Genomic DNA, 50,534 nt, shown 5'->3' on the forward strand with positions numbered 1-50,534 from the left:
GATGGTCGCCTGACCGTTCACTGCAATTTTATGAGCGTTGCGCGCATATCGCGCTAGTTTGGCATCATGTTACGCTTTCTGATCCCCACCTTGATCGCGGCAAGCTCGGCCTGTGCTGCAGATTGGCCCACCAAGGCCGATGACGTTCCTTTGACCCCCGCGGAACTTGACGGTTTAGCTGGACGCACGCTTACGTTTTATGATGACGGTCAGGCCAAATTCTCGGCCGGTGGGGCCTATTCCTATACATATGCCAGCGGAGACTCGGCTTTTGGCACCTATTCCATCGCCGAGGACGGCAGCGTCTGTATTGCCTATCGCAACGGGTTCAGCCGGTGTGATCTCTATGTAAAAAGTGGTGAGCGGCTGATCCTGATTGATCAGAAAGGAGACCGCTATCCGGTCCGGCCCGAGTAATGCTCTTTCGGATTTGAGGTACGCAGCCTGAGCGCAAAACAGGCAATCTCTTCAATTTGGTGGGAAATCTTGCCAGACTGAACGCAAGATCATGCCAGTCAATGGCTTAGGAGGGGATTGAACCTGTGGCAGAAGACATCGAAGACCGGCTCGCTTTAGGGAAAAAACGCGGGTCGCATGGCCGCCAACAGGACGAGGGTGTTCTGGTTATTCGCACGATAGCGATGCCCGCAGACACCAATCCGGCGGGTGACATTTTTGGCGGTTGGCTGATGTCGCAAATGGATTTGGCCGCAGGCAACATGGCGGCGCGCGTGGCGCAGGGGCGAACGGCGACCGTTTCCGTCGAGGCGATGCAGTTTCTGCACCCGGTCAAGGTTGGGGACGAAGTGACGCTTTATGCGACGCTGACGCATGTCGGGCGCACATCCATTCGCGTCCACGTGGATGTCTGGGCACGCCCGAGGCAATCGCAGAATGGAAAAAAGGTTACGGAAGCCGAGTTCGTGTTCGTCGCTTTGGACGAAAACGGCGCGCCGCGCCCGGTGTTCGACGACAGTTAAGCGCGGCGTGTCAGGTCAAAGCCGGTTCAGTAAGTCGACCGTTGGCCAGGCATCTGCAGGTAAGCCCAAGCGGGCCTGTTCGGCCTGCACCGCAGCGCGTGTTCCGGCCCCCAGAATCCCGTCGATCTTGCCCACATCATACCCTTTGGCTTGCAGTTTGGTTTGCAGCTCTTTCATCTGCGCTCCGTTCAAACCTTGCGCCGGATTACCTGCGTCATAGATTTGCGCCCCTTCCAGTCTTGTACCAAAATAGGCGGCGGTCAGAACGTAGACAAAGCTTTGATTCCATTCGAAATAGACGTCGAAATTCGGGTAGGCCAGAAAGGCCGGACCATTGCGTCCTTGCGGCAGGATCAGCGAGGCAGGCAGGTTGGCCAACGACCCGTTGCGTGCCTGTACGCCCATGGCTTGCCAATCGGCCACCGAGCGGGGTTTACCCGGGCCGGACAGGGACCAGTCCATCTGCGCGGGCACCGTGACCTCTTGCAGCCAAGGTTCGCCCGCGCGCCAGCCTAGATGCGACAGCATTTTGCCCCCGGACATCAGCGCATCGGCGGCCGAGGTTTTCAGGCGGACATGCCCGTCACCATCACCATCGACGCCGTTCTCCAGAATGTCGCGCGGCAGCATCTGGACCATGCCAATCTCTCCGGCCCATGCACCTGTCGTGCGCGCCGGATCGAAATCGCCGTTTTGATACAGTTCAATCGCTGCAAAGATTTGTGGGCGAAACAATTCGGGCCTGCGGCAGTCATGGGCCAAAGTCACCAGCGCGTTGCGGGTGTTGAAGTCGCCCTGGAATGACCCATAGTCAGTCTCGAACGCCCAGAAGGCCAGCAGCACGCCGCGTGAAATGCCGTATTCCTGTTCGATCCGGTCAAACACCGCGTCGTATTTGCGCGACATGGCCTGCCCGCGTTCAATCCGGTTGGCCGAGATCAGGCGGCGCGAAAACTCGATGAACGGTTTCTGGAACACCCCTTGCGCCCGGTCGGCCCTGAGCACCGCATTGTCTTGCTGCACACCTTTGAAAAATGCGTTCACGGTGGATTTGTCAAAGCCTTGTTGAATGGCTTCGGTCTTCAACCCTTTGACAAAGGAATTGAACCCACCCCCACATTGGGCAAAGGCAGTAGAAGCAAGCAAAGCGGCGGCAACAAGACCGGAAAGAAAACGCATGAAGGGACCCGTCAGAAAATCAGATTGATCCCAACCCACACTGACACGAGCCCAAGCGCAAGCCCCCAAACGCTCCACAACATGTGACATGCGCGGAAAACCTCCGCCGCCCCGATCTCATGTGGTGCATCACCATTGACCCAGGCCAGGTCCCGCAGCTTTCCATCATAGCTGCGTGGCCCGGCAAGGGCGACGTTCAGCGCGCGGGCCATCGCGGCCTCGGGCCAGCCTGCATTGGGCGAGATATGGCGGCGCGCATCCCCCACAATTTCGCGCCAGCGCGACCGCTGCCCCGAGAGTACCACGATCAGCACACAGGTCAGGCGGGCAGGGATCAGGTTCAGCAGGTCATCGAACCGGGCCGAAGCCCAGCCGAACTCGCTGTACTTTTCATTGCGATACCCGATCATGCTGTCGGCAGTGTTCGCGGCTTTGTAGACCAAGAGCCCCGGCAACCCGGCGACCAGGAACCAGAATGCGGGCGCGATGACCCCGTCGCTGAGGTTTTCCGCCGCGCTTTCGATGGCCGAACGCGCCACCTGCGCCTCGGTCATGTCGCGGGTATCGCGTGAGACGATCATCGCCACCTGTGCCCGCCCCTCGGTCAGCGAAGTCAACAGCCCGTCACCCACGGCACGGACATGCGCGACCAGAGACTTCTGTGCCAAAAGGATCGCGCACAGCAAGATTTCGACCATCGGTCCCAGCAAAGCAAGCGCCCAGCCAAGGCCCCATGCACCACAAACCAGCAGGACGAGCACGAAAACGCCTTTCAATCGTCGCGCGGTCCCGTCATTCAGCCGTTTGTCCAACCAGCCAATCAGATTGCCGATCATCACCGCCGGGTGTTTGACGCGAGACCAGAGCCAGTCAGGCTCTCCCAGTGCGGCGTCCAGGCACATGGCGCAGACCAACATCAGGCCAACGCTCACAGCGCGGCTTCCAATCTCTCCCACCCATCCTTTGGTGGCAGGCCCAGGCGTAAATAGGTGGTTGAATAGGGGAAAATGCGGCTCCAGATATGGTTCTGTGCCAGCCGGTCCTGCCAATTGGCGGCGTTGCCGACCTTGTACAGGCGGAACAGGCTGGTGCCGCCAACGATCTGAGCGTCTTTGGCCGTCACCAGAGCATCCAGCCGCGCGGCCTCATCAGTCAGACGCTCGCGTGTGGCGTCAGCCCAACCGTTGTCTGACAAGGCTTGGGTTCCAATGCGCAGGGCAGGGCCCGACACAGACCACGGACCGGTCAGGTCGTTTAGCCGATTGATCAGGTCTGGCCGTCCGATGGCAAACCCCAGACGCATTCCGGCCAGCCCCCAGAATTTGCCAAAGCTTTTCAGAACAATCACGCCGGGACGATCCGCCAGATGGATCAGAGACGCGTCCGGTGTGACGTCGCAGAAGCTTTCATCAATAACGGTCAGCGGTGCTGTGACATCGCTTTCTTGCCAGATCCGCCCATCGGGGTTGTTCGGATGCACGATCACACGGGCGTCTCCGGGAGTGTCAGCCTGAACATTCCAACCCTGAGCTGAAAAAGCGGCCGCGTGTTCGTTATAGGTGGGAGGCGTGATTTGAACCGTGCCGGATGTGGCCAGCGCTGGGATACGGGCGATAATGGCGGATGCCCCCGGTGCGGGAAGGATCGCCGCGCCTTTCGGGACGTTCCAAAACCGGCGCGCGGCCTCGCTCAGGCGTTCAAAAGCCCCGTGGTCCGGCAGTTTCGTCCAATCCCCTGCAGTAAGCCCTGATACCTCATACGGGAGCGGGTTGATGCCGGTCGACAGATCGATCCAGTTGGCGCGTTGACCGCCGTATTTGGCAATCGCTCTGTCCAGTCCGCCACCGTGGTCGCGCATAGCGCGTGGGTCCAGACCGTGATCCAATGTGCTCATCTGCTCTCTCTGCGGGAAATGACCGGTTTTGGCGCGTTTCAAGCGGATTTTTGCCTCTTACACAAGCAAATCCGTGTGATCACGGACCTGTGGGGCCGCTGTTAACACTTTGTTAAGGAAATAACGAGATCACGGACCACGGGGGTCGGCACCACTCACCATATCAAGTGCCGAGGTTGTTGCAAATGAAAGTTCTGATTGTTGAGAGTAACCCCGACCTTGGTCGGGTCTGGAAAAGGCATCTGGAGCGGCAAGGCGCCGAGGTCACGCTGGTCGAGACTCAGGAGGCCGCCATTCTGGCGCTGTATGGCGCGGATTTCGAAATCATCGTGCTGGATCTGGTTCTGGAAACCGGCAGTGCATTAGCTGTGGCTGATTTTGCCAGCTATCGCCGACCCGAGGCGCGGGTGATCTTTGTCACCAACACCACCTTCTTCTCGGACGGGTCGATCTTTGCCCACAGCCCGAATGCCTGTGCCTATGTGCAAAGTGAAACGCCGCCAGAAGATCTGGCGGCGATGGTGGAGCATTACGCAGCAGGGCGCTGATCGCGTCCGTGCGGTTCCATGTATTCCAACACCGGATTGGTTGGGATGATCCGGTGCGGATTGATGCTGTTGTGGCTGTAGTGATAGTGGCGCACGATATGGTTCATGTTCACCGTGGGCGCGACACCGGGCCTTTGATACAGCTCGCGCGTATAGGCCCAAAGATTGGGGTAATCGATCAGACGGCGTTTGTTGCACTTGAAATGCAAGTGATAGACCGGATCAAAACGGATCAACGTTGTGAAGAGACGCCAGTCAGCCTCGGTGATCCGGTCCCCCATCAGATAGCGATTACGAGACAGGCGGTCCTCCAGCCAATCCAATGTGTCGAACAGCGGGCCCACCGCTGCGTCGTAGGCTTCTTGTGAGGTGGCAAAGCCCGATTTGTAGACGCCGTTGTTCACGTCTGAATAGATGCGGGCGTTGACCTCTTCGATTTCGTCCCGCATCGCCTCGGGCCAGTAGTCATCGGTGTTGCCAGTGATGACGTTGAAAGCCGAATTGAACATGCGGATGATTTCCGAACTTTCGTTCGAGACAATGGTTTCCTGCCGCTTGTCCCACAGGATCGGCACCGTGACGCGGCCGGAATAAGACGGGTCGGCCTTGGTGTAGATTTGGTGCGCAAAGTCCAGGCCATAAAGATCGTCACCTGTTGCGCCGTGATCGTCCGTAGCAAAGGTCCAGCCTTTGTCCAGCATATCAGGATGCACAACTGAGACAGAGATCACGTCAGCCAGCCCTTTCAGTTCGCGAAAGATCAGGGTGCGGTGCGCCCAGGGGCAGGCGTGACTGACATAGAGATGATAACGCCCGGCTTCTGCCTTGAACCCGCCCTTGCCGGATGGCCCTGCGCTTCCATCAGCTGTTAGCCAGTTGCGAAATTGCGCCGCGCTGCGTTTGAATGCGCCTCCTGTGGACTTTGTGTCGTACCAAGTGTCATGCCATGTTCCGTCGACCAGCAGGCCCATTTCTTTTCCTCCGCGTAGGCGTTTGACCAAAGATAGGTCCAAGCCTGCTCTGTGCCTATCCGAGCGCCCGCGCAACTGCTCTGCATTCGCGCACAATCAGCGCTGGGATTTCTGTGCAACAATTCGCAATCACGCTTAATTCTGTGATGTGGTTCACTGGATTTTTACAACTGTTCCCGCACAATAGATGTCATTCACGGGGGAACGGATTAATGAGTACCTATGTTTCAAAGGAAATACGCGCCGAGTTGGACGCGGCCCGAATCGCCACGTTGAAGAAAGCCAGCCGTTTGCGGGTGGAAATGGGCAACAATACCTACAAAATCCTCAAATTGTGGAAGGATGGCTTCACAGTTGAGGCCGAAACGACACCCCGCCTGCGTGGGCTGGTCGATATCTACGATGGGGCCAACCACCTCTACCAATGCCTGATCGTCGCGGATGAGGATGAGGGTGGTGAGATGCGGTATGAGTTCAAGCGCAGCACTGCGGCCCATGACAAGGCTCCGCTGGATTTCTATCGCGCGCCGGATGCGCCGATTGCCCTGTTGGGGCACGAGGACTAGGGCCGGATTTCGACAGTCGTTCCGGTTTCGGTCAGGCTCCAAAGCTGCGCCATTTCGGCGTTTGACATTGCAATACAGCCCAACGTCCAGTCTCCGGGCAGTGTAAAACCGGCCACCCCGTTGGGCTGGCCATGGATGAAGATGTCTCCTCCGGGATCCGTACCCTGCTGGCGTGCGCGTTCGATGTCGTCGGGTCGCGGGTAGTCAATGCCCAGCGACAGATGAAAGGCGCTGTTTGGGTTGCGCCGATCGATCCTGAACAGCCCGACAGGCGTTTTACCGTCCCCTTCGATCTGTTTGTCCCCCTCTGGTGCAAAGCCCAGTGCAATGTCGGCCTGCATCACCACCGCCGCGTTCAGCGTGGCCGTCGGGCGGCGGGCAGCTTTCTCGATCAGAATATGGTCAATCCGTGTGGCTTCTGGGGCGATTGGCGGGGCCGGAGGGCGCGGGCCAATGCGGTGCCAGCCAATCCAGCCGGCACCCGCGATCAACAGAGCGAGACCAATCAGCCCCAGCCGCCGCATGTCTTACTGCAAATCCCCGAAGGCTCGTTTCAGCCGGGAGCAGGCTTCCTCAACCCGCGCGCGTTGTGTGGCGAGGTTGAAGCGTTCGAACGTTTCGCCCCCTGTCCCGAAACCGGGGCCAGAAGAGGTCGCGATCTTTGCGTCCTCTCGCAGGCGGCGAACAAACTCGTCATGGTCCATGCCCGTGCCCGAGAAATCGACCCAGGCCAGATAAGTTGCCTGCAAAGGCATCGACCACAGGCCCGGAATCTCGGCCATGGTTTGATCGAAGAGGCGTCGGTTGCCTTCCAGATGTGCAATCTGCGAATCCACCCATTTGGCTCCCTCGGGGCTGTAGGCTGCGGTGATCATCGCCACACCCAAAGCGCCGGGATCATAATCGAGTGTCTGCAACCGATGCTTCATGGCCGCGCGCAGTTTGGGATCGGGAATGATCATGTTGCCGGTTCGCTGCCCGGCGATGTTGAAGGTCTTTGACGCAGCGGTCAGCGTCACTGTCCAGGGTCGCGCATCCGGGGCGGCTACATCCATCGGTACAAACTTGGCACCGGGATAGACCAGATCGTGGTGAATCTCGTCCGACACCAGGATCAAGCCGTTCCGCTCGGCAAACGCGGCCACGGCGCGCAGTTCATCTGGTGTCCAGACACGCCCCGACGGATTCTGCGGCGAACACCACAGCAGCATCTTCTCGGACCCGTTCAGCCGCGACTGCGCGTCGTCCAGATCAAGCCCATAGCTGTCGCCCTCCCGCACCAACGGGCATTCCACGACCCGGCGGCCTGATTTGTTCACCTTGTGCGCAAACTCATGATAGACGGGGGTGAAGATCACGATGCCATCGTTGGGTTCAGTCCAGACGTCCAGCGACAGCGCGATTGCATTGCCCAGACCTTGGGTTGTCAGAATCCAATCTGTATCGATTTCCCAGTCATGGCGGGTCTTCATCCACCACTGGACGGAAGCAAGATAATCCGGGTGCATCCAGGAATATCCGAACACGCCATGATCAGCGGCTTTGCGTACCGCGTCGATTACGCAAGGCGCTGTTTGGTAATCGGAATCGGCCGTCCACATGGCCAGCCCGTCATCGGGTGAGACGCCGTACAACATCTCCATCTTGTCCCATTTGGAACTGTTGGTGCCCCGGCGGTCGATCAGGTCGTTGAAAGTCATGTCTGCTCCGTTCTGTTGGTCGAAAGCTAACCGCAAATCGGGCAGGTGCAAGGGGGGCGTTGCGGCGCGGGGCGGGATGGCCTAAATCAGCCCCATGAAACGCAATATCCTGATCCATCCCGACCCCCGCCTGAAGAAGGTCTGCGCGCCCGTGGGCGACCTTACGGACGAACTGCGCAAACTGGCTGACGACATGCTGGAAACCATGTATGACGCGCCCGGCATCGGCCTGGCCGCGCCGCAGATCGGTGTGCTGGATCGGTTGATTGTGCTGGATTGCGTCAAGGAAGAGGGTGAATCCCCGCGCCCCCTGATCATGTTCAACCCCGAGGTCATCGCATCATCGGATGAAACCAATGCTTACGAGGAAGGGTGCCTGTCGATCCCCGATCAATATGCCGAAGTGACCCGTCCCAAAGTGGTGGATGTCACCTGGATGGATCAGAATGGCAATCTGCAGCAGGAAACCTTTGACGGGCTTTGGGCCACCTGTGTGCAGCATGAGATCGATCACCTGAACGGCAAGCTGTTCATCGACTATCTCAAGCCGCTGAAACGGCAGATGATCACGCGCAAAATGCAAAAGCTGAAACGCGAGAAAGCGCGCTCATGACCGTGCGCACCTGCTTGCCCTGGCCCGACAAACGTCTGCGCACCAAAGCGGATGAGGTGGCTGAAATCACAGACGAAATTCGGGCGATCTGGGACGATATGATCGACACGATGGAGGCAATGCCCGGCGTCGGCCTTGCTGCGCCCCAGATCGGCGTAATGTTGCGTCTGGCCGTGGTCGATGGGTCGGCTGAGCGGGGCAAGGCCGTGCGTTTGGCGAACCCGGAAATCCTGCATAGCTCGATCGAGCTGCGCGAGCATGAAGAAGCCAGCCCGAACCTGCCCGGTGTGTCAGCCAAGATCAAACGCCCGCGTGCAGTGACTGTGAAATACGTGAACGAACAGGGCATGGTGGACCGTCGTGACTTTGTCGGGATCGACGCCACCAGCGTGCAGCATCAGATCGATCACCTGAACGGAAAGATGTATTTCGACCGGCTCAGCAAGGTCAAACGCGACATGCTGCTGCGTAAAGCAAAGAAACTGACGTAAGGCGGGTTTCAGCCCGGCACCCGAAAAACTCCGGAGGCGAGCATGCGCGTCATCTTCATGGGAACCCCTGACTTCTCAGTTCCGGTGCTGGATGCGCTGGTTGAGGCTGGGCACGACATCGCTGCCGTCTATTGCCAACCCCCACGACCTGCCGGTCGCGGCAAGAAAGACCGCCCGACGCCTGTTCACGCCCGGGCCGAGGCTCTTGGCTTGCGCGTTCGCCATCCGGTTTCGCTAAAATCAGCCGAGGAACAGGACGCCTTTGCCGCACTTAACGCGGATGTGGCCGTGGTCGTGGCCTATGGTCTGATCCTACCGCAACCCGTTCTGGATGCGCCCAAACAGGGTTGCCTGAACATCCATGCCAGTCTGTTGCCGCGCTGGCGCGGGGCTGCGCCGATCCATCGGGCAATCATGTCCGGCGACGCCGAGACCGGGATTTGCATCATGCAAATGGAGGCTGGTCTGGACACTGGTCCCGTTCTGTTGCGTCAGGCAACTGCAATCGAACCCGAAGAAACCACCGCACAACTGCATGATCGGCTTTCGACCATGGGGGCCGCGCTGATCAACGAGGCACTGGCCAATCTGCCCAGCCTTACACCTGAACCTCAGCCCGAGGACGGCGTGACTTATGCCGCCAAGATCGACAAATCCGAGGCGCGCATCGACTGGACCCGCCCGGCGGTAGAGGTTGATCGGCAGATCCGTGGGCTGTCGCCCTTTCCCGGTGCCTGGACCGAAATGGATGGTGAGCGGATCAAGGTGCTGGCGTCGCGCGTCGCAGAAGGGCAGGGCGCCCCTGGCGAGGTTCTGAACGACGATCTGCACGTGGCCTGCGGGCAGGGTGCTGTTGAACTGCTGCGCTTGCAAAGGGCGGGCAAAGGCGCGCAGGATAGGGAAACGTTTCTGCGGGGCTGGGCGATACCGCCCGGCACTCGGTTGTCTTCGGAGTAAAGCCATATGTTCATGGTGATGCTGGGCACCGTCGTGATTGCCGGGATCGTGGGCTATCTGTCGGAAAAAACGGGATTTACCCACAACGGTTATCTTCCGTCGATCATCATCTGCGTGGGCGGGGCGTTCCTGTTTTATTTTGTGCGCATTATGTTTGGCATAAGCTTTGGCCCGCCGGGATTGGACGCGGTGATTTCATCTGTCGGGGCCTTGATCATCGTGCCGACCCATTGGAGGAAGTAAGATGCCCGTCGTCGCCCTGATCATCATCGGAGCAGCCGCCGGTTTTTTGGCCACCCGGCTGATGCGGATCGAGGCAGATATCCCGACGACCATGTTGATTGGGATTGTTGGCGCTCTGATCGGAGGGTTTCTGCTGCGGTTGTTGGTAACAGTCATGGGCTGGCTGTCTGGCTTTGTTGGCGCAGTCCTTGGCGCGTTACTGGTGATCTGGATCTGGCAAACCTATCTGCGCCGTTAACCACTTGACCTTGAGCGTTTAGTCCTTCCAGATCTCGTCCAAACGATTTGGGAGGATGCCGATGCAGCACGATCTGAAGCCGGGTGATGTCGCTTTGATGGGCGTGCCTCTGGATCTGCATTCCTCTTTCCTGCAGGGTCCGGCTTTCGCCCCCGGACGAATTCGCGAGGCACTGCACTCGGGTGCTGCCAATCTGACGGCCGAGGACGGCACCGATCTGGGCGCGACCGAACGGTTTCGTGACACCGGCGATCTGGACGTGTTCGAAATGCGTGGTCAAGAGCCGATTGACCGGATCGAAACCGAAGCGGCCAAGCGGATCGCAACCGGCGCGCGCCTGTTGTCTCTGGGCGGGGATCATTCCGTAGCCTATCCACTAATCAAAGCCCATGCGGACCGATACGAAGGGCTGAACATTCTGCATATCGACAGCCATCCCGATCTGTATGACGAGCAAGATATCGGCCCACTGGGCCATGGCTGCCCTTTTGCGCGAGTGATGGAGAACTGCCCGGTCAAGCGGTTGGTACAGGTAGGAATCCGTACCATGAACACCCATCAGCGCGAGCAAGCCGACAGGTTTGGGGTCGAGGTGATCGATATGCGCAACTGGAGCGCCGACCTGCAGATTTCCTTTGATGGCCCCGTTTATTTGTCACTGGATCTGGACGCGCTGGACCCGGCCTTTGCCCCCGGTGTCTCACATCACGAACCCGGCGGGCTGAGCACACGCGAGGTCATCAACCTGATCCACCGCTTCGAAGGCCAATTGGTCGGTGCGGATATTGTCGAACTGAACCCGCATCGCGACCCTTACGGTATGACCGCGATGGTGGCCGCAAAATTCGTCAAAGAGATCGGTGCGCGCTTGCTGTCGCGTTGATTCAGCGCGCGTCGCAGACCGTGGCCGAACCAAGGGCCGGGGCACCCCTTGTGGTCATATCGTAGCGGTTCGCCTCAGCGGCGGTCATCCAGTGCATACTGTCGGCGGGGGCTGCGAAGAGGGTATACCAGTAAAATTCCTCATCCACGCCGATGTCTTTGAAATAGTCCAGGTATCGGTCATGTTCGGGGTCGTCCTCGGGCAGCTCGGTCGCCACCAGTCCCGACCCGGCCCAGCTGTGAACGCCGACACAGGCCCCCGGCTGCAGGATGCGGCGGTTTCCGGCCAGAAACAGATCGGTGCCCCCGCTGGCAATCAGACCATCTGAGGGTACGACTGTATCGAAACCGGCCTTGTGCACCTCGCGGCTGAAGATGACATTGGCATCGTCATCCACCGATCCTTCGATGTATTGCAGGACCAGAGTTCGGGCCTCGGGGTTTTCGGCGACGACTTCTTCAAAGGCCGAAAGTGTCGTTTCATCAATCGTGCCTGACGCAATGATCTGGTCGCCCTGCGCAACGAAACTGACAGGCGTATAATAATCGCCACACGAGGCCAGCAAAGCCAGACAAGCTGACAGGGATGTGAATCTGAAGGTCATCGTGGGCCTCGCCGAATTGTACCGCCCAAAGAGGTATCAGCACAGTTCTGTTGCGTCCACCGGCCGGCTCAGCTGCGCGGCGGGCGGCTTTTGTAGACGGGCAGTTGCCATCCAAACGTCAAAGAACCCGCCCGCAACGCCCAGCAAACCAACGCGCAAAGAGCCAGTGACAGCGCGGGTTCCAACCCCAGCCGGACAGCAATCACCGCTGTCAGCGCGCCAGTGAACGCGCATGAAACATAAAGTTCGCCCTGTTTCAGCACCAGCGGCACCTCATTGCAGACGACATCGCGCATCAACCCGCCCAGACATCCGGTCGTCACACCCATCAACACAACAATAACGCCGGATTGATCCAACGACAGTGCCGCACCGGTTCCGGCGGCGACTGCAACTGACAGAGCGAAACTGTCCAGCCAGATCAGCCAGTTGTAACGGCTTTCCATGAGATGTGCGGTGAAAAAAACCAATACCGCAGCGGCGACGGCGATCAGAATGTAGTCCGGCTGACCGACCCAAAAGATTGGGTGCCGATCCAACAGCAGATCACGCACGGTGCCGCCCCCGACTGCCGTCAGGCAGGCCATGAAGGCAAACCCTACCAGATCCAGCTGCGCGCGGCTGGCCACCAAAGCTCCGGTCAACGCAAAGATCAGGACCGAGGCGTAATCCAGCAGCGTCAGCGCGGTCACGCCTGCGCCTTCTTGGGTTTGAATGGGGCCATGCCGGAACGGGCCAGTTCATCGGCCTTTTCATTCTCGGGGTGGCCGGCATGACCTTTGACCCATTCCCATGTCACATCATGCCGTCCCTGCGCTTCGTCCAGACGTTGCCACAGATCAACGTTCTTGACCGGCTTCTTGTTCGAGGTTTTCCAGCCGTTTCGCTTCCAGCCAAAGATCCAGCCGGTGACGCCGTTCTTCACATAGGCACTGTCGGTCACGATGGTGATTTTCGACGGGCGTTCCAGCGTCTCCAGCGCTGAAATAGCGGCCAGCAATTCCATTCGGTTGTTGGTTGTCTCGGCCTCGCCGCCATTCAGCTCACGCTCTTTCAAGACGGTGTCCCCGTCCATCGCGCGCAGCAAAACGCCCCAGCCTCCAGGTCCGGGATTGCCGGAACAGGCACCGTCGGTATAGGCAAACAAATCAGGCATGGGCGAACACCAGAATAAAACCCTCGTAAGACCCGGCCAGACCTTTTCCCATTCCCTTGACCGAGCGATCAATTGTGAACCCGGCCTGGGTCAGCGCGTGTTCGATCTCGGCCTCAGAATAATAGGTGTAATACCGATCCAACTCGTCCCTGTGCTCACCTGTACCCAGCTTCATGCCGAGAAAAAGTTGCCCCTTGGGCTTAAGAGCCGTGTGGATCGCCTTTAGGAGGCGCGGGAATTCAGCGCGTGGCGCGTGCAGCAGGGAAAAGCTGGCGTAGACACCGTCGTAGACGGCGGTTTCGGTGACGTCATCAAACGTGCCCAGATACGCGTCCACTCCGTTCTGCCGGGCGTGATCCACGAAAGCAGGCGTCGCGTCCAGTGCCCTTACCTTCAACCCCTGGCGCATCAGAAAACTGCTATCTGACCCCGGCCCGGATCCCAGATCCAGAACATGTCCACCTGCGACGACTGCATCTGCAAATGCCTGTCTGGCCTCAAGCTGTGCTTCGGGCAGGGGGATGTTCAGGTATTCGGCCACCCTGTTTGTGTATGCGTCGATTGTGCGTTTATCGGTCACAGGTATACTCCGACGGCAAGGCTGGCCAAAACAACGGCGGTCAGCAGGACACGTAACCGCATCCACCAGACGGGTGTCAGCCGCCAATAGGAAAACAGGGCATCCAGCACCAGCAGACCGGCAAACCCGTACATCAGGTTCGTGCCCGCCTGCACCGGTCCGCCGCCTGTCATGAAAAAGGCCCAAAGCGCGGGCAGGACCGACAATGTGTAGCAGAGACCTGCCTTGCTGCCCGATGTCTTGGTGGCAAACCCCCAAAGAACCCCTGACATGAAACTCAGGATCACCGAGCCATAGAACAGCTGAACATACGGCCCTACAAAACGTGCCCCAAGGTTTTGCGCGCCCCAAGCGTTCAGGTCGCCGTTCAGATAGGTCAAAGCGCCCCAGACAAAGGGGATAAGACCCGCCAGTCCAAGATAGAGCGGTGCCTTTGGTACTCCGATCACGCTGGTTGCCTCAGGACACGCGGCACTTTGAACTCGACGTTTTCGGTGGCGGTCTCAACCAATTCAACAGTGACATCGTAATGCGCGCGGAAGGCATCGATCACTTCGTTAACCAAAAGCTCGGGGGCCGATGCGCCAGCGGTGACAGCCACGGATGAGATACCCTTGAGCGCGCGCCAGTCGATCTCGGTGGCGCGCTGCACCAGCTGCGCGTATTTGCAGCCCTCGCGCGAGGCGACCTCAACCAGACGGCGCGAGTTCGATGAGTTTGGCGCGCCTACAACCAGCAGGGCGTCTGCCTTGGGAGCAACGGCCTTGACGGCCTCTTGCCGGTTCGTGGTGGCATAGCAGATGTCTTCCTTATGTGGCCCGACAATGGCCGGGAACCTGGCCTGAAGCGCAGCTATGATGTCTTTGGTGTCATCAACCGACAGGGTGGTCTGGGTGACAAAGGCAAGCTTTTCGGGGTCACGCACATCAACCGTGGCCACATCCTCGACTGTTTCGACCAACAGAACATCGCCTTCGGGCAACTGTCCCATGGTGCCGACGGTCTCAGGGTGGCCTTTGTGGCCGATCATGATCATCTGCAACCCCGCATCCGCATGGCGCTGTGCCTCTACATGCACTTTCGAGACCAGCGGGCAGGTCGCGTCCACATAGATCATTTCGCGCTTGGCGGCCTCGGCAGGAACCGATTTCGGTACGCCATGGGCGGAAAAGATCACCGGACGATCATCGGGGCATTCGTGCAGTTCTTCGACAAAAACGGCCCCTTTGGCCCGCAGCCCGTCGACGACAAACTTGTTGTGCACAATCTCGTGGCGCACATAAACCGGAGGGCCCCATTTCTGAAGGGACATTTCTACGATTTTGATGGCACGATCCACACCGGCGCAGAAACCCCGGGGAGCGGCAAGGTAAAGTGTCAGTGGTGGCTTTGTCATTGGGCTGTCTCCTTAGGGCACAGGTAAGTCTTTTCCTGGCCTTGGTCCAGACAGGAGATCGTCATTCAACTGACACGAATCGATGTTAGCCAAGTTGTGTTTCAGCACCTGTGTATAGTTAAAGAAGCGCGGCCAGGACCCAGGTCCTGACCGCGCGAAATTTTCCCCATCAAAATGCGTGCGCCAGATCAGCTGTTGCTGGCCATCGCGACGTTGCGCGGCTCGGCCGGCATTTCACGTGGCGGGCGACCGATCACGTCACGCAAATCTTCCAGTTCGATGAAGTTGTCGGCCTGGCGGCGCAGTTCGTCCGAAATCATCGGTGGCTGGCTGCGGATGGTCGATACAACAGAAACGCGCACGCCTTGGCGTTGCAGGCTGGCGATCAGCGGGCGGAAATCCCCATCGCCCGAGAACAGCACAATATGATCCACGCGCGGCGCAAGTTCCATGGCATCGACTGTAAGTTCAATGTCCATGTTACCTTTGACTTTCCGACGCCCCATGCTGTCGGTGTATTCCTTTGCCGGTTTCGTGACCATGGTGAAGCCGTTGTAATGCAGCCAGTCAACCAATGGGCGGATCGGTGAATACTCGTCGTTTTCCAGGAGCGCTGTGTAATAGAAAGCCCGAAGCAACTTGCCACGGCGCATGAATTCCTGCCGCAGAAGTTTGTAGTCTATGTCGAAACCGAGTGCTTTTGCCGCGGCATAAAGATTCGAGCCGTCGATGAACAGCGCTAGCCGTTCGTCCTTATAAAACATAAATAGTTCCTTCCGGTATAATACAGACCGCACCGCTAGATGAGTGAGTGAGTGATGAATTGGCGCGTTCTGTGGGTCTATAATTAGAACTTTTGCCGGTTATCGCAAGTATGCAATGTGTCGAATATAGGGTGCTGGATGAGCAATTCATTGTCAAATGCTGTTGTTGCGCTGGGTGCAAATCTCAGTTTGAGAGGAAATGGACCCGCAATGACACTTCGAAATGCACTTGACGCCATTGCGCGTCAGGGGGTGGTGATTCGGTCAGTCAGCCGGTTTTTTGCAACCCCTTGTTTCCCCGTGGGTGCGGGTCCTGACTATGTGAATGCGGCGGCCCTGATCGCCACTGAAAAGTCACCGACCGAGCTTTTGCATGTGCTACATGCAGTTGAGCATGAGTTCGGGCGCGAACGGATCCAACGCTGGGGTATGCGGACATTGGACCTGGATCTTGTGTGCTTTGACGATCTGGTGTTGCCGGATCGGGCGGTGTTCGATCGCTGGCTGACGTTACCCTCTGACGCACAACGAGAAGAGGCACCCGATCAACTGATCCTGCCCCATCCGCGCCTGCAGGATCGCGCTTTTGTACTGGTTCCCATGGCGGATATTGCGCCCGACTGGTGCCATCCGGTTCTGGAACGCTCGGTTTCGCAGATGGTCGCCGACTTGCCTTTGGCCGAAGTTGAGGCGGTCACGCCGCTGTGATCCTCGCAAATGCAGCATTTCATGCTTGTCAAGGCGAGGATTCGCGCTTAGATAAACCTCTTCCTGACATGGATTCAGAAACGGAGAGCGCCCAATGGCCCGCGTGACGGTTGAAGATTGCGTAGATAAGGTTCCAAACCGGTTCGAGCTGGTGATGCTTGCCGCCCATCGGGCGCGCGAAATTTCCGCGGGTGCTGCGATTACCGTTGACCGAGACAACGACAAGAACCCTGTCGTATCCTTGCGCGAAATCGCCGACGAAACCCAAAGTGCTGATGACCTGCGCGAGCGTCTGATCGAGGCCAACCAGACCCAGATCGAGGTCGATGAGCCGGAAGAAGACCAGATGGCGCTGCTGATGGGTGCCGAATCGGACAAGCCTGCCATGGATGATATGTCCGAAGAAAAACTCCTGCGCGCTCTGATGGAGGCTCAGGGACAGGGGTAAGCCCTGAAAACGAAGGTGCGGACCGGATGATTTCTGAAGACGACCTGATTGCGCTGGTCCGCAACTACAATCCCAAGACAAATGCTGATCGCATCACGCTGGCCTATGAGTTCGGCCAAAAGATGCATGAAGGGCAGTTCCGCCACTCCGGCGAGCCCTATTTTACTCATCCCGTTGCAGTTGCCGCCATCCTGACCGAACAGCGTCTGGATGATGCGACTATCATAACCGCGCTTCTGCACGACACGATCGAAGACACTAAAGCCAACTATGGCAAGGTCGCCGAACTGTTCGGGGATGAAGTCGCCAAACTGGTCGATGGCGTGACCAAACTGACCAATCTGCAACTGTCCAGCCGCGAGACCAAGCAGGCCGAGAACTTTCGCAAGTTGTTCATGGCTATGTCCAAGGACCTGCGGGTTATTCTGGTCAAACTGGCGGACCGTCTGCACAATATGCGTACGATCAAGGCCATGCGCCCCGAAAAGCAGGTGGTCAAAGCGCGCGAGACGATGGACATCTACGCTCCGCTCGCAGGCCGAATGGGTATGCAATGGATGCGCGAAGAGTTGGAAGATCTTGCGTTCCGTGTGCTGAATCCCGAAGGCCGCCAGTCGATCATCCGGCGATTTATCACGTTGCAACGCGAAACCGGTGACGTGATCCACCGCATCACCGGCGATATGCGGCACGAGTTGGAAAAAGCCGGCATCGATGCCGAGGTCTTTGGTCGTGCCAAGAAGCCATATTCGATCTGGCGCAAGATGCAGGAAAAGGATCAGGGCTTTTCGCGCCTCTCCGACATCTATGGTTTTCGCATCATCACCGGGTCCGAGGAAGACTGCTATCGCACCCTTGGCGCGATTCACCAGCGCTGGCGCGCGGTGCCCGGGCGGTTCAAGGATTACATCAGCCAGCCAAAATCAAATGGCTACCGTTCGATTCACACCACGGTGTCGGGGCGTGACGGTAAACGCGTCGAGGTTCAGATCCGCACTCGCCAGATGCATGACGTTGCTGAAACCGGCGTTGCGGCGCATTGGTCCTATCGCGACGGTGTACGCACCGAGAACCCTTTTGCCGTTGACCCGGCCAAGTGGATTTCGAATCTGACTGAGCAGTTTGACAACGAAGAGGATCACGAAGATTTCCTCGAAGCGGTCAAACTGGAAATGTATTCCGACCAGGTGTTCTGCTTCACGCCCAAAGGGGATGTTGTGAAGCTGCCCCGTGGGGCGACGCCGATTGATTTTGCTTATGCCATCCACACTCGGATCGGCCATGCCTGCGTCGGGGCCAAAGTGGACGGTATTCGCGTGCCGCTCTGGACGCGGCTGAAGAACGGTCAGTCGGTGGACATTATCACCGCTGATGGTCAGACACCGCAGGTCACCTGGCTTGAGATTGCTGTCACCGGCAAGGCCCGCACGGCCATCCGACGCGCCCTGCGCGAGGTTGATCGAGAGCGGTTCATCAAGCTGGGCAAGGAACTGGCCCGTTCTGGTTTCGAACATGTTGGTCGCAAGGCTACGGACAAGGCACTGGATACGGCTGCCAAACACCTGCGTTTGAAAGATCGGCACGAGTTGCTTGCGCGTTTGGGTAGCGCGGAACTGACGGCGCATGAAGTGGTCGAGGCCGTCTATCCAGAACTGGCCAAAGACGACGGTGACGCTATTCCGCTGCGTCGTGCCGTGATTGGCCTTGAGCCGGGTCAGAAATTCGACCGGGCGCCGTGTTGTCAGCCTCTGCCTGGCGAACGGATCGTTGGCATCACCTACCGGGGCAAAGGCGTGGTGGTACATGCCATCGATTGCGACCGGCTGAGCGAATTCGAGGGTGAACCCGACCGCTGGGTCGATTTGCACTGGCATTCGGGCACCCACCCGGCTGTCTACGGGGCGACGCTGGATCTGACCATCGGCAACGATGCCGGGGTTCTGGGGCGAATTTGCACATTGATCGGTGAGAAAAAGGCCAATATTTCGAACCTGGAATTTGTTGACCGCAAACCGGATTTTTACCGTCTGTTGATCAATGTCGAACTGCGCGACCTTGAACAGCTGCACTCACTGATGCTGATGCTCGAGGCGGAAAGTGATGTTGCAGCCGTCGAACGGCACAGAGACCGGACCAAGACCGCAACCGCGGCTGGCTGAGAAGGGGTGATCACGCGTGGTATTCAAGCGCCGAGACCGACGCTCTGCCGTCCAAGTCGCGTCGGAGTTTGTCTATCCGCGCGGCGGGTGGACCCGCGCTTTTCACTATGTAAAACATCGTGTCCGCCGTCTGCCGGACACCCCTGACCGAATTGCGCGCGGCATTGGTGCGGGGGTCTTCGCAGCCTTCACGCCGTTCTACGGGCTGCATTTTCTGGTCGCAGCCATCGGTGCGCGTCTGATCAAGGGAAATATCCTTGCGGCGCTCAGCGGTACGTTCTTTGGAAATCCACTGACGTATGTGCCAATCGGTGTCATCTGCCTTCAAACCGGGCATTTTCTATTGGGCACCAAATACGACGAGGGGGACACACAGGGGCTGATGGGTAAATTCGCCGATGCCATCGGTGATCTTAAAGACAACTTCTTGGCCCTGTTCACTGACCGCGTGGCAGACTGGCGCGGATTGGCCCAGTTCTATGACGACGTCTTTTTCCCTTATATGATTGGCGGCATCATTCCCGGCATTGTGGCCGGTGTGATTTGCTATTACCTCAGCCTGCCGCTGATCCTCACCTATCAACAACGCCGCCGCGCCAGGATCAAAGCGAAGTTCGAAGAAATCAAACGTTTGGCTGAAAAATCGACTGCCGTTCCGGAGGCAAAGCCACTAGGCTCCGCCGCGAAACTGAAAAAGGAATCGAGAGATGTCTGAGAACGATCTGCGTCTGGGTGTGAACATCGATCACGTCGCCACCGTGCGCAACGCGCGGGGCGGTGCCTATCCCGATCCGCTGCGCGCCGCCAAACTGGCGGAAGAGGCAGGGGCCGACGGCATCACCGCCCACCTGCGCGAAGATCGTCGCCATATCTCGGACGCTGACATCGACGGGCTGATGGAGGTTCTGTCGGTGCCATTGAACTTTGAAATGGCCGCAACAGACGAGATGCAGAAAATTGCTCTGCGCCACAAACCCCATGCGGTTTGCATTGTCCCCGAAAAGCGCGAGGAACGCACCACAGAAGGCGGGCTGGAAGTTGCGCGCGAGGAAAACAAACTGGCCCATTTCATCGCGCCCTTGCGCGATGTCGGCTGCCGCGTGTCGATCTTCATTGCTGCCGATCAACGCCAGATCGAGGCTGCACATCGCATTGGTGCAGAGGTGATCGAGCTGCACACAGGCGCCTATTGCGATGCACATGCCGAAGGCCGTGCGGAAGACGCCGCCCGCGAGCTTGAGGCGCTGCGCCAAATGTCCACCTTTGCCCATTCTCTGGGGCTTGAGGTTCATGCGGGCCACGGCCTGACTTATGACACCGTACAACCGATTGCCGCCTTCCCCGAGGTGAAGGAACTGAACATTGGCCACTTCCTGATTGGTGAGTCGATCTTTCTGGGCCTTACCCCTGCCATTCAGGAAATGCGCCGCCTGATGGATGAGGCGCGCGCGTGATCACGCCCGGCTTTGTCGCTATCTGGTTGGCCTGGCTGATGGCGGGCGGCTCTCCGGGGCCTGCCACGATGGGCATTGCCGGAACTGCGATGAACGAAGGCCGCCGCGCCGGTCTGGTCTTTGCGCTGGGCATCTGTGCCGGATCTGCCGCTTGGGGCATTGCCGCTGCACTGGGGTTGTCGGCGATCATGCTGGCCAATGTCTGGGTGTTCGAGGTGATCCGGTACATCGGTGTCGCCTATCTTGGCTGGCTGGCCTTCAAGGCCCTGCGCCGCGCGATGACCTCGGATGAGGTCGCCTTGGGCAAACCTGTCACTGGTTCACTGCCGACGATCTTTGCCAAGGGCGCGGCGATCCATCTGACCAATCCAAAGGCGATCCTCAGCTGGGGCTCGATATATGCCATTGTCGCGCCTAATGATGCCAGCCTGTCGATACTATTGAGCTATTTCGCCATGCTCTACGCGGGATCTCTTTTGATTTTCATCGGCTACGCGTTTCTGTTTTCGTCCGAGCGCATGGTCCGCACCTATCGCCGTGCGCGCCGCTGGTTCGATTTCGCCTTTGCGGGCTTCTTTGGGGTGGCGAGCTACAAGATCCTGACGGTGCGGTTGGGATGATGAATCTGCTCGCGGCGGCAAATCCGTTGAAACCTCTCTTGGAGTCCAATGCAAAAGTTGGCTTGAACCGCCTCGGCTATTTGAGCCTGGTCTTCACGAATCTGATAGGACTGTATCTGGTTGAGTGGTGGGTCGAGTTCGATTGGCTGTTCACAGGTCTTCCGCTGGGGATAGCAATGGTCTTGGCGGCGTTAAATTATGGAATGGACAAAGGCGTTCGAGGAAAGCCCCTTGGCGAAAGCTACAAAAGTTGGATCATCGCACGTCAGATGGTTTTCGCCACCTTGGCAACGGCGGCTTCTCTAGTCGCTGTAATGATTGTACTAGATAGGCCCTCAGAAATTAGCGTATTGCACAAAACAATCCTCAAAGTAGGGGCAGAGTTCACTCTTTGTATGATCGTTTCATTTGTACTGTGCCGCTATGCTTTCATTTTCGGAGTTAAGCGTGGATATTCAGTCTTTCTGAAGAAGAAAGAACGTGAGCAATGATCCTCGGCATCGGTACAGACCTCGCAAACATCGACCGCATCCAAGGCACGCTTGATCGGTTTGGTGATCGCTTTCGCAATCGTGTCTTCACTGAAACCGAGCAGCGCAAAGCCGAGCGGCGCCATGATACGGCTGGCACCTACGCCAAACGCTGGGCGGCGAAAGAGGCGTGTTCCAAGGCGCTGGGCACTGGATTGCGTATGGGCATCGCATGGAAGGATATGGCTGTCACTAATCTGCGCACCGGCCAGCCTGTCATGCATGTCACGGGCTGGGCCGCCGAGCGCCTCAAGGAAATGACCCCAGACGGGCACGAGGCGATCATTCACGTCACCCTGACCGATGATCACCCCTGGGCGCAGGCCTTTGTGGTGATCGAGGCCCGTCCGCGTCAAGAAGCGCCTGCGCAGCCTTGACTTGCCCCCACCTGACCCGCATGTAGCACCCCAACCACGCATAGACTGGAGAGAGCAGTATGGCCGAGGAAGCCAAAACCGGAAGCGGCATCTGGGAGACGATCAAAACCATCGTCTATGCTCTGCTGATTGCGGGCGTATTCCGCACCCTCTTCTTTCAGCCATTCTGGATTCCCTCGGGCTCAATGAAGGAAACGCTGCTGATCGGTGATTTCCTCTTCGTCAACAAGATGACCTATGGCTATTCCTATGCGTCCTGTCCCAGCCTGATCATCCCAAGCGTTGGACTGAACGTGGATGCCGAGGATATCTGCGGCTGGATGCAGGGTGACGGTGACAGCCGCATCTGGGGTGGCCAGCCCGAGCGCGGCGATGTCATCGTTTTCCGCCATCCGGTCACGGGGCGTGACTATATCAAGCGCCTGATTGGTCTGCCGGGTGATCGAATCCAGATCCGCGAAGGTCAGATCATCCTGAACGATGTTCCGGTTCCTCAGCAGCCCGATGGCGTCTTCACGGAAGTTGCCGAGCCGCAAGGCCCGCAACGCCTGCGTCCTCGCTGCGAAAACGGGCCTGTTGGTATTGGTGGTGCATGCGAAAAGTCGCGCCTGATTGAGACTCTGCCCAACGGTGTCTCGTATGACGTGTTGAACATCGGAAATCAGGGGTCGGACAACACCGGCATCTACAACGTGCCCGAAGGCCACTACTTCTTTATGGGTGACAACCGCGACAACTCTGCCGACAGCCGCCTTCCCCAATCTGCGGGTGGCGTAGGTTACGTGCCTTACGAAAACCTGATCGGTCGGGCTGATCGCATCATGTTCTCATCTGCTGGCCGGTCGATGCTGTTCTTCTGGACCTGGCGCGGTGATCGGTTCTTCAAGGCGGTCAATTGAAGCTTTCAGCTGAAATAAAGGCGTTCCAGCAGCGTTTGGGGTATGAGTTCGCCAATCCTGAATTGCTGGTGCGTGCGCTGACCCATGGTTCGGTCTCTTCGTCCACAAGGCCCGACAATCAACGGCTCGAATTTCTGGGTGACCGGGTGCTGGGCCTTGTCATGGCCACGGCTCTGCTTGAGGCTGACAAAACGGCATCCGAAGGCCAATTGGCCCCCCGTTTCAACGCGCTGGTTCGCAAAGAGGCTTGCGCCGATGTTGCCCGCCAGATCGATCTGGGCGGGGTGCTGAAGCTGGGCCGATCCGAGATGTTATCTGGTGGCCGCCGCAAACAAGCCCTGTTGGGGGACGCAATGGAAGCCGTGATTGCCGCAATTTACCGCGACGCAGGGTTCGAGGCCGCGCGCGATGTCATCCTGGCCCTTTGGGGCGACCGCATCCACACGGTCGAAGCTGACGCGCGCGACGCCAAAACGTCGTTGCAGGAATGGGCTCAGGCCCGTGGTCAAAAACCGCCCTCATATGTCGAGATCAAGCGCAGCGGCCCTGACCATGCACCGATCTTCACCATCGCTGCCCGTCTTCAGGACGGCACCGAGGCACAGGCCACAGCGGGTTCCAAACGGCAAGCCGAGCAGGCGGCGGCTAAGGCTTTGCTGTCCTCCCTTCCGCAGTGATCTGCTGCACCTGACCGGATCCACTTCATCTGGCCAAAAATATCTCGGGGGTGAGCCCGGATGAAATCCGGGCGAGGGGGCTGGCCCCCTTTCTTTCGGACTGGCAACGCTTACCCTGTCTTCAAACCACCCGAATGAACCCGGCCAGCCCGGTTTTCTGGTGTTCGATCACATGACAATGAAAGGCCCAGTCACCGGGATTGTCCGCCACCAACGCGATGTCGATGATCTCATCCTTCAGCAAAAGCGTTGTATCGGTCATCAATGGCGGCAGCTGACGGAGGTTCGACTTGAGCGGCACAAAAGCCAGCCCGTGCAGGTGGATCGGATGTAGGTTGGGCGATTCATTGTGCAGTCGCAGAACATAACTTTTACCCTGTTTCAGCACGGCCAACGGCCCTGTCCCCTGCGCTGCATCTCCGGGCCAAGGTGTGCGGTTGATAGACCAAAAGCTATAACCCAACGACCCGCAAAACCCGTCGTTTGGGGCACCTCCTTCGGGCGTCCAGCCGAACACAAACTCGTGCAGTTCTGCCTGATCCAGATTGGGCCGTTGTACGGGATTGGCCCCTAAAGGGTGTAGCTCTTTCAAGGTGCGGGCTTCGGATTGCCCTGTTGCCTGCAAGCGCGCCATGGCTCGGGGCTTCTGCCCGGGAAACTTCGCCATCAAGGCTGCGGATTGACCTTCCCCGTCGGGCATTCGGACCGCAAAATCCACCCGCTGTCCCGGACCTAACCAAAGGGGCGCGTCCGCGGTGGGTAAAGCCAGTTCAACCTCAACCGGATGCCCGTCCCAGGCGACGATCCGGACCTCTGCGCCTTCAAAATGCAGTTTGTAGATCCGGGTCGTGTCGGTGTTGACCACACGCAGGCGCACAAGACTGCCCGCCGCATGATCATACACAGCTTCTGTCAGCCAGTTAGCAGTCTGAACATTGCCGAACGTTCCTGCGCGCGCAGCGCCGCGCGCGGTGTAAGCGGGCAGAAACGCGTCATCTTCATCCAGCCGGAAATCGCGCAGATTGATCACTTGCTCGCTGTCAAAGCCGGGGTTTTCGGGCTCGGCAATCACCATGACACCGGTCAGGCCGTGGGCCATCTGGTCCATCGTCATGCAATGGGGGTGATACCAGTAGGTCCCTGCATCCGGTGGCGTGAATTCATAGACAAAGCTCTCGCCCTCGCCGATGGGCATTTGGGTCAGGTAGGGCACACCGTCCATTTCATTGGCGATGCGCAATCCATGCCAGTGCATCGCGGTATAGTCGGGCAGAGTATTGCGCATCGTCAGCCGCATCCTCTGATCCTGCTTCCCATAAAGAACCTGTGGCGGTGCGTCCGGCGACAGGCTGACCATCCCGGTGGTTAGTTGATCGCGCAACCTGTAGCTGGCGGGCTGCAGCACCAAATCGTGCGTAGACCCAGTGGCTGCCATGGACAAACCGCCTAAGCCGACCGCGCCAGCAGCGGCACCGCTGCCAAGAAGAAACTCGCGACGTTTCATGAAAACCTCACTGAACGGATGTGTCACCGGGCTGGGAACGGCTGGGTGTCTTTGCAAGTCCTGCCAGTGCTGATGCATGGCTGCAATGCGACAAATCCCTCTGGCCCGCAGGCCCTTTCTGCTATAGCAGGGCGCAATTGCACACAGGAACGCCAGATATATGACCACACGCGCCGGATTTATCGCCCTGATCGGAGAGCCCAACGCGGGCAAATCCACCCTTTTGAACCGCATGGTCGGGGCCAAGGTCTCGATCGTGACGCATAAGGTGCAAACCACGCGCGCGCGCATTCGAGGTGTGGCGATGGAGGGTGACGCGCAGTTGGTGTTTGTTGACACGCCAGGCCTGTTCAAACCCCGCCGCCGCTTGGACCGCGCCATGGTCGCAGCCGCCTGGGGTGGGGCCGCAGATGCAGATGTTGTTGTGCTTATGGTCGAGGCGCATCGCGGTATCACCGAAGGGGTTGAACGCATCCTCGAAGGTCTGGAAGAGATCGGTCAAGGCCGGACCATCGCGCTGGCGATCAACAAAATCGACAAGGTGCCGTCCGAAAAACTGCTGGCGCTGACCAGCGACCTGAACGCCCGCTATCCGTTTGCCGAGACCTTCTTGATCTCGGCCGAAAAGGGCCATGGTGTAGACGATTTGCGCAAATGGCTGGCCGGAGAACTGCCCGAAGGACCGTGGCTGTATCCCGAAGATCAGATCGCCGATCTGCCGTTGCGCATGATCGCTGCTGAAATGACGCGCGAAAAACTGACCCTGCGCCTGCATCAGGAACTGCCGTACCAGTTGACCGTCGAGACTGAAAACTGGGAAGAGCGTAAAGACGGTTCCGCAAAGATTGATCAGGTCATTTACGTCATGCGCGACGGTCACAAGGGTATCGTTCTGGGCAAGCGCGGCGAGACAATCAAAGCGGTCAGTCAAGCGGCGCGGGCCGAGTTGGAAGAGTTCCTGGACCGTAAGATCCATCTGTTTCTGCAAGTCAAAGTCCGCCCCAACTGGTTGGAGGAATCCGAGCGTTATTCAGAGATGGGTCTGGACTTCAAAGACGGCAACGCATGACCCGGCTAACTGCTGAATTCTGGGTCCATGCCTATCTGGCGCGGCTTCGGTTTCAGGAAATCCCGGCTTTTGTTGTGGCCCATGGTGACGACACCGCTGGGGCGGTTCTGGTCAAGCTCAACACGCTGGACGGGCAGGCAATTGCATTCCAACGCAGCTTTGACCTGATGTCCGGCGCGCGCAAATGGGTCGAACTGTCCAGCGGGGCTGAGACGGATGTGGATGCCGCCATCACCAAACAACGCAGCTTTGATCCTGATCTCTGGGTGATCGAGGTCGAAGACCGGCAAGGACGGCATTTGCTGGATGAAGAGGGGTTGGAGTAAACTCTCTCTCAGACTCTAAAGTCGATGCAAAGCTTGGTTTCAGCAGTCAGCCGTCTTCACCAAGGTAAACAAAACTCATCTTGTTTCCATCCGGGTCGCGCGCGTAGGCGCCAAAGAAATTAGGACCATATCGCGGGCGATCACCCGGATCACCTTCGTTCGTCCCGCCGTTGGCCAAAGCGGCCGCATGTGCTTCTTTCACTTCTTCTTTGCTTTGGCACGCAAGGCCAACCATATTGCCATTTCCAACTGTGGCGGCTTCCTGGTTGAACGGCGTCGCTACCCACATGCACCCACCGCCACGTAGCTCGTAACAGACGGCATGAGGCATGTATTCGGCGACGACTTTGCCGCCTATGCTGGACACAACCGCGTCATAATACGTGCGTGCGTTAACAACGTCGTTTGAACCGATCATGACATAGTTAAGTGACATTGTTGGAATCCTCTAATGGAACATATAGAGAACATTAATGCCCGAGTTACGCTGGTGCAACGCGTTTCTTGAAAGGCCACAGGCGCAGCACGATCTTGGGTTTTAGCCTATCAGTTTATTTGCAGTCACTGACTGAGCTATTTTCCCCGGCTCCATCCATCTTCGTATTCGCCCAGCACTCTGGACAAATGCAGCAGAGACGCAAAAAAACGCGCGTATACATCCCTCGACAACATGGGTTTGTTGTCATCCAGCACCTGCAACAGATCCACCACGGCCGAGGCAAAGGTGTCATAGACCTGCATATCGGCAGCCGTTGGATCAGGCGTCCAGATTTTGTGTTCGTCGTAAAAGGCGACGGGTTGCGGTTCGTCATCAGTCATAGCACGGCCCCTTCTGTTTGAACTGCAGGTGGGGCGTGGGCGATCAACCGCAAGCCGTCTGGCGCGAAGTCACAAAACTATGGCGGTTACGGAAAAAGAACCTCTTTCTGAACAGAGTTAGAAGAGTTTCAACCCTTGCGCGCCTGTCCCGCTTGGGATTTTCTGCGGTCCAACCCAACCAGAGGTAAGGTCGAAATTTGGACTGGCGCGATCACGGCATTCTCCTGACTTCTCGACGCCATGGTGAAACCGCGGCGATAATCGAGGTCTTCACCGAGGCGCACGGGCGTCACGCCGGTGTGGTGCGCGGTGGAACCAGCCGCAAGATCGCGCCCATTCTGCAACCTGGCGCGCAACTGGATGTGTTATGGCGTGCTCGTTTGGAAGAACATATCGGCACCTTTCAGGTCGAACCTCTGCGGTCCCGCACGGCTGCGGCGTTTTCTGGACGGCTGGCCTTGTCCGGGCTCAATACCGTTGTTGCGCTATTGTCGTTTTGTCTGCCTGAACGGGAACCACATCCGGCGCTTTATGCGAGGACCGAACAGTTGATGGACTTGCTGGGTCAGGATGAGATCTGGCCGTTGGCATATCTGCGTTGGGAAGTGGCGTTGCTGGACGAACTGGGCTTTGGCCTTGATCTGACGACCTGTGCCGTGACGGGTTCAACCGAAGGACTGGTTTACGTGTCACCTAAGACGGGCCGCGCTGTGAGCGCAAATGGGGCCGGGGAGTGGGCAGACAAGCTGTTGCCGCTGCCACCCTGCCTCCGGGGCGAGGGCACGGCACCGGATCTTGAAGTTGCAGAAGCCCTGCGCACAACCGGCTATTTCCTGGAAAACCGTGTTGCACCGTCGCTTGGGCATAATCCTCTGCCAGAAGCAAGGGCGCGGTTCGTGGATCAGCTCACTCGGCGGCTGTGAAAACCATCTCGTGCCCCGCCTCATTGCGTAGGATCAGCACGTTGCCCGATACTTCGGACTGGGTCATGGCCATCAGGGCAGCAAAATAGATACCTTCAGCCTCGAGCCCTGCACAAGCGGCCCGCGTTGCCCTCAGGTCTTGGATCTCGAACCACGGGTAGGGCGCATTCAGCGTGCCGTTGTAACTGTTGCAGGGGGCGTTTCCGTCGATTTTCCCTTCCTCGGGAAACCGGAGCAATGCGCTGGCTTCGTATGGCTGACCATCGATCTCTTGCAGGACCCATGTTTGTCCCGCCGCGCCATAGGCGGCGACGGTTTCATCCTTTTCGCATTGGAACAAGGCGAGCAGGGGTAACGTAAAGATCAGGCGGGTCATCATAGAGTCTTAATCAATTAAGTGTATTTGGCAAACCTCAATAGGGGATAGCGCCGCTCAGCAATTCCTCCCGCACCTCAAGGCGGGGTCTCCAGTTGTACTTTGTGTCCTCACGCACCGGTGCCCAATACAATGCACCGCTGTTGCGCCACGGGTCCAGAATGATGCCTTTATCCATCGAATCTCCTTTGGCGCTGATCGACGCCGAATGATGGATGATGCGAAACTGCGTGGGCGGAGAAGTGACCCAATGCAGATCAAGCGTGCTGAAATTTTCCTGCCGCAGACGCGTGGTCATGGCCTGCGCCCAGTCATTGCACAGGCCAAACTCACGAAAGCCGTTGGTGACCTTGGCGTTGTGGATGATGGCTGGATCCGTGACATTCCACTCCCGCGCCAACCGCTGAGAATAGGTGTAGGAGATTGTAGCAGCCTGTTGCGCTTCGACAGGATCGACCTGCGCCCCGAGTGACAGGATGGCTTGTGTCAACGCATCTATATCGCTTTGGCTGGCAGTTGGCTGACTGACTGTGCAACCACCCAGTACAAGTGCTGCAAGGGTCGACCAAAGCGCAAAGAATCGTCGAGTCATTTTATGCTCACCCTCACTCGGACGGGATTGGTTTCGCTCGGTGCTCTATCGGGGATCAATACGGATTCAAAGGGGAAGTTTGCTGAGTTTAGGGCCTATGCGCGAGGGTGTGCCGGATGCAATCCGTTTGGAGCTCACTGAAAATAGGGAACGGTGTCACCTGCAAATCCACCAATTCAAGAAAAAGACCCGGCACAGTGGCCGGGTCAGTTGGGGAAACGGGGTGCTGGAAACCGTTAACCAAGCAGCCGGCGTGCGATGACCTGCGCTTGAATCTCAGCAGCCCCTTCGAAAATATTCAGAATGCGCGCGTCACACAGAACGCGACTGATCTTGTACTCCAGTGCAAAACCGTTGCCGCCGTGAATCTGCAGCCCGTTATCGGCTGCGGCCCAGGCCACACGGGCACCCAACAGCTTGGCCATTCCGGCTTCCAGGTCACAGCGTTGGCCGTGATCTTTCTCCCATGCGCTGAAATAGGTCAGCTGACGTGCAATCATGATTTCGACCGCCATCATCGCCAGCTTGCCCGAGACGCGTGGGAAGTTGATCAGTGACTTGCCGAACTGTTTGCGATCGATCGCGTATTGCATGGCGATATCCAGCGCGCTTTGCGCCACGCCGATGGCGCGGGCAGCGGTTTGGATGCGGGCAGATTCGAAGGTTTCCATCAACTGCTTGAAACCTTTGCCTTCTTCGCCGCCCAACAGGTTCTCACCTTTGACGTGGAAGCCATCAAAGCCCAGCTCGTATTCTTTCATGCCGCGATAGCCCAGAACTTCGATCTCTCCACCAGTCATACCGGGGGTGGGGAATGGGTTCTCGTCGGTGCCCGGCGTTTTTTCGGCCAGGAACATCGACAGGCCGCGGTGGTCGGTGCTGTCGGGATTTGTCCGCGCCAGCAGAGTCATCACATGAGTCCGCGCTGCATGTGTGATCCAGGTTTTATTGCCGGTGATCTGATAATCGCCGTTTTCGTCTTTCACAGCGCGCGTGCGCAGGCTGCCAAGGTCCGATCCGGTGTTGGGCTCGGTAAAGACGGCAGTGGGCAGGATCTCGGCACTTGCCAGTTTTGGCAGCCAGTTGGCTTTCTGCTCGTCCGTGCCGCCCGCAATGATCAGCTCGGCCGCAATTTCGGACCGTGTGCCCAAGGAACCGACACCGACATAGCCACGCGACAACTCTTCGGACACCACGCACATCGAAGCTTTGGACAGGCCGAACCCGCCGAATTCCTCGGGGATGGTCAAGCCAAAAACGCCCATTTCAGCCAGTTCTTCGATGATTTCCATCGGGATCAGCTCATCCTTGAGGTGCCATTCATGGGCATGCGGTTCGACCTTTTCCTGCGCGTAGCGGCGGAATTGGTCGCGGATCATCTCAAGTTCTTCTTCCAGACCAGAGGCACCGAACATCGTGGCGCCAGCCTGATCCTGCATCAATGCAACGAGTCGGCTGCGTGCAGCCTGAGAATTGGCCTGCGCCATAAGGGTTTGAACTTCGGTCGATTGAAATCCCGACAACGCGTCCCAGCCCAGCCCCATATCCTGGAGGCGTATAACTTCGCCCTGGTTCATTGGAATGCCACCGGCGACCTGATGCAGGTATTCGCCAAACGCGATCTGGTGCAGCAGCTGTTCGACCTCGCCAAATTTTCCTTCGGCTTGCAGGGCCTCGGCCCAGCGTTGCATCTGTTGCAGCGACTGCGTGTAGGTGGCCAGCCAAGCCAGACCATGCGCAGCTGTCTGGTTCGCCTCGATCAGAGCGCCAGAGACGCGACCATCCGCAGAAACCATGGAGCGCACGGATTCGCGGGCTTTTTCAAAGACGGCTTCTACCGCAGGCACGGCGGCCCGTGTCAAACCCAGAAGATCGGGCAAAACTGCAGCTTTTGTCATCTCGGTCATATCTTGTCCGTCGTGGGCCATGAATCGCGTCCTTTCCTCGGTCGTCTGGTCATATCATGCTGCACGTGCAGCGCAACAAAAATACTTATTACGCTACGAAAAAGTTCAAAAATTACCTGAACATTTTTGCAATGCAGAAGAAATCCCAGATGGTATCTAGGGGGAATGACCCTGTTTTCCATTCTTTCACCGCAAGACCTGATGCTTGCCATGGCCGTAGCTTTTGCCGCCGGATGGATTAAGGGCATTGTTGGTTTCGCCATGCCAATGGTAATGGTGTCTGGTCTGAATTCGTTTCTGACCCCCGAGTTGACCCTTGCAGGGCTTATTCTGCCGACACTTGCGACAAACGGGCTTCAAGCGCTGGGCGGAGGCGCAGCGGCCGCTTACTCCTCGATCCTAAGCTTTCGGGTGTTTCTGATCGTCGGAGGCCTCATGTTGGTTCTGAGCGCGCAGCTCGTCACTATCATGCCCAGTTCCGTTTCGCTGCTTCTGATCGGCGGGCTGGTCTCGGTCTTCTGTTTGTTTCAGGTATTGGGAGGCCGACTGGTCCTGAACAATCCTTCTACCCGAATAGAAGCTGCTGTGGGTGGGTTGGCAGGTTTTGCTGGCGGCATGTCCGGCGTTTGGGGGCCGCCAACTGTTGCTTATCTGATGGCTTTGAACACGCCTAAAAAGGAACAGATCCGCATTCAGGGCGTGATTTATGGGCTTGGCGCGGTGCTTTTGTTGGCCGCGCATCTGGGATCCGGCATCTTGCGGGAAGAGACACTACCGTTTTCCGCGGCATTGGTCTTTCCCGCTTTGGCGGGGATGTGGGTCGGGACCAAACTGCAGAACCGAATCGATCAGGCCAGTTTTCGCAAAGCGACCCTTTTTGTGTTGTTGGTGGCTGGATTAAACCTGCTGCGACGCGGGTTGATGGGATGAGGCCTCAGCCCGGTCGTTTGTCGGCAAAGCGGAACGCGAAATAAAGTCCCAGCATCAGGAAGAACAAGCCCGAGATATCCCCGATCAGAAAGGCAATGTATTCGACGGTTGCACTGCCGAAGGCCAGATTGGTCAGGCCCGAGACAAGAAAAGACGTGATGATGCCCACACCCATGACGCAGGCCCAACAGGGTTTGCGGTCAGGACGCGGGAACAGGTCCCATCCGATGGCTTTGAACAGATAGAACACCGCCGGAACAGTTGTGACCGCTATGGCAATGGCCAGTAGGCGGCTGGGTAGGAATACGTCAGTGCCCCCCAGATAAGCAAAGACGATGAAAACGCCCGGCAACAGGGCAAAGATCGCGCGCCATCCTAACAGCCACGCCGAGAGAACCCGCACGCCATGTGGCAGAAACAACAGACTGGCCCGGCTTGGATACTCCGGAAAGTACATGTTCTGAAGAGGCATCAAAACGGCGAAGGTCAGGAATGACGCCACCACATAGGCCGATGAGGCCGCGAACGTGTCAATCGCCCAGGCGCGCACGGACATCATCGGACCGCGCGCGATTTACAGGCATCATCTGGGCGCATTAACGATATACCGCCCCCGGTTGGCGCTGCCGCTTTGCGAAAGGTAACCTTTTTGAACCAGTGATTTCAGGGCGCGGAAAAAGGTCGGGCGTGATACGCTTTGGACCAATGTATGCTCGATCAAACCGAATGTGCGCACTTCCTGATCAGACTTCGAGAGTTCTTCCGCCGCGTAATAAATGTCGCGCTCAACCGGAGATAGTTTTTCCAGACCAAGCGTCCGTTCCATGCTCTGCATCAATTTGCGTAGTTCGGTGAGTTTCGAGATTTCTGTCATGTTCTTACCTGCAATTTCCTGTGCCAACTGTCGCTTGTCTGCGACTATCTGAGCCACACCGGTCCCAAGAAAAACCAGCTAGTCCCATGTTGACACTCGTCCCCTATTACTTAGACTAGGTGCCTGATTAGGTTGCTCAATCCTGCGTTGTGAGTGTGCGCAAATGAGCTGCCACAAAGTCCTTTCAGTCAATGCCCGGCGCTGATGTGCCGGGCTTTTTCGTCTCATCGAGACTAACAGGTACCCCAGATCGCAATTTGAAACAACGCACTTGTATGTGCTTTTTGTGACATACAACTAAAGGTTGATTGTGCGGGTGGTTGCTGAAATGAAAAAAGGGGCCCGCAGGCCCCTTGTTTTTTGTGCGCAGCGCCTCGTTAGCCAATCGCTACGGCTTTGATATCGTCGTCGATGAACGGCAGGTATTGTTCGAAGTTTTCGGCAAACATTTGAACCAGTTTCTCGGCTTGTTTGTCGAACGCGGCCTGATCGTCCCAAGTGCGACGCGGGTCCAACAGTACCTCGGCGACACCGGGTACGGAAACCGGTACATCAAAGCCGAAATTGGCGTCTTTGCGGAATTCAGCATCGCGCAGCGAACCATCCAGGGCTGCCGTCAGCAATGCGCGGGTCGCCTTGATCGGCATCCGGCTTCCTACGCCATAAGCACCACCGGTCCAGCCGGTGTTCACCAGCCAGCAGGTCGCGCCATGCTGGGCGATCTTATCCCGCAACAGATTACCGTATTCTTCCGGACGGCGCGGCATGAACGGCGCGCCAAAGCAGGTCGAGAACGTGGGCTGCGGTTCAGTCACACCACGTTCGGTCCCCGCAACCTTCGAGGTGAAGCCAGACAGGAAGTGGTACATCGCTTGCGCCGGGGTCAATCGCGCGATCGGAGGCAGAACACCAAAGGCGTCACAGGTCAGCATGATGATGTTCTTTGGGTGCCCGCCCAAAGCGCTGCTGGATGCGTTCGAGATATACTCCAACGGATACGCGCAGCGCATGTTGGCAGTCAGGGAATCGTCGTCGAAATCCAGCTCTTTGGTCTCGGGATCGAAAACCATGTTCTCGATAACGGTGCCGAATTTACTGGTGGTCGCGTAGATCTCCGGCTCGGCCTCGGCGTTCAGGTTGATTGTCTTCGCATAACAGCCGCCTTCGAAGTTGAAGGTGCCGCGATCCGACCAGCCGTGTTCGTCATCACCAATCAGTATGCGGGCCGGGTCAGCCGACAAGGTCGTCTTGCCGGTGCCCGAAAGCCCGAAGAATACGGCGGTATCGACCGGGTTGCCAACGGCATGGTTGGCCGAGCAGTGCATCGGCATCACACCTTTTTCCGGCAGCATGTAGTTGAGCAGAGTGAAGACGGACTTCTTGTTCTCACCTGCGTATTCAGTGCCACCGATCAGAATCAGCTTGCGATCAAAGTTCAGCGCAATCACCGTTTCACTACGGCAGCCGTGCTTGGCCGGGTCGGCCTGGAAGCTGGGGCAGTTGATAATGGTGAAGTCGGCTGTGAAGTCATCCAGATCCTCGCGATCCGGGCGGCGCAGCAAGTGGCGGATGAAAAGATTATGCCAGGCCAGCTCGGTGACCATGCGCACGTTGATCGCGTATGCGGGGTCAGCACCGCCGACGAGATCCTGCACGAAGTAGTCGCGGCCTTTCATATGGGCCAGCATGTCTTGGTACAGCGCGTCAAAGCCTTCGGGGCTCATTTCGGCGTTGTTTTCCCACCAGATGGTGTCGACGACACTGTCGGTTTTGACGACGTGTTTGTCCTTGGGCGAGCGACCGGTGAACTTGCCGGTGGTGACCAGAAACGCACCACCATTGCCAAGTGTGCCTTCGCCGCGCTTCAGCGCTTCTTCGATCAGCGCCGGTTCCATGAAGTTATAATAGACATTGCCCAGACCCTCGATGCCCTGATCTTCGAGGCGGAATTGCGGGTTAACCCGTCCAGATGTCATGTGTGTCTTCTCCTGTGGCGGCGCGCGGGCTTTGGCCGTTAGCGCCATTGGGGCAGTGAGCCGGGCAAACCGGCGGCTGGGCGCGTCTTATCACGGTCATTTGGGGCATGAACAGGCGGGTTGACGCAGTTAGCGCAACCAAGTCCGAGTTTAGCGCCACCACAAATTCAATGTTTGAAAAGCGGGCAGATTTTTGCGGGCATAAAGGCAAATTTGCCGCAGACCTGCCGCAACAAAGGCACGATTCGAGGTTACGGATTGATTCGGCGTCTTAAAACCGCCAACAATGCCTTACAAATAAGCGAATTATTGCGCGAGTGAGCAGGAATAGGGGTGAGCCCGATGTCAAAGATTGCACTGGTGGATGACGATAGAAACATTCTGACGTCCGTATCCATGACCCTTGAAGCCGAAGGTTTCGAGGTTGAAACTTATAATGATGGCCAGGCCGCGTTGGATGCGTTCAACAAAAAGCTGCCGGATATGGCTGTGCTCGATATAAAAATGCCTCGGATGGATGGTATGGATCTGCTGCAGCGGCTGCGTCAGAAAACGCAGATGCCAGTGATCTTCCTGACCTCGAAAGATGACGAGATCGACGAGGTTCTCGGCCTGCGCATGGGCGCGGATGACTATGTAAAAAAGCCGTTCTCGCAGCGGTTGCTGGTGGAACGCATCCGTGCGTTGCTGCGCCGGCAAGAGGCGACAAGCGGCGATGCGGTGGCCGCCAACAGCAGTGACACCAAAGTTATGGAACGCGGTGACCTGCGGATGGATCCTTTGCGCCATGCCGTAAGCTGGAAAGGGAATGACGTGTCCCTGACCGTCACAGAATTCTTGTTGTTACAAGCGCTTGCCCAGCGTCCGGGCTTTGTCAAAAGCCGTGATCAGCTGATGGATGTGGCTTACGACGATCAAGTTTATGTGGACGACAGGACAATCGACAGCCACATTAAACGCCTACGCAAGAAAATGCGCGCAGCCGACCCCGAGTTCTCGGCGATCGAAACCCTGTATGGTATCGGTTACCGGTACAACGAAGAATAGGCGCGACGCCTTCAAGAGGTAATTGGCTCTCGTGCGCGACACCGAAGAAGCCAGAGAATTGCGCGACGGTGACGTCGTTCTTGGGGATGACTGGGTTATCCCCCAGGATCCCGAGTCTGCCGAGCTGAGGGAAAAGCGATCCCGGAGGAACCTGTTTTCTCTGCGGGGATCGCCCTTGGCCCGCAAGATCATCACCTTCAATCTGATCGCCTTGGTGATTCTGGTCACCGGCCTGCTGTATCTGGACGATTCGCGCAAAGAAAAGGTGCAGCAAACCGCTCGTAACCTGCTGGGCGATGCGCAGTTGGTCAGCAACGTTTTTGAAACGCAGCTGCGACAGGGTGCGCAGAGTTCGGCGCAAAATGCTGGCAACCTGGACGTCAAGGATACGCTTTCAGGGCTGACACTACCCGAAGGCGGCGAAGTCTTTGTCTATGACGCAAGTGGTACTCTGATCGGTTGGACACGTGGCGCGCCACAAGCCTCTGACATGCCGGTGCTTCTTCGTTCGGATGCTGAAGTGCAAACCGGCAGCACTGTCATAAGCGATACGCTGAATGCGGTCTGGATTGGTCTGTCTAACCTGTTCAACTGGTCGACCGAGACGGAATCTCCAACGCTGGCGCAACGGGTTCAGGCGATTATTCCACAGGCGCTGCTAGGGCAAGCGCAGGTCCAAGCCGTGCAAGACAGCGCGGGAGACACTGTGATCGTTGCGGCCGCACCGATCCTGTATGCGGATAGCCCGGCTGGTGCCGTTGCCATCACTGGCCCGGCAGGGGAAATCGACGCGCTGGCCCGCCGCGAACAGGAACGCATCCTTCAGATGTTTGTTGTGGCCCTTCTGGTTTCCGTAGGTCTGAGCCTTGTGCTGGCCTCGACCATCGCCAACCCACTGGCGGATCTGGCGGCGGCGGCTGAAATGGGCAAGGATCGTGGTACAGGGGTCAACCCCGGTCGAATCCGTATTCCGGATCTTAGCGCGCGCCCGGACGAGATTGGACGTCTCAGCCGTGCGCTGCGGGGTATGGTAACAGCGCTCTACAATCGGATCGACGCGAATGAACAGTTCGCCGCTGACGTGGCCCATGAAATCAAAAACCCCTTGGCCAGCCTGCAATCCGCCGTTGGCACGCTGCGTATGGTCAAACGCGAGGATCAGCGCGACAAGTTGCTGGATGTGATTGAACATGACGTCCGGCGTCTGGACCGTCTGGTCAGCGATATCTCGAACGCCTCGCGTCTGGACGCGGAACTGGTCAAAGAAGAAGAGCAGCCCTTTGACCTTCTCAAGCTGCTGGGCAATCTGGGTCAGTATTTGGGCGAGGATGCGCGCTCCAAAGGCATCGACTACATCACCGACCTTCCATCTGAACCGATCATCATCAATGGGCTCGAAGCCCGGTTGGCGCAGGTATTTGTCAACCTCATCACCAACGCGATTTCCTTCTGCGAGGAAAGCGATGCCATCCGTGTCTGGGTCCGTCAGCGCGACAATCGCGTTTTGGTCGTAGTTGAGGATACAGGTCCCGGCATTCCCGAACAGGCGCTGACCAAAGTGTTCAAGCGCTTCTACTCGCAGCGCCCGGCCGAGCACTTCGGCAATAACTCGGGCCTTGGTCTTGCGATCTCAAAGCAGATTGTCGAAGCCCATGGCGGTGTGATCTGGGCCGAAAACATACGCCCGACCGAAGCCGACATCACCTCGGATCCTCTGGGCGCGCGTTTCGTGGTGGGGCTGCCCGTTTAACCGATGCAAACCAATTTGCTGTCAGACGCCAAAAACCTGGACAAGGCGTGCGTTCACGCTTCCTGTGTTTCGGTTGAAGGGCGCGGCGTGTTGATCATCGGTGCCTCTGGCACAGGTAAATCCGGGTTGGCACTGCAGATGATGGCCTTTGGGGCAGACCTGGTTGCGGATGATCGCGTGATCCTTGAGATGGTCGAAGAGCGGGTCGTCGCGTCTGCCGTTCCACATTTGCGCGGCTTGATCGAAGCGCGCCATATCGGTCTGCTCAAAACCCAGACGGTCGAGTCAGCACCGGTGAGTTACGTCGTGGATCTGGCACAGAGCGAGCCAGCGCGGTTTCCCGAACAGATCACTGTTCAAGTCCTGAGGCAAACTGTTCCCTTGCTTCGGGGCGCTGGCGTCCCCAATTTGGCAGCAGCATTGATGCAGTTGCTAAAATATGGGCGTGAAAACGCAGAATGGCCGAACACATGACTTCACAACGGCGGATCGTATTGGTCACAGGCCCCTCAGGCGCTGGCCGATCCACCGCGATCCACGTGCTGGAAGATCTTGGCTTCGAGGCCATTGATAACCTGCCGATGGGGCTGTTGCTGCGCCTGCTCGACAGCGCGGACAGCGAGCGTCCGATGGCGCTGGGCGTCGATGCCCGCAATCGGGATTTTTCGACAATCGGATTTATCGAATTGGCCGAAAAGATGGGCCGCATGGCGCAAGTGGATTTGACGGTGCTGTATCTGGATTGCAGTGACGACGTTCTGCTGCGCCGTTTTTCGGAAACGCGCCGCCGACACCCGGTTGCAAGAGATGCCAGCCCCGAAACCGGCATTCAGCGCGAAAAAGAACTGTTGGCTCCGATCCGTGAAATTGCGGATACGCTGATCGACACAAGCCTGTTGAACGTCCATCAGTTGCGCGAAGAGGTCGAAACCTGGTTTGCCCCCAAGGACGGGCGGCACCTTGCGGTTTCTATAGAATCGTTTTCGTATAAACGCGGGCTGCCGCGCGGGTTGGACATGGTGTTCGACTGCCGGTTTCTGGCCAACCCATATTGGCGCCCCGAGTTGCGGGCTGCGGATGGTCGACACCCGGATGTCGCGCACTATGTGCAATCGGACACGACCTATTTGCCGTTTTTTGAACGTGTCATGGATCTGCTCAATCTTTTGTTGCCCGCATTTCGGGCCGAAGGCAAAGCGCATCTGTCTGTGGCCTTTGGGTGTACCGGGGGGCAACACCGCTCTGTTGCAATGGCCGAAGCCGTTGCAAAGGCCCTTGCCGAAGGCGGTCAGCAAGTGGCAATTAGGCATCGCGAGATGGAACGCCGGACGTTGAATGTGAGGTCGGATTGATCGGGATTGTGATCGTTGCGCATGGGGGGTTGGCTCAGGAATATCTGGCCGCCACACAGCATGTGGTTGGGCCGCAACCCGGTCTGGTGGCTATTGCGATCGAAGCCGACCACGACCGTGACGCAAAACAGGCCGAGATCTGCCAGGCTGCGGACAGCGTGGACATGGGCGATGGTGTCGTGGTTGTCACCGACCTGTTTGGCGGGAGCCCGTCGAATCTCAGCCTGAGGGCCTGTGCGCCTCAGGATCGGCGTATTCTCTACGGCGCCAACCTTCCAATGCTGATCAAACTGGCCAAAAGCCGCCACCTGCCCATCGGCGATGCCGTGCGTCAGGCAATGGAGGCTGGACGGAAATACATAAATGCACAAAATGTGACATTGGAATAAAACCGGATTGACGACTATGACCAACCGAAGCCTTAAAATCATCAATGAAAAGGGCCTGCACGCCCGTGCCTCGGCAAAACTGGTCGAGGTCGTGGAAGGGTTCGATGCCCATGCCGAGGTGTCCAAAGACGGACTTTCTGCCTCAGGTGACAGTATTATGGGTCTTTTGATGTTGGCAGCCTCGCGCGGAACAACTATTGACGTCGAGACGTCCGGGCCGGATGCTGAGGCATTGGCGGAAGCTCTGGAAGCGCTTGTGAATGACAAGTTCGGAGAGGGGTTTTAATCCGCCCCGCCGCGACATGAAAACGGGAAGACCAGGAATTGGCGGAAACGACGCACGAGACCAAGACAAGCCCGGTGGTGGATGGGACCACAGATCAGGGCGAAATCTACGACCGTAGAACCCTGACCTATGCGAACTCGTTTGACGATGCTTGGACCTCGACCGCTATTCGGGCGATCGAGTGGTGCACAGGTAAGCTGACCATTTTGCGCATGGTCAACAAATTCGAAAAAAAGAACGAATACTACCGCGGCCAGCGGTTCTGGGGCGGTGCCCTCACAACTATGGGAATCGACCTGACCACACCGCAAGAACAGATTGCCCGGATTCCCAAAACCGGTCCTGTTGTTGTGGTTGCCAACCACCCGCACGGTATGGTCGATGGAATGATCCTGGCTGAACTGATTGGACGGGTGCGCAGCGATTATCGCATTCTGACCCGGTCTGTCCTGACCGGACTGGATGAGGCCGCGACGTCCTTCATGATCCCGGTGCCCTTCCCGCATGACCCCGAAGCGCAGGCCAAGATGCTGGAGATGCGCGGCAAGGCCATGGATCACCTGAAGAACGGCGGTGTGGTGGCCCTGTTCCCTTCGGGTGTGGTGATGTCTTCAGATGACTGGTTTGGTCCCGCCATCGAGCGGGAATGGAACGTGTTCACCGCCAAAATGATCCGTCGCTCGGGCGCGCAGGTGTTGCCGATTTTCTTCCCCGGCAGCAACTCGCGATGGTACCAGATCGCCAATAAGCTGTCGCCGATTCTGCGGCAGGGATTGCTGCTGCATGAAATCGTCCGATCCTGCAACAAACCGCAGTCGCCGGTTATCGGTGAGCCGATCAGCGATGAAGATATGGAACTGCTCGAGCGCGACCCGCGCGGCTTCATGGCATGGCTACGGGATCGCACAATGTCCTTGGGCCAATCAAACAAAGCCTGATCCGCTTCTTCATCTGGCCGAATACACCTCGGGGGTGAGCCCGGATGAAATCCGGGCGAGGGGGCTGGCCCCCTGTTAGCGTGTCGGAACCGGAACCTCTCCGCGATAGTCGTAAAACCCTCGCTCGGTTTTGCGGCCCAACCAACCCGCCTCGACATATTTCGTCAATAGCGGGCAGGGGCGGTATTTGGTGTCAGCCAGACCGTCATGCAAAACGTTCATGATCGCCAGGCAGGTATCCAGCCCGATGAAATCCGCCAGTTCCAGCGGCCCCATCGGATGATTCGCACCCAGCTTCATTGACTGGTCGATGGACTGAACGCTGCCAACCCCTTCGTAAAGAGTATAAACAGCCTCATTGATCATCGGCATCAGAATGCGGTTGACGATGAAGGCCGGGAAATCTTCGGCACTCGCTGCCGTTTTGCCGAGGCGATCGACCACAGCCTTACAGGCGCTGAACGTCTCTTCGTCTGTGGCGATGCCCCGGATCAGTTCCACCAGCTGCATGACCGGCACCGGATTCATGAAGTGAAATCCCATAAACCGCTCTGGCCGGTCAGTGCGGCTGGCCAGACGTGTGATCGAAATGGATGACGTGTTTGACGTCAAAATCGTATGCGGCAACAGATGCGGTTGCAGGTCCTCGAAAATCGCCTGCTTGATCGTTTCCCGCTCGGTCGCGGCTTCGATGACCAGATCGGTTTGACCAAGACGGGGCAGTTCAAGCGTTGTCGTGATACGTTTCAATGCATCCTGCATATCTTCGTCGCTGATCTTGCCGCGAGAGGCTTGGCGCGCCATGTTGCCTTCGATTGTGGATACCGCGTTGTTCAGCGCGTCCTGACTGACATCATTCAGCAAGACCTCATATTCTGCCAACGCCAGAACATGGGCAATCCCGTTACCCATCTGGCCCGCGCCAATCACTCCGATCGATTTTATTTCCATGTTCAGCTGCCCTTGCCCTGAAGATTATCGCGACAGTATCGGCAGAGCGGGGCAGGCGGCAAGGGGATCGGACCTGACTATTTTGCTTCAAATGCGCGCATTAGGGTTTTCTCAACATCTGAGGCCGCAAGATGGCAAGCGGGTGAGAATATGGGGGGCTTGATATGAGCTTTCATGGAACAAACAGGAGCGGGGACTGCGTTTGCCAATACAAGGGTTCAAAACTTTGGTTCCGCGGTCCGGCCGGTGATTTGAACGGCCCTTTTGTGGCGTGCCTGGGTGGGGACGAGACCTTTGGTCGTTTTGTGGATCAACCGTTTCCCGCGGTGCTGGCGGATCAATTGGGGATGCCCTGCATCAATTTTGGCAGCTTGTTTTGCGGTGTCGAAGCCCTGCTGGGCGACCGGGCGTTGTTGAGCCTGACAAATAAGGCGGAGATATGCGTTTTTCAAACACTCGGTCTGCCGTACCAGTCGAATCGCTTCTACCGCGTTCATCCGCACCGGAATGATCGGTTTCTGGAGCCCTCTCGGGACCTGTTACAGCTTTATCCCGAAGTTGATTTCACTGAGATTCATTTTGTGAGGCATTTGTTGAACAGGCTCCGCGCAGCAGAAGACAAACGCTTCGCCGCAATTGAACAAGAGCTACGAGATGCTTGGGTGCGCACGACGTCCCATCTGTTGCGTCAGATTGATCCGCCAGTCATTCTGCTTTGGCTGCATGTGCACGGAGGGAAAGGAACACAAGGCGATTCTGTCTTGCCGGACGCTGCTTTGATCCAGCCGCTTCGACCCCTTTGTGCCAGCGTGGTTGAATGCACGGTTTGCGTGGCTGCGCAGTCTGATGCTTTGGAAGACGTGTTGTTTGGTACGCTGCAACAGCCGATGGCTGAGCATATGATTGGCCCGTCCGCGCACAGAGAGATTGCTGGTCACCTGCTGCCAGTATTGCGCGACCTGCAATAAAAAGGCCCGCCATTGGGCGGGCCTTCAATTATCGTTGTCAAAAACTAGGCAGACTGATCAGCCGAGTTTTTCGGTCAGTTCCGGCACTGCCTGGAACAGGTCTGCGACCAGGCCGAAGTCAGCGACCTGGAAGATCGGCGCTTCTTCGTCTTTGTTGATCGCAACGATGACCTTCGAGTCTTTCATACCAGCCAAGTGCTGGATCGCGCCCGAGATGCCGACAGCGACATACAGGTCAGGTGCAACAACCTTACCGGTCTGACCCACCTGCCAGTCGTTCGGGGCGTAGCCCGAGTCAACGGCGGCGCGCGATGCGCCAACAGCGGCACCCAGCTTGTCGGCCAGGGTTTCGATCAGTTTGAAGTCCTCTTCCGAGCCGACACCACGGCCGCCCGAGACAACAACACCAGCCGAGGTCAGCTCTGGACGGTCGCTCTCGGCAACCTTGTCCTCGACCCACGACGACAGACCTTCGGAGGCCGGGACCGAGATGGCTTCGACCGGGGCCGAACCGCCTTCGCCTGCGGCGTCGAAGGACGCGGTCCGCAGGGTGACAACCTTCTTGGCGTCGTTCGATTTCACGGTCTGGATCGCGTTGCCCGCATAGATCGGACGCTCGAAGGTCGATCCGTCAACCACGCCGGACGCATCCGAGATCACCATGACGTCCAGCAGCGCGGCAACGCGCGGCATCACGTTCTTGGCGTCGGTGGTCGCAGGGGCAACGATGTGCTCGTAGCCATCGGCCAGCGACACGATCAGCGCTGCGGTCGATTCCGCCAGGCGGTGGCCCAGCGAGGCATCCTCGGCGACCAGAACCTTGGACACGCCTTCAATCTTGGCGGCGGCCTCACCGGCAGCGGCGGCGGACCCACCAGCAGCCAGAACGGTCACATCGCCCAGAGCCTTTGCAGCGTTGACGGCCTTTGCGGTGGCGTCCATCGACAGCTCACCATTGTTGACTTCAGCCAGCAGAAGAACAGCCATTACACAGCCCCCGCTTCTTTGAGTTTCTCGACCAGCTCGTCGACCGAGCCCACGACGATACCAGCGGCACGTGCCGGCGGCTCGTCAGTTTTGACGATTTCCAGACGCGGAGTGACGTCGACGCCATAATCGGCGGCGGTTTTCTCATCCAGCGGCTTTTTCTTCGCCTTCATGATGTTCGGCAGCGACGCATAGCGCGGCTCGTTCAGGCGCAGGTCAACGGTCACGATGGTCGGCATCTTGACGCTGATGGTCTGCAGACCGCCATCCACCTCACGGGTGATCTTGGCGCTGTCGCCTTCAATGTCCAGCTCGGACGCGAACGTACCTTGTGACCAGCCCAGCAGGGCCGACAGCATCTGACCGGTGGCGTTCATGTCGTTGTCGATCGCCTGCTTGCCCGCCAGAACGATGCCCGGCTGCTCTTCCTCGACCACTTTGGCCAGGATCTTGGCAACGGCCAGCGGTTCGATGTCGGTGTGCACGTCATCAGCGGCCACAACCAGGATCGCGCGGTCTGCACCCATCGCCAGCGCGGTGCGCAGCGTTTCCTGTGCTTGCTTGACGCCGATCGAAACGGCAACAACTTCGTCGGCTTTGCCCGCTTCTTTCAGACGAATTGCTTCTTCAACAGCAATCTCGTCGAACGGGTTCATCGACATTTTCACATTGGCGAGATCAACACCGCTCCCATCCGCTTTCACGCGGACCTTAACGTTGTAGTCAATCACGCGCTTGACAGGCACCAGTACCTTCATTTTTGCGTATGCTCCTCAAAAAAACGGCAAGCCGCCAAAGCGACTCCACCAATGCTCTCGACGGACTAGATAGCGCCTGCGGCAGAAGCACAACAGAGCAAAATCGTCACGTCATGGCGTCGGGACGTCGCGTTTTGTGGTTTTTTTCGCAGAGGGGCGGAACGATGCCGCCTGAATCCTCTGCAATTCGTGATCAGCGGTTCGCGCCAGGAACCCACAAAACGTCATCTTTGCCGTTGTTGTTTGCGCACCGTGCGGCGACAAAGAACCAGTCGCTGAGGCGGTTGAGATATTTGACCGCGACGTCGTTGACCGGCTCCATATTCGTCAATTCAACCGCCAGCCGTTCTGCCCGGCGCGACACGGTACGGCACACATGCAAGTGTGCCGCCAGACGCGAGCCGCCCGGCAGGATGAAGCTGCGCAGCGGTTCGAGATGTTCGTTCATTGCGTCAATTTCGGCCTCGAGCCGGTCGATCTGAGACGGCACGATGCGCAGGGGCGGGTAGTCGGCCTCGGCGTCCTTGTCCATGTCAGGGCGGCAGAAATCGGCACCCAGATCGAACAGGTCATTCTGAATGCGCGATAGTGCTGCATCCGTTTCACCCTCGGCTTCGCTTCTGGCTACGCCAACAAAGGCGTTCAATTCATCTACCGTGCCATAGGCGGCAACACGGCCCGCGTACTTGGCTACGCGTTCACCATTGCCCAGGGCCGTTTTGCCGTCGTCGCCGGTGCGCGTATAAATTTTGTTGAGAACGACCATTTATTGCACCCCTTGTCCGCGCAGATAGACGAATAGAACGATCAGCACTACGGCAATGAATTGAAAGAGGATACGCAGCCGCATCATCTTGTTGCTTTTCTTTGCGGCTTCCATGCCGCCTTTGCCGAAATTCGCAATGCCCAAGGTCAGCACAACGACAACCGCCGCCATAGCCAAAAGCAGTACGACCATCAAAAGGTCCATTTCAAGTCACCGTCCGGTTTTTTCGATTATGACCCATCTAGCGTTGAGAGGTCAAAAAGCGAACGGGAAATTTCGCCTCAGATATCCGAGAGGATCCGGTCAGTGGCTTTTGTGGGCAAAATCCGGCGCAGAACTCCGGCCACATAGGTCGGTGTTGTCACATAATAGCGCGGTTTGGGGCGTCGCGCTTCGACCGCGTGGGCCAGTTTGTTTGTCACGGCAGACGCCGGCAGCTCGAACCGGTCGGGCCCGCTGCTTTCATAAAGGCGTTTCAATAAGGAGGCTTCGTATCTTGCCCGCAGGGCCGAGTTTTCCCAATCGATGTACTTTTCGAACATCGGAATCGCCTTTTCCCGAAGCTTCGACGTGATGGGGCCGGGTTCGATCAGAACCACGTGGATGCCGGTGTCGCGCAATTCCAGCCGCATCGTATCGGTCAGGCCCTCAATGGCATATTTGGTGGCGACATAAGCGCCTCTCCAGGGAAAGGCGACAAGGCCCAGAACCGAAGAGCATTGAACAATTCGGCCGTGACCTTGTTCCCGCATAACGGGAATCACATGGCGCGTCAGCTCGTGCCATCCAAAGACATTGGTTTCGAAGATATGGCGCAATCCGTCGGTCGGTACGTCTTCGACCGCCCCGGGCAAGCCGTGGGCGCCGTTGTTGAACAAAGCATCCAAAGTGCCGCCCGTTGCTTCAATAACCGATGACAATCCTGAAGTAATGCTCTGTTGGTCGGTATAGTCGATTCTGGGGCTTTCAAAGCCTTGTGCGCGCAGACGATCACAATCGCGCTGCTGGCGACAAGATGCAAAGACACGCCAGCCGCGTGCACGCATTCCGTGTGCCGCATCCAGGCCGATGCCCGAAGAGCATCCCGTAATTAGAATCGATTTCTGCATAAGCCTTCCGCGCATCTACCCCGCCAATAGCTATGGCGGTGTTTGCGGCAGGGCAATGACACTCTGGCGTCAGTTTGTTGTTTTCCGGACCAGTGATGCGGAAATCCACCCAACCTGTTGCCCCGGCAACACGCGCAGGCGCAGCCAGCCTGTGCCCGATTCGCTCAGCACTTCGACTTGTTGGCCAATCCGGGCCTTGCCAATGATCGGGTAGATGGTTCCCGGGCCGTCTCGCATGTTGACGCGGGTGCCTGAAATCTCGCGAATGTCCTTGGGTGTTTCAACAGGCACCGACAGGTCCACCGTTGGCAGTTCGGCATCAGTGGTGACTTGTTCAAGCGAGGCGACGCCTTGTTCAAGCGATGCCAAGGTAAGCGTTACGTTCTCGTCGCTGAACAAAGTTGGGTTTGCCTTGAGGCCCGCAGCCACCTGCGACAGCAGTGCTTTGGTTTCTTCTTCGCCCAACTCGGCGACAGGTTCGGTAGCCACTGGCACCACTTGTTCAGGTTTGATCGCCGCGCGTGTCACAAGGTTTTCAACCGGAGCAGGTTCGACCACCGGGACATCAGGTTTTGGTGCAACAGCAACGCGTTCAGGTTGGGCTTCGCGCACTCCGCGCGGTTCAAAGTCGGGACCTCCACTCATCACGTAAAAGGTCCAGCCGAGAGCGGCAAAAGTAACAAGTATCAGGCGCATAGTGGCCGTCCCCCAAGGTAATCGTAACAAAAATACAGGCAGCAATCATTCAATTGTTGGAATGGTAGCATAATAGTGGAGCTGAGTCGAAAGATGGGGGAAAACAATCAGCTGCCTCCCCCTGTTGCAAAAAGCGCGACTTGTCCCCAGCAAAATATCCGCTGCTTGCTTTACCAAGACGCGCTTGCGTCGTATCACATCATATATGAACGATACGATCGACGACCCCAACATGGAGGCCCCCGAAGGTGGGGGCGAAGTAGCCGAGCCGCTGCGACGCGCGATTGGTGAACGCTATCTGACCTATGCGCTCTCCACTATCATGCATCGCGCTTTACCCGACGCGCGCGACGGGCTGAAGCCGGTTCATCGGCGAATCCTCTATGCGATGAGGGAATTGCGACTCAGTGCAACCGGAGGTTTTCGGAAGTCCGCCAAGATCTCGGGTGACGTGATGGGTAACTATCACCCGCACGGCGATGCCGCCATTTACGACGCGATGGCGCGATTGGCACAGGACTTCAACGTGCGCTATCCGCTGGTCGACGGGCAGGGGAACTTCGGCAATATCGACGGCGATAACCCGGCTGCTTCGCGTTACACCGAGGCGCGGATGACCATCGTGGCCGAGGCGCTGCTTGAGGGTCTGAACGAAGACGCAGTTGATTTCCGCGACAACTATGACGGCACCCTGACCGAACCGGTCGTGCTGCCTGCGCAATTCCCGAACCTGTTGGCCAACGGGGCCAGCGGTATCGCCGTGGGGATGGCGACGAACATTCCACCGCACAATATTGCCGAGCTGTGCGATGCCTGTCTGCATCTGATCAAGACGCCGGATGCCCGCGACGATACGCTGCTGAACTACGTGCCGGGCCCGGACTTCCCAACAGGTGGCGTCATTGTAGAGCCGCCCGAGAACATCGCGCAGGCCTATCGCACCGGGCGCGGTTCATTCCGTCTGCGTTGTAAATACGAGGTTGAAGATCTGGGGCGCGGCCAGTGGCAGATCATCGTCACCGAGATTCCGTATCAGGTTCAGAAATCCAAGCTGATCGAAAAGATCGCAGAGCTGATCCAGACCAAGAAAATCCCGATTCTCGCCGATGTGCGCGACGAATCCGCCGATGATATCCGGTTGATCCTCGAACCGCGCTCCAAGAACGTGGACCCCGAGGTGCTGATGGGCATGCTCTATCGCAACTCGGACCTTGAGGTGCGGTTCAGTCTGAACATGAACGTGCTGATCGACGGGGTAACGCCCAAGGTTTGCTCGATGAAGGAAGTGCTGCGCGCCTTCCTCGATCACCGGCAAGAGGTGCTGATCCGCCGCTCGCGTCACCGCATGGCCAAGATCGACCATCGGTTAGAGGTCTTGGAGGGCTTTATCGTTGCTTTCCTGAACCTTGATCGTGTGATCGACATCATCCGCTATGACGACGACCCCAAAGCCGCGCTGATGCGCGAGGATTGGGGCATCGATCACGTCCGTGCCACCGACGAGTCTGATTACGTCACGCCCAAGCCGGGTGAGGGCGAACTGTCTGAGGTTCAGGTCGACGCCATCCTCAATATGCGCCTGCGCAGCTTGCGTCGTCTGGAAGAGATGGAATTGGTCCGCGAACGTGACGAGTTGATGCTGGAACGCGCCAATCTCGAAGACCTGTTGGCCGATCCCGCCCTGCAATGGGCCAAGATCGCCGAGCAGCTGAAAGAGACCAAGAAGACCTTCGGCAAAGACTACGAAGGCGGCGCGCGCCGCACGCAATTCGCCGAGGCCGGACAGGTCGAAGAAGTGCCGCTTGAGGCGATGATCGACAAGGAGCCGATCACGGTCGTCTGCTCTCAGATGGGCTGGATTCGCGCCATGACAGGCCATATCGACCTGAAGCGCGAATTGAAGTTCAAAGACGGCGATGGCCCGCGCTTCATCTTCCACGCGGAAACCACTGATCGACTGTTGGTCTTTGCTTCAAACGGGCGATTCTACACTGTCAGTGCGGCCAATCTGCCCGGTGGCAGAGGTATGGGTGAACCACTGCGTCTTATGGTCGATCTGCCGAACGAGGCGCAGATCATCGATATTCTGATCCACAAACCGGGGCGTAAGCTGCTGGTGGCCTCGGATGCAGGAAATGGGTTCATGGTGCCCGAGGATGACGTGCTAGCCCAGACCCGCAACGGCAAACAGGTGCTGAACGTCAAAGGCGACGAGACGGCGATGATCTGTAAACCGGTTGATGGGGATCACGTGGCGGTCGTTTCGCAGAACGGCAAGTTCCTTGTGTTCCCAACAGAAGAACTGCCCGAAATGACCCGAGGCAAAGGTGTGCGCCTGCAGAAATACAACATGGCGCGCGGGCGTCAGGGGACGTTGGAACTGGATGGCGGGTTGTCTGACATCACCACCTTCAATTGGGAAGAAGGTCTGAAGTGGTCCATGGGCGGCGACAAAACCCGGCACGAGGCTGACATGTCCCAATGGTTGGCCAAGCGTGCCAGCGTCGGGAAAAAGCCGCCATACGGGTTCCCGCGGGACTACAAGTTCTCGTAATGACCTACATGTTTGGCGAATTTCTTCCGATACGGCTTGGCACACCCCGTATCGGTGCGCTACATCCAATAAAAACAGGCCTATCGAGACGAGACATGTTGCGCATTCTGACGCTGATCACTGGACTTGCCCTGATGGGCGCTTGCACCCAGACGCAGGTTTATGAGCCGCCCGAGTCGCTCGGGGAATTCAAACTGCGTGTGAACTATGCCTTTGCAGACAAAGCGGTGCAGGGGCCGGTGTCGCGGGACGCAACACCTGACGAATGGACAAAAGCCATCCAGAACGCGGTCGATATTCGATTGGGGCGCTATGAGGGTGCGCAGGAATATGACATCGGCATCAGCCTTGAGGGATACATGCTGGCACCGCCCGGGATTCCGGTAATTTACAATCCCAAAAGTACCGCCATTGTTTTGGTCAACGTCTATGACGTGAAGAAAAAAGAGTTCCTGGCCAAAGGAAAACAGTTTCAGGTGCTGGAAGACACGACCGGCGAAAGCGCCCTTACCGGGTCAGGTAATGCCCGAACCAAAGAACAACAGATGAGCGGTCTGGCGTTGAAAGTAGCAGACCGCGTCGAAGAATGGCTGGCTGAAGAACATGAAGAGAATGGCTGGTTTGACAGACGTCCCGACCTGATCCAACCGCTTGATTCCAGCGCGGTCACGCAAAATCCGGCATGATCGGCGTATTTCCCTCAGGATGTGCTTGATTTTCCCCCCTGAACCAAATATCTCGCGCGCGCAGATGTAACCACGGGACCAAGGGTCCCCCAAAGCACAAAAGGGCGCCTGAGGAATGGCAAAGGAAAAGTTTGAGCGTACAAAACCGCACGTCAACATCGGCACGATTGGCCACGTTGACCATGGTAAAACGACGCTGACCGCAGCAATCACCAAGTATTTCGGTGACTTCAAAGCGTATGACCAGATTGACGGTGCGCCGGAAGAGAAAGCGCGCGGCATCACCATCTCGACCGCCCACGTGGAATACGAGACCGACAACCGCCACTATGCGCACGTTGACTGCCCCGGCCACGCTGACTACGT

The 50,534-nt window shown here is 57.7% G+C and carries 64 protein-coding genes; 35 read left to right on the forward strand and 29 right to left on the reverse strand.

The features are described 5' to 3' along the window. The first annotated feature begins 66 nt into the window (after positions 1 to 66). Together AC2FNU_RS08040 and AC2FNU_RS08045 are read left to right on the forward strand one after the other, a co-directional pair. A complete protein-coding gene (locus tag AC2FNU_RS08040; protein ID WP_480801972.1) occupies positions 67 to 417 on the forward strand; it encodes a hypothetical protein in 351 nt (116 codons plus the stop codon). 224 nt (positions 418 to 641) lie between these two features. Beyond that, positions 642 to 980 (forward strand): acyl-CoA thioesterase, encoded by a 339-nt coding sequence (locus AC2FNU_RS08045; RefSeq protein ID WP_171096391.1) that lies wholly within the window; start codon positions 642 to 644, stop codon positions 978 to 980. A gap of 15 nt (positions 981 to 995) precedes the next feature. Here the strand turns inward: AC2FNU_RS08045 and AC2FNU_RS08050 are convergent, their stop codons facing one another. From AC2FNU_RS08050 to AC2FNU_RS08060, 3 genes are read right to left on the reverse strand one after another with little or no spacing between them, the layout of a single operon-like run. Continuing rightward, positions 996 to 2,159 (reverse strand): lytic murein transglycosylase, encoded by a 1,164-nt coding sequence (locus AC2FNU_RS08050; protein WP_496786935.1) that lies wholly within the window; start codon positions 2,157 to 2,159, stop codon positions 996 to 998. 11 nt (positions 2,160 to 2,170) lie between these two features. Beyond that, the gene (cbiB, locus tag AC2FNU_RS08055) at positions 2,171 to 3,091 is read right to left on the reverse strand and encodes an adenosylcobinamide-phosphate synthase CbiB (RefSeq protein WP_496786936.1); all 921 of its coding nucleotides are present in this window, start codon (positions 3,089 to 3,091) and stop codon (positions 2,171 to 2,173) included. Next, positions 3,088 to 4,053, reverse strand: a complete 966-nt coding sequence (locus AC2FNU_RS08060) for a threonine-phosphate decarboxylase (RefSeq protein WP_496786939.1) — start codon at positions 4,051 to 4,053, stop codon at positions 3,088 to 3,090. Before AC2FNU_RS08060 ends, cbiB begins: the two co-directional genes overlap by 4 nt. 185 nt (positions 4,054 to 4,238) lie before the next feature. Between AC2FNU_RS08060 and AC2FNU_RS08065 the strand changes: the two genes are divergently transcribed. Continuing rightward, on the forward strand, positions 4,239 to 4,601 hold the full coding sequence (locus tag AC2FNU_RS08065) for a response regulator transcription factor (protein ID WP_496786940.1): 363 nt from the start codon (positions 4,239 to 4,241) through the stop codon (positions 4,599 to 4,601). Here AC2FNU_RS08065 and AC2FNU_RS08070 read toward each other — a convergent pair. Then, positions 4,583 to 5,572, reverse strand: coding sequence for a glutathione S-transferase family protein (locus AC2FNU_RS08070; protein WP_496786943.1), 990 nt, complete (start codon positions 5,570 to 5,572; stop codon positions 4,583 to 4,585). The two genes, AC2FNU_RS08065 and AC2FNU_RS08070, sit on opposite strands and share 19 nt — an antisense overlap. A 212-nt stretch (positions 5,573 to 5,784) precedes the next feature. Between AC2FNU_RS08070 and AC2FNU_RS08075 the strand changes: the two genes are divergently transcribed. Next, entirely contained in the window at positions 5,785 to 6,138 is a 354-nt protein-coding gene (locus tag AC2FNU_RS08075; protein WP_171096148.1) for a hypothetical protein, read from the forward strand. Here the strand turns inward: AC2FNU_RS08075 and AC2FNU_RS08080 are convergent. Beyond that, complete coding sequence (locus tag AC2FNU_RS08080) at positions 6,135 to 6,662, reverse strand: L,D-transpeptidase family protein (RefSeq protein ID WP_496786949.1); 528 nt, start codon at positions 6,660 to 6,662, stop codon at positions 6,135 to 6,137. The two genes, AC2FNU_RS08075 and AC2FNU_RS08080, sit on opposite strands and share 4 nt — an antisense overlap. A gap of 3 nt (positions 6,663 to 6,665) precedes the next feature. Beyond that, the gene (locus AC2FNU_RS08085; RefSeq protein WP_496786951.1) at positions 6,666 to 7,838 is read right to left on the reverse strand and encodes a MalY/PatB family protein; all 1,173 of its coding nucleotides are present in this window, start codon (positions 7,836 to 7,838) and stop codon (positions 6,666 to 6,668) included. A gap of 94 nt (positions 7,839 to 7,932) precedes the next feature. Here AC2FNU_RS08085 and def (AC2FNU_RS08090) point away from each other — a divergent pair, with 94 nt between their 5' ends. The 6 genes from def (AC2FNU_RS08090) (at position 7,933) to speB (ending at position 11,263) form a co-directional block, all read left to right on the forward strand. Then, positions 7,933 to 8,451, forward strand: a complete 519-nt coding sequence (def, locus tag AC2FNU_RS08090) for a peptide deformylase (protein WP_496786953.1) — start codon at positions 7,933 to 7,935, stop codon at positions 8,449 to 8,451. After that, positions 8,448 to 8,942, forward strand: a complete 495-nt coding sequence (gene def / locus AC2FNU_RS08095; RefSeq protein ID WP_496786955.1) for a peptide deformylase — start codon at positions 8,448 to 8,450, stop codon at positions 8,940 to 8,942. Before def (AC2FNU_RS08090) ends, def (AC2FNU_RS08095) begins: the two co-directional genes overlap by 4 nt. Positions 8,943 to 8,984: 42 nt before the next feature. After that, a complete protein-coding gene (gene fmt / locus AC2FNU_RS08100; RefSeq protein WP_496786957.1) occupies positions 8,985 to 9,899 on the forward strand; it encodes a methionyl-tRNA formyltransferase in 915 nt (304 codons plus the stop codon). A 6-nt stretch (positions 9,900 to 9,905) separates the two neighbouring features. Next, entirely contained in the window at positions 9,906 to 10,142 is a 237-nt protein-coding gene (locus AC2FNU_RS08105; protein ID WP_496786960.1) for a hypothetical protein, read from the forward strand. Position 10,143: 1 nt separating this feature from the next. Next, complete coding sequence (locus AC2FNU_RS08110) at positions 10,144 to 10,380, forward strand: GlsB/YeaQ/YmgE family stress response membrane protein (protein ID WP_496786963.1); 237 nt, start codon at positions 10,144 to 10,146, stop codon at positions 10,378 to 10,380. 61 nt (positions 10,381 to 10,441) lie between these two features. Continuing rightward, a complete protein-coding gene (gene speB / locus AC2FNU_RS08115; RefSeq protein WP_496786965.1) occupies positions 10,442 to 11,263 on the forward strand; it encodes an agmatinase in 822 nt (273 codons plus the stop codon). 1 nt (position 11,264) lies between these two features. On the opposite strand, the gene AC2FNU_RS08120 is transcribed toward speB, so the two are convergent. The 7 genes from AC2FNU_RS08120 to AC2FNU_RS08150 all read right to left on the reverse strand — a co-directional run bounded on the left by AC2FNU_RS08120 (position 11,265) and on the right by AC2FNU_RS08150 (position 15,763). Continuing rightward, positions 11,265 to 11,867, reverse strand: coding sequence for a COG3904 family protein (locus tag AC2FNU_RS08120; RefSeq protein WP_496786970.1), 603 nt, complete (start codon positions 11,865 to 11,867; stop codon positions 11,265 to 11,267). Positions 11,868 to 11,935: 68 nt separating this feature from the next. Continuing rightward, on the reverse strand, positions 11,936 to 12,559 hold the full coding sequence (locus AC2FNU_RS08125; protein ID WP_171096126.1) for a trimeric intracellular cation channel family protein: 624 nt from the start codon (positions 12,557 to 12,559) through the stop codon (positions 11,936 to 11,938). After that, positions 12,556 to 13,023 (reverse strand): ribonuclease HI, encoded by a 468-nt coding sequence (gene rnhA, locus AC2FNU_RS08130; RefSeq protein WP_496786976.1) that lies wholly within the window; start codon positions 13,021 to 13,023, stop codon positions 12,556 to 12,558. Before rnhA ends, AC2FNU_RS08125 begins: the two co-directional genes overlap by 4 nt. After that, positions 13,016 to 13,603 (reverse strand): class I SAM-dependent methyltransferase, encoded by a 588-nt coding sequence (locus AC2FNU_RS08135; protein ID WP_496786979.1) that lies wholly within the window; start codon positions 13,601 to 13,603, stop codon positions 13,016 to 13,018. The genes rnhA and AC2FNU_RS08135 overlap by 8 nt, the downstream gene beginning before the upstream one ends. Beyond that, complete coding sequence (locus tag AC2FNU_RS08140; RefSeq protein ID WP_475192725.1) at positions 13,600 to 14,052, reverse strand: DUF3429 domain-containing protein; 453 nt, start codon at positions 14,050 to 14,052, stop codon at positions 13,600 to 13,602. Before AC2FNU_RS08140 ends, AC2FNU_RS08135 begins: the two co-directional genes overlap by 4 nt. Next, positions 14,049 to 14,999, reverse strand: coding sequence for a 4-hydroxy-3-methylbut-2-enyl diphosphate reductase (ispH, locus tag AC2FNU_RS08145; protein ID WP_496786986.1), 951 nt, complete (start codon positions 14,997 to 14,999; stop codon positions 14,049 to 14,051). Before ispH ends, AC2FNU_RS08140 begins: the two co-directional genes overlap by 4 nt. 188 nt (positions 15,000 to 15,187) lie before the next feature. Continuing rightward, positions 15,188 to 15,763: a LabA-like NYN domain-containing protein gene (locus tag AC2FNU_RS08150; protein ID WP_050605228.1), complete on the reverse strand. Its 576-nt coding sequence runs from the start codon at positions 15,761 to 15,763 to the stop codon at positions 15,188 to 15,190. Positions 15,764 to 15,901: 138 nt separating this feature from the next. Here AC2FNU_RS08150 and folK point away from each other — a divergent pair, with 138 nt between their 5' ends. The 10 genes from folK to rnc all read left to right on the forward strand — a co-directional run bounded on the left by folK (position 15,902) and on the right by rnc (position 23,635). Continuing rightward, positions 15,902 to 16,471 (forward strand): 2-amino-4-hydroxy-6-hydroxymethyldihydropteridine diphosphokinase, encoded by a 570-nt coding sequence (gene folK / locus AC2FNU_RS08155; RefSeq protein WP_496786990.1) that lies wholly within the window; start codon positions 15,902 to 15,904, stop codon positions 16,469 to 16,471. 94 nt (positions 16,472 to 16,565) lie between these two features. Then, positions 16,566 to 16,919: a DNA-directed RNA polymerase subunit omega gene (gene rpoZ, locus AC2FNU_RS08160; RefSeq protein WP_171096112.1), complete on the forward strand. Its 354-nt coding sequence runs from the start codon at positions 16,566 to 16,568 to the stop codon at positions 16,917 to 16,919. A gap of 26 nt (positions 16,920 to 16,945) precedes the next feature. Next, on the forward strand, positions 16,946 to 19,078 hold the full coding sequence (locus AC2FNU_RS08165) for a RelA/SpoT family protein (RefSeq protein WP_496786993.1): 2,133 nt from the start codon (positions 16,946 to 16,948) through the stop codon (positions 19,076 to 19,078). A 16-nt stretch (positions 19,079 to 19,094) separates the two neighbouring features. Continuing rightward, positions 19,095 to 19,793: a DUF2062 domain-containing protein gene (locus AC2FNU_RS08170; protein WP_496786996.1), complete on the forward strand. Its 699-nt coding sequence runs from the start codon at positions 19,095 to 19,097 to the stop codon at positions 19,791 to 19,793. After that, complete coding sequence (locus AC2FNU_RS08175; RefSeq protein ID WP_496786999.1) at positions 19,786 to 20,532, forward strand: pyridoxine 5'-phosphate synthase; 747 nt, start codon at positions 19,786 to 19,788, stop codon at positions 20,530 to 20,532. The genes AC2FNU_RS08170 and AC2FNU_RS08175 overlap by 8 nt, the downstream gene beginning before the upstream one ends. Further along, on the forward strand, positions 20,529 to 21,152 hold the full coding sequence (locus AC2FNU_RS08180; protein ID WP_496787004.1) for a LysE family translocator: 624 nt from the start codon (positions 20,529 to 20,531) through the stop codon (positions 21,150 to 21,152). The genes AC2FNU_RS08175 and AC2FNU_RS08180 overlap by 4 nt, the downstream gene beginning before the upstream one ends. After that, positions 21,149 to 21,643, forward strand: coding sequence for a hypothetical protein (locus tag AC2FNU_RS08185; RefSeq protein WP_496787006.1), 495 nt, complete (start codon positions 21,149 to 21,151; stop codon positions 21,641 to 21,643). The genes AC2FNU_RS08180 and AC2FNU_RS08185 overlap by 4 nt, the downstream gene beginning before the upstream one ends. After that, a complete protein-coding gene (acpS, locus tag AC2FNU_RS08190; protein ID WP_496787008.1) occupies positions 21,640 to 22,059 on the forward strand; it encodes a holo-ACP synthase in 420 nt (139 codons plus the stop codon). The genes AC2FNU_RS08185 and acpS overlap by 4 nt, the downstream gene beginning before the upstream one ends. A gap of 59 nt (positions 22,060 to 22,118) precedes the next feature. Next, positions 22,119 to 22,958 carry a signal peptidase I gene (gene lepB / locus AC2FNU_RS08195; protein ID WP_496787009.1) on the forward strand — a complete coding sequence of 280 codons (840 nt, stop codon included), beginning with the start codon at positions 22,119 to 22,121 and terminating at the stop codon, positions 22,956 to 22,958. Further along, the gene (gene rnc / locus AC2FNU_RS08200; protein ID WP_171096099.1) at positions 22,955 to 23,635 is read left to right on the forward strand and encodes a ribonuclease III; all 681 of its coding nucleotides are present in this window, start codon (positions 22,955 to 22,957) and stop codon (positions 23,633 to 23,635) included. Before lepB ends, rnc begins: the two co-directional genes overlap by 4 nt. A 121-nt stretch (positions 23,636 to 23,756) precedes the next feature. Here the strand turns inward: rnc and AC2FNU_RS08205 are convergent, their stop codons facing one another. Continuing rightward, positions 23,757 to 25,166 carry a multicopper oxidase family protein gene (locus tag AC2FNU_RS08205; protein ID WP_496787011.1) on the reverse strand — a complete coding sequence of 470 codons (1,410 nt, stop codon included), beginning with the start codon at positions 25,164 to 25,166 and terminating at the stop codon, positions 23,757 to 23,759. A gap of 133 nt (positions 25,167 to 25,299) precedes the next feature. On the opposite strand from AC2FNU_RS08205, the gene era reads away from it, so the two are divergent. Further along, positions 25,300 to 26,208, forward strand: a complete 909-nt coding sequence (gene era / locus AC2FNU_RS08210; RefSeq protein ID WP_496787013.1) for a GTPase Era — start codon at positions 25,300 to 25,302, stop codon at positions 26,206 to 26,208. Then, positions 26,205 to 26,534, forward strand: a complete 330-nt coding sequence (locus tag AC2FNU_RS08215; RefSeq protein WP_496787015.1) for a DUF1491 family protein — start codon at positions 26,205 to 26,207, stop codon at positions 26,532 to 26,534. Before era ends, AC2FNU_RS08215 begins: the two co-directional genes overlap by 4 nt. Positions 26,535 to 26,580: 46 nt before the next feature. On the opposite strand, the gene AC2FNU_RS08220 is transcribed toward AC2FNU_RS08215, so the two are convergent. Both AC2FNU_RS08220 and AC2FNU_RS08225 read right to left on the reverse strand, forming a co-directional pair. Beyond that, positions 26,581 to 26,970, reverse strand: coding sequence for a VOC family protein (locus AC2FNU_RS08220; RefSeq protein ID WP_480801999.1), 390 nt, complete (start codon positions 26,968 to 26,970; stop codon positions 26,581 to 26,583). Positions 26,971 to 27,107: 137 nt separating this feature from the next. Further along, positions 27,108 to 27,353: a hypothetical protein gene (locus AC2FNU_RS08225; protein ID WP_171096088.1), complete on the reverse strand. Its 246-nt coding sequence runs from the start codon at positions 27,351 to 27,353 to the stop codon at positions 27,108 to 27,110. A gap of 197 nt (positions 27,354 to 27,550) precedes the next feature. Here AC2FNU_RS08225 and recO point away from each other — a divergent pair, with 197 nt between their 5' ends. Further along, positions 27,551 to 28,276 (forward strand): DNA repair protein RecO, encoded by a 726-nt coding sequence (recO, locus tag AC2FNU_RS08230; RefSeq protein ID WP_496787019.1) that lies wholly within the window; start codon positions 27,551 to 27,553, stop codon positions 28,274 to 28,276. On the opposite strand, the gene AC2FNU_RS08235 is transcribed toward recO, so the two are convergent. The 3 genes from AC2FNU_RS08235 to AC2FNU_RS08245 form a co-directional block, all read right to left on the reverse strand. After that, positions 28,260 to 28,652, reverse strand: a complete 393-nt coding sequence (locus AC2FNU_RS08235) for an META domain-containing protein (RefSeq protein ID WP_496787022.1) — start codon at positions 28,650 to 28,652, stop codon at positions 28,260 to 28,262. The genes recO and AC2FNU_RS08235 overlap by 17 nt on opposite strands. Before the next feature lie 37 nt (positions 28,653 to 28,689). Further along, entirely contained in the window at positions 28,690 to 29,244 is a 555-nt protein-coding gene (locus tag AC2FNU_RS08240) for a hypothetical protein (protein ID WP_496787026.1), read from the reverse strand. A 236-nt stretch (positions 29,245 to 29,480) separates the two neighbouring features. Next, a complete protein-coding gene (locus tag AC2FNU_RS08245) occupies positions 29,481 to 31,172 on the reverse strand; it encodes an acyl-CoA dehydrogenase family protein (RefSeq protein WP_496787027.1) in 1,692 nt (563 codons plus the stop codon). A 144-nt stretch (positions 31,173 to 31,316) separates the two neighbouring features. Here AC2FNU_RS08245 and AC2FNU_RS08250 point away from each other — a divergent pair, with 144 nt between their 5' ends. After that, positions 31,317 to 32,081 carry a sulfite exporter TauE/SafE family protein gene (locus tag AC2FNU_RS08250; protein WP_496787029.1) on the forward strand — a complete coding sequence of 255 codons (765 nt, stop codon included), beginning with the start codon at positions 31,317 to 31,319 and terminating at the stop codon, positions 32,079 to 32,081. 4 nt (positions 32,082 to 32,085) lie between these two features. Here AC2FNU_RS08250 and AC2FNU_RS08255 read toward each other — a convergent pair whose 3' ends face one another. The 3 genes from AC2FNU_RS08255 to AC2FNU_RS08265 form a co-directional block, all read right to left on the reverse strand. Continuing rightward, positions 32,086 to 32,637, reverse strand: a complete 552-nt coding sequence (locus AC2FNU_RS08255) for a hypothetical protein (RefSeq protein WP_496787030.1) — start codon at positions 32,635 to 32,637, stop codon at positions 32,086 to 32,088. Between the two features lie 27 nt (positions 32,638 to 32,664). Beyond that, complete coding sequence (locus AC2FNU_RS08260; protein WP_496787032.1) at positions 32,665 to 33,012, reverse strand: hypothetical protein; 348 nt, start codon at positions 33,010 to 33,012, stop codon at positions 32,665 to 32,667. Between the two features lie 320 nt (positions 33,013 to 33,332). Continuing rightward, positions 33,333 to 34,931, reverse strand: coding sequence for a phosphoenolpyruvate carboxykinase (locus AC2FNU_RS08265; RefSeq protein ID WP_496787034.1), 1,599 nt, complete (start codon positions 34,929 to 34,931; stop codon positions 33,333 to 33,335). Positions 34,932 to 35,273: 342 nt separating this feature from the next. Here AC2FNU_RS08265 and AC2FNU_RS08270 point away from each other — a divergent pair, with 342 nt between their 5' ends. The 7 genes from AC2FNU_RS08270 to AC2FNU_RS08300 are packed head-to-tail and all read left to right on the forward strand — an operon-like array spanning position 35,274 to position 40,693. Beyond that, positions 35,274 to 35,978 (forward strand): response regulator transcription factor, encoded by a 705-nt coding sequence (locus AC2FNU_RS08270; protein ID WP_171096072.1) that lies wholly within the window; start codon positions 35,274 to 35,276, stop codon positions 35,976 to 35,978. Positions 35,979 to 36,009: 31 nt separating this feature from the next. Further along, on the forward strand, positions 36,010 to 37,728 hold the full coding sequence (locus AC2FNU_RS08275; RefSeq protein ID WP_496787071.1) for an ATP-binding protein: 1,719 nt from the start codon (positions 36,010 to 36,012) through the stop codon (positions 37,726 to 37,728). A gap of 3 nt (positions 37,729 to 37,731) precedes the next feature. Beyond that, entirely contained in the window at positions 37,732 to 38,202 is a 471-nt protein-coding gene (locus tag AC2FNU_RS08280; RefSeq protein ID WP_496787037.1) for an HPr kinase/phosphorylase, read from the forward strand. Continuing rightward, a complete protein-coding gene (gene rapZ / locus AC2FNU_RS08285) occupies positions 38,199 to 39,080 on the forward strand; it encodes an RNase adapter RapZ (RefSeq protein ID WP_496787041.1) in 882 nt (293 codons plus the stop codon). Before AC2FNU_RS08280 ends, rapZ begins: the two co-directional genes overlap by 4 nt. After that, a complete protein-coding gene (locus AC2FNU_RS08290; RefSeq protein ID WP_496787043.1) occupies positions 39,077 to 39,469 on the forward strand; it encodes a PTS sugar transporter subunit IIA in 393 nt (130 codons plus the stop codon). The genes rapZ and AC2FNU_RS08290 overlap by 4 nt, the downstream gene beginning before the upstream one ends. Before the next feature lie 16 nt (positions 39,470 to 39,485). After that, positions 39,486 to 39,755: an HPr family phosphocarrier protein gene (locus AC2FNU_RS08295; protein ID WP_496787045.1), complete on the forward strand. Its 270-nt coding sequence runs from the start codon at positions 39,486 to 39,488 to the stop codon at positions 39,753 to 39,755. 38 nt (positions 39,756 to 39,793) lie between these two features. Next, positions 39,794 to 40,693, forward strand: coding sequence for a lysophospholipid acyltransferase family protein (locus AC2FNU_RS08300; protein ID WP_496787047.1), 900 nt, complete (start codon positions 39,794 to 39,796; stop codon positions 40,691 to 40,693). Positions 40,694 to 40,768: 75 nt separating this feature from the next. Here AC2FNU_RS08300 and AC2FNU_RS08305 read toward each other — a convergent pair whose 3' ends face one another. Continuing rightward, positions 40,769 to 41,644, reverse strand: a complete 876-nt coding sequence (locus AC2FNU_RS08305) for a 3-hydroxybutyryl-CoA dehydrogenase (protein WP_496787050.1) — start codon at positions 41,642 to 41,644, stop codon at positions 40,769 to 40,771. 164 nt (positions 41,645 to 41,808) lie between these two features. Here AC2FNU_RS08305 and AC2FNU_RS08310 point away from each other — a divergent pair, with 164 nt between their 5' ends. Continuing rightward, entirely contained in the window at positions 41,809 to 42,612 is an 804-nt protein-coding gene (locus AC2FNU_RS08310; protein ID WP_496787054.1) for a DUF6473 family protein, read from the forward strand. A gap of 57 nt (positions 42,613 to 42,669) precedes the next feature. Here the strand turns inward: AC2FNU_RS08310 and AC2FNU_RS08315 are convergent, their stop codons facing one another. The 6 genes from AC2FNU_RS08315 to AC2FNU_RS08340 all read right to left on the reverse strand — a co-directional run bounded on the left by AC2FNU_RS08315 (position 42,670) and on the right by AC2FNU_RS08340 (position 46,928). After that, on the reverse strand, positions 42,670 to 43,599 hold the full coding sequence (locus tag AC2FNU_RS08315) for an electron transfer flavoprotein subunit alpha/FixB family protein (RefSeq protein WP_496787056.1): 930 nt from the start codon (positions 43,597 to 43,599) through the stop codon (positions 42,670 to 42,672). Further along, positions 43,599 to 44,357, reverse strand: a complete 759-nt coding sequence (locus AC2FNU_RS08320; RefSeq protein WP_171096053.1) for an electron transfer flavoprotein subunit beta/FixA family protein — start codon at positions 44,355 to 44,357, stop codon at positions 43,599 to 43,601. The genes AC2FNU_RS08315 and AC2FNU_RS08320 overlap by 1 nt, the downstream gene beginning before the upstream one ends. A gap of 193 nt (positions 44,358 to 44,550) precedes the next feature. Continuing rightward, positions 44,551 to 45,123 (reverse strand): cob(I)yrinic acid a,c-diamide adenosyltransferase, encoded by a 573-nt coding sequence (locus AC2FNU_RS08325; RefSeq protein ID WP_480802017.1) that lies wholly within the window; start codon positions 45,121 to 45,123, stop codon positions 44,551 to 44,553. Then, the gene (locus AC2FNU_RS08330) at positions 45,124 to 45,327 is read right to left on the reverse strand and encodes a twin transmembrane helix small protein (protein WP_480802018.1); all 204 of its coding nucleotides are present in this window, start codon (positions 45,325 to 45,327) and stop codon (positions 45,124 to 45,126) included. Between the two features lie 77 nt (positions 45,328 to 45,404). After that, the gene (locus AC2FNU_RS08335; RefSeq protein WP_496787059.1) at positions 45,405 to 46,232 is read right to left on the reverse strand and encodes an SDR family NAD(P)-dependent oxidoreductase; all 828 of its coding nucleotides are present in this window, start codon (positions 46,230 to 46,232) and stop codon (positions 45,405 to 45,407) included. 69 nt (positions 46,233 to 46,301) lie between these two features. Continuing rightward, complete coding sequence (locus tag AC2FNU_RS08340) at positions 46,302 to 46,928, reverse strand: SH3 domain-containing protein (RefSeq protein WP_496787062.1); 627 nt, start codon at positions 46,926 to 46,928, stop codon at positions 46,302 to 46,304. A gap of 205 nt (positions 46,929 to 47,133) precedes the next feature. Here AC2FNU_RS08340 and parC point away from each other — a divergent pair, with 205 nt between their 5' ends. The 3 genes from parC to AC2FNU_RS08355 form a co-directional block, all read left to right on the forward strand. Next, a complete protein-coding gene (gene parC / locus AC2FNU_RS08345; RefSeq protein ID WP_496787064.1) occupies positions 47,134 to 49,482 on the forward strand; it encodes a DNA topoisomerase IV subunit A in 2,349 nt (782 codons plus the stop codon). A gap of 95 nt (positions 49,483 to 49,577) precedes the next feature. Beyond that, the gene (locus tag AC2FNU_RS08350; RefSeq protein WP_496787066.1) at positions 49,578 to 50,168 is read left to right on the forward strand and encodes a hypothetical protein; all 591 of its coding nucleotides are present in this window, start codon (positions 49,578 to 49,580) and stop codon (positions 50,166 to 50,168) included. Positions 50,169 to 50,283: 115 nt separating this feature from the next. Further along, on the forward strand, positions 50,284 to 50,534 hold a 251-nt coding region (locus AC2FNU_RS08355; protein WP_496787068.1), incomplete at its 3' end, for a GTP-binding protein.

The sequence above is a fragment of the Ruegeria sp. BHSB064 genome (assembly GCF_059613205.1).

Excerpts from the sequence above, each read along its gene's own strand:
- parC (WP_496787064.1), top strand. The coding sequence starts at position 47,134 with ATGAACGATACGATCGACGACCCCAACATGGAGGCCCCCGAAGGTGGG.
- rnhA (WP_496786976.1), bottom strand. The coding sequence starts at position 13,023 with ATGCCTGATTTGTTTGCCTATACCGACGGTGCCTGTTCCGGCAATCCC.
- rpoZ (WP_171096112.1), top strand. The coding sequence starts at position 16,566 with ATGGCCCGCGTGACGGTTGAAGATTGCGTAGATAAGGTTCCAAACCGG.
- folK (WP_496786990.1), top strand. The coding sequence starts at position 15,902 with ATGAGCAATTCATTGTCAAATGCTGTTGTTGCGCTGGGTGCAAATCTC.
- AC2FNU_RS08245 (WP_496787027.1), bottom strand. The coding sequence starts at position 31,172 with ATGGCCCACGACGGACAAGATATGACCGAGATGACAAAAGCTGCAGTT.
- AC2FNU_RS08085 (WP_496786951.1), bottom strand. The coding sequence starts at position 7,838 with ATGACTTTCAACGACCTGATCGACCGCCGGGGCACCAACAGTTCCAAA.
- AC2FNU_RS08335 (WP_496787059.1), bottom strand. The coding sequence starts at position 46,232 with ATGCAGAAATCGATTCTAATTACGGGATGCTCTTCGGGCATCGGCCTG.
- AC2FNU_RS08040 (WP_480801972.1), top strand. The coding sequence starts at position 67 with ATGTTACGCTTTCTGATCCCCACCTTGATCGCGGCAAGCTCGGCCTGT.
- def (WP_496786955.1), top strand. The coding sequence starts at position 8,448 with ATGACCGTGCGCACCTGCTTGCCCTGGCCCGACAAACGTCTGCGCACC.
- acpS (WP_496787008.1), top strand. The coding sequence starts at position 21,640 with ATGATCCTCGGCATCGGTACAGACCTCGCAAACATCGACCGCATCCAA.
- AC2FNU_RS08060 (WP_496786939.1), bottom strand. The coding sequence starts at position 4,053 with ATGAGCACATTGGATCACGGTCTGGACCCACGCGCTATGCGCGACCAC.
- ispH (WP_496786986.1), bottom strand. The coding sequence starts at position 14,999 with ATGACAAAGCCACCACTGACACTTTACCTTGCCGCTCCCCGGGGTTTC.
- AC2FNU_RS08080 (WP_496786949.1), bottom strand. The coding sequence starts at position 6,662 with ATGCGGCGGCTGGGGCTGATTGGTCTCGCTCTGTTGATCGCGGGTGCC.
- AC2FNU_RS08255 (WP_496787030.1), bottom strand. The coding sequence starts at position 32,637 with ATGTCCGTGCGCGCCTGGGCGATTGACACGTTCGCGGCCTCATCGGCC.
- speB (WP_496786965.1), top strand. The coding sequence starts at position 10,442 with ATGCAGCACGATCTGAAGCCGGGTGATGTCGCTTTGATGGGCGTGCCT.
- AC2FNU_RS08320 (WP_171096053.1), bottom strand. The coding sequence starts at position 44,357 with ATGAAGGTACTGGTGCCTGTCAAGCGCGTGATTGACTACAACGTTAAG.
- AC2FNU_RS08250 (WP_496787029.1), top strand. The coding sequence starts at position 31,317 with ATGACCCTGTTTTCCATTCTTTCACCGCAAGACCTGATGCTTGCCATG.
- AC2FNU_RS08240 (WP_496787026.1), bottom strand. The coding sequence starts at position 29,244 with ATGACTCGACGATTCTTTGCGCTTTGGTCGACCCTTGCAGCACTTGTA.
- AC2FNU_RS08045 (WP_171096391.1), top strand. The coding sequence starts at position 642 with ATGCCCGCAGACACCAATCCGGCGGGTGACATTTTTGGCGGTTGGCTG.
- AC2FNU_RS08280 (WP_496787037.1), top strand. The coding sequence starts at position 37,732 with ATGCAAACCAATTTGCTGTCAGACGCCAAAAACCTGGACAAGGCGTGC.
- AC2FNU_RS08310 (WP_496787054.1), top strand. The coding sequence starts at position 41,809 with ATGAGCTTTCATGGAACAAACAGGAGCGGGGACTGCGTTTGCCAATAC.
- AC2FNU_RS08350 (WP_496787066.1), top strand. The coding sequence starts at position 49,578 with ATGTTGCGCATTCTGACGCTGATCACTGGACTTGCCCTGATGGGCGCT.
- AC2FNU_RS08165 (WP_496786993.1), top strand. The coding sequence starts at position 16,946 with ATGATTTCTGAAGACGACCTGATTGCGCTGGTCCGCAACTACAATCCC.
- fmt (WP_496786957.1), top strand. The coding sequence starts at position 8,985 with ATGCGCGTCATCTTCATGGGAACCCCTGACTTCTCAGTTCCGGTGCTG.
- AC2FNU_RS08270 (WP_171096072.1), top strand. The coding sequence starts at position 35,274 with ATGTCAAAGATTGCACTGGTGGATGACGATAGAAACATTCTGACGTCC.
- AC2FNU_RS08185 (WP_496787006.1), top strand. The coding sequence starts at position 21,149 with ATGATGAATCTGCTCGCGGCGGCAAATCCGTTGAAACCTCTCTTGGAG.
- AC2FNU_RS08340 (WP_496787062.1), bottom strand. The coding sequence starts at position 46,928 with ATGCGCCTGATACTTGTTACTTTTGCCGCTCTCGGCTGGACCTTTTAC.
- AC2FNU_RS08105 (WP_496786960.1), top strand. The coding sequence starts at position 9,906 with ATGTTCATGGTGATGCTGGGCACCGTCGTGATTGCCGGGATCGTGGGC.
- AC2FNU_RS08075 (WP_171096148.1), top strand. The coding sequence starts at position 5,785 with ATGAGTACCTATGTTTCAAAGGAAATACGCGCCGAGTTGGACGCGGCC.
- AC2FNU_RS08325 (WP_480802017.1), bottom strand. The coding sequence starts at position 45,123 with ATGGTCGTTCTCAACAAAATTTATACGCGCACCGGCGACGACGGCAAA.
- AC2FNU_RS08175 (WP_496786999.1), top strand. The coding sequence starts at position 19,786 with ATGTCTGAGAACGATCTGCGTCTGGGTGTGAACATCGATCACGTCGCC.
- AC2FNU_RS08330 (WP_480802018.1), bottom strand. The coding sequence starts at position 45,327 with ATGGACCTTTTGATGGTCGTACTGCTTTTGGCTATGGCGGCGGTTGTC.
- rapZ (WP_496787041.1), top strand. The coding sequence starts at position 38,199 with ATGACTTCACAACGGCGGATCGTATTGGTCACAGGCCCCTCAGGCGCT.
- AC2FNU_RS08050 (WP_496786935.1), bottom strand. The coding sequence starts at position 2,159 with ATGCGTTTTCTTTCCGGTCTTGTTGCCGCCGCTTTGCTTGCTTCTACT.
- lepB (WP_496787009.1), top strand. The coding sequence starts at position 22,119 with ATGGCCGAGGAAGCCAAAACCGGAAGCGGCATCTGGGAGACGATCAAA.
- AC2FNU_RS08235 (WP_496787022.1), bottom strand. The coding sequence starts at position 28,652 with ATGACCCGCCTGATCTTTACGTTACCCCTGCTCGCCTTGTTCCAATGC.
- AC2FNU_RS08070 (WP_496786943.1), bottom strand. The coding sequence starts at position 5,572 with ATGGGCCTGCTGGTCGACGGAACATGGCATGACACTTGGTACGACACA.
- def (WP_496786953.1), top strand. The coding sequence starts at position 7,933 with ATGAAACGCAATATCCTGATCCATCCCGACCCCCGCCTGAAGAAGGTC.
- AC2FNU_RS08225 (WP_171096088.1), bottom strand. The coding sequence starts at position 27,353 with ATGACTGATGACGAACCGCAACCCGTCGCCTTTTACGACGAACACAAA.
- era (WP_496787013.1), top strand. The coding sequence starts at position 25,300 with ATGACCACACGCGCCGGATTTATCGCCCTGATCGGAGAGCCCAACGCG.
- AC2FNU_RS08150 (WP_050605228.1), bottom strand. The coding sequence starts at position 15,763 with ATGTTTTATAAGGACGAACGGCTAGCGCTGTTCATCGACGGCTCGAAT.
- AC2FNU_RS08305 (WP_496787050.1), bottom strand. The coding sequence starts at position 41,644 with ATGGAAATAAAATCGATCGGAGTGATTGGCGCGGGCCAGATGGGTAAC.
- AC2FNU_RS08265 (WP_496787034.1), bottom strand. The coding sequence starts at position 34,931 with ATGACATCTGGACGGGTTAACCCGCAATTCCGCCTCGAAGATCAGGGC.
- AC2FNU_RS08065 (WP_496786940.1), top strand. The coding sequence starts at position 4,239 with ATGAAAGTTCTGATTGTTGAGAGTAACCCCGACCTTGGTCGGGTCTGG.
- AC2FNU_RS08120 (WP_496786970.1), bottom strand. The coding sequence starts at position 11,867 with ATGACCTTCAGATTCACATCCCTGTCAGCTTGTCTGGCTTTGCTGGCC.
- AC2FNU_RS08315 (WP_496787056.1), bottom strand. The coding sequence starts at position 43,599 with ATGGCTGTTCTTCTGCTGGCTGAAGTCAACAATGGTGAGCTGTCGATG.
- AC2FNU_RS08220 (WP_480801999.1), bottom strand. The coding sequence starts at position 26,970 with ATGTCACTTAACTATGTCATGATCGGTTCAAACGACGTTGTTAACGCA.
- AC2FNU_RS08295 (WP_496787045.1), top strand. The coding sequence starts at position 39,486 with ATGACCAACCGAAGCCTTAAAATCATCAATGAAAAGGGCCTGCACGCC.
- AC2FNU_RS08215 (WP_496787015.1), top strand. The coding sequence starts at position 26,205 with ATGACCCGGCTAACTGCTGAATTCTGGGTCCATGCCTATCTGGCGCGG.
- AC2FNU_RS08110 (WP_496786963.1), top strand. The coding sequence starts at position 10,144 with ATGCCCGTCGTCGCCCTGATCATCATCGGAGCAGCCGCCGGTTTTTTG.